Genomic DNA, 55,891 nt, shown 5'->3' with positions numbered 1-55,891 from the left:
GGATGCCGCGAAGGTCGCGGCAGCGCTGACGCCCGACTATGCGCTCGGCGGCCACACCGCATCCCTCGGGCTCTGCTGGGTGCCCGCCGGAACTCTGCCCGGCTTCGGCGAGGGCATGGCGATCGGGCAGCACGGTTCGTGGAACCGCAGCAAGCTCAGCGGCTACAAGCTCGTCTTCGTTCCCTTCGCAAACGGCCGCCCCTCCGGCCCGGCGCGCGACATTCTGTCCGGCTTCCTCGCACCGGATGAGAAGGTCTCCTATGGCCGGCCGGTGGGCGTGACGCTGGGGCCGGACGGCTCGCTGCTCATGGCCGACGATGTCGGCGACGTGATCTGGCGCGTGACCGGCGCCTGATCCCGGCAGGAGCTAACCTCTCATGGGTTCGATCGAAACGGCCAGGGCCTCCTCGTAAACGAGGTCCACCTGGTCGCCGACGCGCAGCCGCCGGATGAAGGCCTGGATTTCCGGATTTCCGGCAACGACGGTCCGCGGCACATTGTTGGGGCCCACGAAGCTGATCGAATTCGCTTCCGGGTTGACCGCCGTGACGGTGATCCGGCCGCGGCGAACCCGCGTCACTTCGCCGCCAGGCCGACTGGCTGTCTCGCGACGATCGACCGTGACGCCCTCAAAGGGTTGGCTGGTGCGCGAGAAGGGAGTTACCGCCTGGGCGGCCAATGCCTGGAAGTAGCGTACCGTGACGCGGTCTCCAGGCCGGATCTCGCCGAGGCGCCGGATGCTCTGACCCGCGATCAGGCTCACCAGCGCGCCGGACTGGGCGCCACCGGCGCCCCGCAGCAGGACTTCGCGTGCGGTCGGATCGACGGTTTCCACCACGCCGTTCAGCGTGATGGTCTCCTCGGCATCGACGCTGCGGCAGGCGCCGAGAAGGGTAAGCCCTCCCAAGAGGGCGGTGCGGCGGTTCATCGTTTCTCTCCCGGTTGCGGAACGACTCCCAACCTGGGCATCGCTAGACCCTCCGGCGGCCCGGAAGGAAGCGCTTTCTGCCGTGCCGCCTCACCCCGTATGCACGGCATTCGGCGGAGAGGAGGGCCTTCTTCCCAAGCCAAGGCGCGACTTCAGTACCTCGCGCGTGTGCTGGAACACGACATACAGCATCGGGATCATGAAGATGCCGATGGTCGATGCCGCCAGCATCCCGAAGAAGACCGGCGTGCCCACCGCCCTTCGGCTGATCTCCGATGCGCCGCTCGCGGTGACGAGCGGATACAGGCCGAGGATGAAGGCGAAGGACGTCATCATGACGGCGCGGAAGCGGAGCTTCGCGCCGAGTGTCGCCGCTTCCTGGATCGGCTTGCCGAACTTCTCCCGCTGCTCTTTCGCGAACTCGATGATCAGGATGCCGTTCTTCGCTGCGAGGGCGATCAGCACCACGATGCCGACCTGGGCATACAGATCGAGCGAAAGCCCGGTGGCGCCGATCGAGGCCACGGCACCCAGGATGCCTACCGTGACGGAAAGCAGGACGGGCACAGGAATGGTCCAGGATTCGTAGAGCCCGACCAGGAACAGGAAGGCGAAGAGGATCGCGAGAGCGAGGATGATCGAGGTCTGGCCGGAAGCCGCCTTTTCCTGGAAGGCGGTGCCCGTCCACTCGATGCTGTAGCCTCGCGGCAGCGTGTCGCGCGCCACGCGCTCCATGGCGGCGAGCGCATCGCCGCTGCTGCGCCCCGGCGCCGGCTCGCCATTGATGGTGAGGCTGCGGACGTTGTTGTAGCGGATGATGCTCTCCGGCCCGAATTCCACCCTCGCTTCGGCCAGCGCGCGCAGCGGGATCATGTCGCCGTCCCGGTTGCGGACGTGAACGCGGTAGATGTCCTCGACGCTGGCCCGATCCGCCTCCTCTGCCATCAGGTTGACCTTCCAGGTACGGCCGAAGAGGTTGAAGTCGTTCACATACGCGCCGCCCATGGCGGATTGCAGCGCCGAGAACACATCGTTGATCGAGACTCCCAGCACCTGGGCGCGATCACGGTCGATATCCAGAAAGACCGACGGCGTATGCGCGGCGAAAGTCGAGAAAACGCGGTTGAGCGCCGGATCCTGATTGGCCGCGAGGACCAGTGCTCGCATCGCCGCCGCCATTTCGGCAACAGGCCGTCCCTCCAGGTTCTGCATCTGCAGTTCGAACCCGCCGGAGGTCCCGAGGCCGATGATGGGCGGAAGATTGAACGGGATCACCTGGGCCGGCACGTTCGCCGTCTCCCGCACGACGCTTGCCAGAAGGCCGTTAACGCCCGTCTCGGGGGTCGTCCGGTCGTGGAACGGCTGCAGCGTCACGATGAAGAAGCCCGAATTGGACTGGGCCAGGCCGTTCAGCATCGAATAGCCGGTGATGGTCTGCACGTCGCGGACGCCGTGCAGCCGGCGCAGCGTCCCTTCGATCTCGAGCGCCACGTCGCGCGTGCGGTTCAGCGAAGCCCCATCCGGCAGGCGGATTTCGACGAAGAAGGCGCCCTGGTCTTCCTGCGGCAGGAAGCCCGTGGGCGTACGGCTGCCCACGCCGACGATGCCGGCCATGAACAGGCCCAGCAGCCCGAGGCTGATCACGGAAACCCGCACCAGCTTCGTCACGGCCCCGGCATAGCCGTCGCGGACACGGTCGATCCCGCGCGACACCCAGCCCATGATTCCCTTCTTCGGGCCGTGATGGGCGGAGAGCAGAATGCCGCAAAGCGCCGGCGACAGCGTGAGGGCGTTGATCGCGGAGAACAGCATGCTGACGCTGACGGTGACCGCGAACTGGCGGAAGAGCTCGCCCGAAATGCCGGGGATGAACGCGAGGGGCACAAAGACCGAGAGCAGCACAAGCGTGATGGCGATGATCGGGGCGGTGATGGACTCCATCGCCTTCTTCGTCGCGTCGGGGACGGAGAGGCTCGGGTCCTGCTCCATCGTCGCTTCCACGGCCTCGACGACCACGATCGCGTCATCCACCACGATGCCGATGGCCAGGACCATGGCCAGCAGCGAGACCGTATTGGCCGAATAGCCCATGGCATTCAGCACGGCGAAGGTGGTGACCAGGCTCACGGGGACGGCGATCAGCGGGATGAGGGTCGCGCGCATAGAGCCCAGGAACAGGAACACGACCAGGACGACCAGGACGAAGGCTTCGACCAGCGTGTGGATCACCTCCTCGATGGTCAGCTTCACGAAGGTCGTCGTGTCGTATGTGACGGCGTAGCCGAGGCCGGGCGGAAACCGCGTGGCGAGCTCCCGCATGGTGCGCGCAACGGCATCCGCCGTGCCCACGGCATTGGCGCCGGGGGCGAGGTAGATCTGGATCAGGATGGCATCCTGCCCGTTCAGCCGCGTCTCGACGTCCCGGTTCCAGGCGCCGAGTTCGATCCGCGCGACGTCGCGGACGCGGAGCACGCTGCCGTCGGGATTGGCGCGCACGAGGATGGCGCCGAACTCCTCCGTCTCCACGAGACGCCCGGTGGTACGAATATTGAGCTGGTAGGAGGTGTCGTCGCTCATGGGCTGGGCGCCGATGCGGCCCAGCGGCGCAACCTGGTTCTGCGCCTGGATGGCGCTGACGATATTGGCCGGCGTCAGTCCAAGTGCCGTGAGCCGGTCCGTCTCGAACCAGATGCGCATGGAATAGTCGCGGGCGCCGAACATGATGGCGTCGCCGACGCCGGGAACGCGCTTCAGCGCGTCCATGATGTTGATGGTCGCGTAGTTGCTGATGAACAGCGGGTCCTGCTGCCCGCCCTCGGAGCGGATGGACACCACCTGCAGCAGAGCCGAGGACTTCTTGCGGACCGTGATGCCCTGGCGCTGCACTTCCTGCGGAAGCTGCGCGAGCGCGAGTTGCACCCGGTTGTTCACATTGGTCGTGTTCTGGTCCGGGTTAGTCCCGACACGGAAGGACACGGTCAGTGAGTAGGAGCCGTCGTTGCCGCTGGTGGACCGCATGTAGATCATGTTGTCCACGCCGTTCACCTGGCTTTCGATCGGCTGGCCGACCGTGGCCTCCACGACCTCCGACGAAGCGCCCGGAAAATTTGCGCTGACCGTGACCTGCGGAGGAACGATGTCGGGAAACTGCGCCACCGGGATCTGCAGCATCGAGACGATGCCCGCGATCGTCATGACGATCGCGATGACCAGGGCCAGCCGCGGCCTGTCGACGAAGACCTTGGAGATCATGGCGGTTAGCCCGGCCGGGCGGCGTTGGCAGGAACCGCCCCGGCGGGCGGGGGCACGGCTGGGCGGGGCGTGACGGTGGCGCCGGGCCTCGCGCGCTGCGAACCCTCGGTGATCACCAATTGGCCTACCTCAAGCCCCTCGGTCACCACGATTTGGCCCGCGGGACCAGGCCGGTTCTGGATGCGCCGGACCTCCACCTTGTTGTCCGCGCCGACCGTCAGGACGAAGGGGCCCGCCTGATCGATCTGCAGGGCGGATTGCGGAATGATGATCGCCTCCTGCGACTGCCCGGCCTGGACGGAGACGGTCACCGCCTGCGCGTCGGACAGGAGATGGTGGGGGTTGGGAACGAGGGCCTGCACCAGCACGCTGTCGGTCGTACGCTCGCTGGTGACGTTGATGAATTCCAGGCGGCCCTGGGTATCCATCATCGTCCCGTCCGGGAGCCGGACGTTCACCCGGGCCGCGGCCAGCTGGCCTTCGTTCTCCTGCCGCCGGAACATCAGCAGCTGCCGCTGGGTGACGGGGAAAAGGACGCGGACCGTGTCGTCGCTCACCACCGTAACCAGGACGCCGGTCTCTGGGCTCACGACATTGCCCGGGGTGAGCGGGGACCGGCCGGCCCGGCCGGCGATCGGGGAGCGGATCTCGGTATAGGCGTACTGAATGCGCGCCTGCTGCAGCTCCGCCTGGGACGCCGAAAGCTGTCCCTGGGATATTGCCTGCTCGGCGATGCGCTGGTCCAAGGTGGCCTGGGGCAGGGCGTTGGTGCGCACCAGCTCCCGCCCGCGCTGGACCTGGGTGGTGTTGAACTGGAGCGTCGCGGTCGACCGTTCGACCGCGGCTTCGCGCAGCGCGACCTCGGCGGCGAAGGGCTCCTGCTCGATCGTGAAGAGCAGCGCATTCTCGGGCACTTGCTGCCCTTGCTCGAAATGCCGCGCGCGGAGAAAGCCGGTGATGCGGGCCCGGACGTCGACCTTGCCCAGCGCCTCGACCCGGCCAATGAACTCGACCGATGGCGTGATCGTGCCTTTTTCGGCCCGGGTCACGAATACCGTGGGCGGCGGTGCCGCGGCCGCCGGCTCAGCCGGGGGCTTGTCGCAGCCTGCGAGAGCGAGCAGGCCTGCCGGCAGCAGGGCAAGGCGCACCGACGAGCGACGGTGGGGCGCTGCCCGTCTCACGGAACTCATCGCGGTCATCGACATGGGATCCTCGGAACAGTCGGTCGTCAGGCGATGCTAGGAACAGACGGGCGCGCAGGATGCGTCCGGGTTTCCGGCCATCAGGCGGTGCGGCGGTGGCATCGTGACATTCTTCTCCCAGGGGTCTTCACAGAGAATCCCCGCATGGGAGGCTAACGCAATCCGCAGCCGCGGCATCAGAAATTTCCGGGCCCGATCCATCTTCGGGAAAACGGGTGCGGCTCGCCCCCGCCCCTGCCCGAAGGGGGAGGGGCGACCCCTCCTGCGACAAGCCGGGGCGAGGTCGGCCGCATCGAAGAGTTGCGCCGCCGCGGCGTGATCGACAGGCTGGGCGTGACCGGCGAGAAGAGCTGAGAGGGACGCCTGAATGCCGATGATCGAATCCGGGGTGGATCTGCGCTCCGCCGAAGCGCGGGCGAATGCCGAGGCCATGCGCGCCCTGGTGCGCGAGCTGCGCGACACCGCCGAGCGTGTGCGCCTGGGAGGCGGCGAGGCGGCGCGGGAGAAGCATCTCGCGCGCGGAAAGCTGTTGCCGCGGGACCGCATCCGGGCGCTGATCGATCCGGTCTCTCCCTTCCTGGAGGTCGGTCAGCTCGCCGCGCAGGGCATGTACGGCGGGGAAGTGCCCTCGGCCGGGATCATCACCGGCATCGGCCGCGTTTCGGGGCGGGAGTGCATGATCCTCGCCAATGACGCGACGGTGAAGGGCGGCACCTACTTCCCCATGACGGTGCAGAAGCACCTTCGCGCGCAGGAGATCGCGGAGGCCAACCGGCTGCCCTGCATCTACCTGGTGGATTCCGGCGGCGCCAACCTGCCGAACCAGGACGAGGTCTTCCCGGGCCGCGACCATTTCGGGCGGATCTTCTTCAACCAGGCCAACATGTCGGCCAAGGGCATCGCGCAGATCGCCGTCGTCATGGGGTCGTGCACCGCCGGCGGCGCCTATGTGCCGGCCATGTCCGACGAGACCATCATCGTGCGGAACCAGGGCACGATCTTCCTGGCTGGCCCGCCGCTGGTGAAGGCCGCGACAGGCGAGATCGTCTCCGCCGAGGAGCTGGGCGGCGCCGACCTGCACAGTCGCGTCTCCGGCGTCACGGACCACTATGCCGAGAACGATGCCCATGCGCTCGGCATCGCGCGCCGCGTGGTGGCGAGCCTGAACACGGTGAAGCGCCCGCCCGTGGAGCTGCGCGCCCCGGTCGAGCCCCGTTACGCGGCGGAGGAGCTCTATTCCGTCGTGCCGCCGGACCTGCGGACGCCTTATGACGCGCGCGAGATCATCGCCCGCATTGTCGACGGCAGCGAGTTCGACGAATTCAAGCGCTTCTACGGCAAGACCCTGCTTTGCGGCTTCGCCCATATCTGGGGCTATCCCGTCGGCATCATCGCGAATAACGGCATCCTGTTCTCGGAAAGCGCGCAGAAGGGCGCCCATTTCATCGAGCTCTGCGCGCAGCGCGGCATCCCGCTCGTCTTCCTGCAGAACATCACGGGCTTCATGGTGGGCAAGAAGTACGAGGCGGGCGGCATCGCGAAGGATGGCGCGAAAATGGTGACGGCCGTCGCCACCGCCGCCGTGCCCAAGTTCACCGTCATCGTGGGGGGCAGCTTCGGCGCGGGCAATTACGGGATGTGCGGGCGCGCTTATTCGCCTCGCTTCCTCTGGATGTGGCCCAATGCACGCATCGGCGTGATGGGCGGCGAGCAGGCGGCCTCGGTGCTCGCCACCATCCGCCGCGACGGCATCGAGGCGCGCGGCGGCAGCTGGCCCGCCGCGGAGGAGGAAGCCTTCAAGGCCCCGATCCGCGAGCAGTACGAGGTGCAGGGCCATCCCTACTATTCCAGCGCGCGGCTCTGGGATGACGGCGTGATCGACCCCGCCGATACGCGGCGTGTACTGGCGCTCGGGCTCTCCGCCGCTTTCAATGCGCCGGTGCCCGAGACGCGCTTTGGCCTGTTCCGGATGTGAGAGGCGAGATGTTCCGCAAGATCCTCATCGCCAATCGCGGCGAGATCGCCTGCCGGGTCATCACGACCGCCCGGCGCCTCGGCATCGCGACCGTCGCCGTCTATTCGGAGGCCGATGCCGGGGCGCGCCACACGCGCCTCGCCGACGAGGCCTGGCCCATCGGTCCTGCGCCCGCGCGCCAGAGCTACCTGGCGGGCGAGAAGATCCTGGAGGTCGCGCGCCGCTCTGGCGCGGAGGCAATCCATCCCGGTTACGGCTTCCTCTCGGAGAATGCGGATTTCGCGGCGGCTTGCGCACAGGCCGGCATCGTCTTCATCGGCCCGCCGGAGGCCGCGATCCGCGCCATGGGATCGAAGGCGGAATCCAAGGCGCTGATGGAGCGTTCCGGCGTGCCGCTCGTGCCCGGCCATCACGGCGAGGCGCAGGATATGGCGCTGCTGCGGGCCGAAGCCGCGCGGATCGGCTATCCCGTCCTGATCAAGGCCTCGGCCGGTGGTGGCGGCAAGGGCATGCGTGTCGTGGAATCCGCGGGCGGCCTCGACGAGGCCATCGAGGGCGCGAAGCGCGAGGCGCTCGCCTCCTTCGGCGACGATCGCCTGCTGATCGAGAAGTACCTGACGCGGCCCCGGCACATCGAGATCCAGATCTTCGCCGACACGCAGGGCAACACGGTCTCGCTCTTCGAGCGCGATTGCTCCATCCAGCGCCGCCACCAGAAGGTGATCGAGGAAGCGCCGGCCCCCGGCATGGACCCCGCGCGCCGCCAGGCGATGGGCGAGGCGGCCGTCGCGGCGGCGCGGGCCGTCGGCTATGTCGGCGCCGGCACCGTGGAGTTCATCGCCGAGGGCGACGGCTTCTACTTCATGGAGATGAACACCCGGCTGCAGGTGGAGCATCCGGTGACCGAGATGGTCACAGGGCTCGACCTCGTGGAATGGCAGCTGCGCGTGGCCTGCGGCGAGGCGTTGCCGGTGGCCGAGGAGCGCCTCGGCATTCGAGGGCACGCCATCGAGGCGCGTGTCTATGCCGAGGACCCGGCGCGAGATTTCCTCCCGGCGGTCGGCCGCCTCGCACATCTGCGCCAGCCCGCCGAGGTGCCGGGGCGCGTGCGCGTGGACACCGGCGTGCTGGAAGGGGATTCCATCACGCCCAACTACGATCCGATGATCGCGAAGCTCATCGTCTGGGGCGAGGACCGGGCGGCGGCCGTCCGCCAGCTTTCCGCGGCGCTGGCGGAATACGAGGTCGTCGGGCTCACGACCAATCTGGGCCTCCTGCGCGCCATCGCCGGGAATGCCGCCTTTGCGGCGGCCGAGCTCGACACGGGCTTCATCGGCCGCCACGCGGCGGAGCTCATGCCTGCCGAGGACGCGGCCGATCCCGCGATCTGGGCCGCCGCCGCGCTGACGGTCGTGCATGACCAGCGCGCCGCCATCGAGGAGGCCGCGCGCGCCACGGGCGATCCGTACTCGCCCTGGGCCGCGGTCGATGCCTGGCGGATGAACGGCGACGGCTATCAGGATCTTCGTTTCCGGCAGGGCGACGCGGCGGTCACGCTGCGAACGCATCCGCTGCCGGATGGGAGCTTCCATCTGGACCTGCCCGGCGGCCGCGTGCAGGCGGCGATGCTGGATGATCGCCTGAGCCTGGACGGGGTCTCGCGCCGCGTTCGCGTCGTTCGTCGCGGCGAAGATCTGACGGTCGTGATGGGTGGGCGCAACTACACCCTTACGGTCGAAGACCCGCTTGCCCCGCCCCGTAGCGAGGCGGCGGGAAGCGATCGCGTCACCGCCCCCGTGCCGGGCCGCGTGACGCGCGTCCTGGTGAAGCCCGGCGATCGGGTGGCGAAGAACGCGCCCCTGGTAGTGATCGAGGCGATGAAGACGGAGTTCACGCTCCGCGCGCCGCTGGAGGGGACGGTGGAGACCATCCGCCACCAGGTGGAGGAGATGGTGGAGGAAGGGACGGAACTCGTCACCTTCGCCGCCGCCGGCTAGTCCACGATCGCCTGGTAGACGAGCGCGTTGATCACGCGGCGATAGTACTGCCGCAGCAGGCCCGGCGTCGCCGCCATGAACACCACGGCGAGCTCCGCGCGCGGGTCCACCCACATGGCGGTGCCATAGGCGCCGTTCCACGAGTACATGCCGGGATGGCCGAGCATGGCGCTCCCGCCCTCCCTCCGCACGGCGACGGTCAGGCCGAAGCCCCAGTTCACCATGTTGCCCTCGGTGCCGGTGAGGTTGTTCTGGATGCCGGGGAACATGTGGTCGCGCGTCATCTCCGCGACGCTGGCGGGGGACAGGATGCGCTGCCCGTCGAGCTCGCCGCGGTTGAGCAGCATCTGCGCGAAGCGGATGTAGTCGCCTGCGGTCGAGACCGCGCATCCGCCGCCGCATTCGTAGCGCGGGGCCGTCAGCCCCATCTCCACCGATTGCGGCTGGCGGGTCGCGGGGTCTTGCGGCAGCGGCGTCGCATAGCGTGGGCGCTGCGCCTCGGAGACCAGGAAGCCGCTATCCACCATGTTGAGCGGGCGGAAGATGCGGTCGCGCATCACCTCGCCGAGCCGTTGTTCCGTCACCTGCTCGACCACGGCGCCCAGCACGTCGATGGAGAGGCTGTAGTCCCAGACCGTGCCCGGCTGGTAGAGCAGGGGCAGGCTGGCCAGCTTCGCGATCAGCCCATTCGTGTCGAACTCGCGTGAGGACGAGCCGGAGGAGGCGGGATAGAGCCGGTGCAGCGGCGTGGTCCCACGCCCGCCATAGGTGATGCCCGAGGTGTGGCGCGCCAGGTCCATCAGCGTAATGGGCCGCGCGGCAGGCACCGTGTTCTGGGGGTTCCCGTCCTGCGCGACGGTACGGTTGGCCAGCTGCGGGAAGAACCGGCTCACCGGGTCGCCGATGGCGAGCCGTCCTTCCTCCAGCAGCGTCATCAGGGCCACGCCGGTCAGCGGCTTGGTCATGCTGGCGATGGGGAAGATGGCATCGAGCGGCATCGGCTGCGTACGCGCGCCGTCGAGATGCCCGAAGGCTTCGTAGTAGGCGAGGCGGCCGCGCCGCGCGATGGCGACCACAGCGCCGGGAAGCTGGTTCCGCGCGAGCTCGCCCTCCATCGTGGTGCGGATGCGCGCGAGACGCTCGGGCGAGAAGCCCAGGCTTTCCGGCGCGGCGCGCGGCAGCGGGTCGGCTGCCTGGGCGGGAAGGGCGAAAAGGGCCAGTACGGCCAGCAGCATCTTCCTCATCAGGATCCTCCCTTTTGACGGCGAGCTTAGGCACGACGGGCGCTGGCCTTCAATGCGCCTGCGTTCCGCTTGACGTGGCGCATGCCGCCATCCCACCGTGACGACAAAAGGGGAGGATCGGATGAGACACATGCGCGCCCGCATCGGGCGACGGCCGCTGCTTGCCTTGCCCGCGCTGCTCTCCGCCCCCGCGCTGGCTCAGGCCTGGCCCAGCCGGCCGCTGCGCATCATGGTGCCTTTCGGGCCCGGCGGCCCCACCGACACCATCGCGCGCGTGCTGGCGAACGGTCTGACACCCCTCCTTGGCCAGCCGGTTGTGATCGAGAACCGGGGCGGGGCAGGGGGCAATATCGGCACGGCGCTGGCGGCCCGTGCCGCGCCGGATGGATACACGCTGCTGGTGCCCTCCACCGGCTTCGTGGTGAATGCGAGCCTCTTCCGCAATCCCGGCTACGACCCAATCCGCGATTTCGCGCCGATCACGGAGCTCGGTGCCTCCCCGGATGTCTTCCTGGCGGGCGCGGCCTCGCCGATCCGCAACCTGGAAGGGATGATCGAGCGCGCGAAGGCGACGGCGGGCGGGCTGCACTTCGCCAATCCGGGCTCCGGCTCCACGCCGCATCTGGCGGGGGAAAGGCTGGCCATCCTGCGCGGCTTCAGCCTCGTGCAGGTGCCGCACAGCAGCGCCGCGCTCTGTGTGCAGGCATTGCTCGCGGGCAATACCGAGATCGGCGCGACGGCGCTTGCTTCCTCGCATGCGCAGGTGAAGGCGGGCGCGCTGCGCCCCCTGGCGCTGACCGGCCCGGCGCGGTGGGAGGACCTGCCCCAGGTGCCGACGATGCTGGAGCTGGGCTTCCCCGGCTTCATCAGCGAGACCTTCTTGAGCCTCCACGCGCCCGCCGGCACGCCGGCCCCCATCATCGAGCGCCTGGCGCGTGAGTCGGCGGTGGTGATGCGAGACCCTGAGACGAGCGCGCGCATGCGCGCCGCCGGCTACATCCTCCGCCCCGAGGGGCCGGAGGCGCTGGCCAACCGCGTGTCGCGCGAGGTGCCGGCCTGGCGCGAGGTCATCGCGCGCGCCGGCATCGCGCAGGAGTGACTACCTCGCGGGCGCCGAGGTCGCGGGACAGCGGCCCCGAGACCGCCACAGGCAAGAAGGCGCTTACGCCGCGGTCGTCTCCGAGGGCGGGTAGTTCAGTTCCACCGCCACGCCATCCGGGTCGTGCAGGAAGAGCTGCGTCTGCTTGTCGCGGGGGATGACGCGTTCCTCGTAGTCGAGCCCGCTCTTCTTCAGGCGCTCCCGCATCTCGGCGAGGCCGGTGCAGGAAAAGGCGATGTGGTCGAGCAGGCCGGTCGGGCCCACCACGCGCTCGGGCCAGCCCTGCTCGCGCTGCGGGCGCGGCCCGATGAGATGAACGGTCGGCATGCCGCCGCAATAGAGCCAGTAGCCATCGAAGCCGAGCGGCGGGCGATAGCCTTCCTCGAGGCCCAGCACGTTCACGTAGAAGTCCCGTGTCTTCGTGAGGTCGACGGGGCGGATGGTGTAGTGGTTCAGGCCTTCGAGCGGCATGGCGGGATCCTTCCGGTCTCAGAGAAAGCGGGGGTGCGGCGCAAGCCCCATCAGGTGCTGGCCGACGGTCTCGAAATGGTTGCGCCGCGCCTGCACCTGCTGGGTGACGGCATGGATGTCGCGGAAGCGGCGCTCGAAGGGCTGGCTCTCGAAGATGGCGGTCGCGCCCGCCTCGGCCCAGGCGAAATCCGCGACCTCCTTGGCCTGGTGAATGGCGAAGGTGGAGGCGAGGCGGATGGCGACCTTCTGGTCCACGCTCATCGTGGCGCCCGTCTCCAGATGCTCCTGCACCTCGCGCAGCGTGGAGAGCAGGCCGGCACGGGCGGCACGCCACTTGCCCTCGGCCCAGGCCAGGCCGCTCTGCAGCGTGGGACTGTCGCGCAGCATCCGGCTGGTCGACATCGGCGTCTTGGCGCCGGCGAGCTTCACGAACTCGTCCAGCAGGCCGCGCGCTGTACCGAGCGCGACGGCCGCGAAGCCGGAAGCATAGAGATGCGTGGTGGTGAAGCGGTAGAGCGTGCCCTCGCCCTGCGGATGGCGCTCCTCGTCGCGGTCGCGGCGCACGGTGAAGGGTTCGGGGACAAAGAGGTCCTCGACCGAATAGGTGTCGCTGCCCGTGCCGCGCAGGCCCATCACCTGCCAGTTCGCGCGCATCGTCACCGCGCTGCGCGGAAAGAGCATGGTGCGTTCGTAGGGTGAGCCGTCGGGCAGGGTGCGGAGCGTGCCGTCGCGCTCGCGCACGCGGCAATGGCCGCCGAACCAGGTGGCGTGGCGCCCGCCGCTGGCGAAAGGCCAGCTTCCCGTGACGCGATAGCCGCCATCCACGACCTGTGCGATCTGGTCGGGCCCCACGGCGCCCCAGGCGAGTGCCGCGGTGGGCGCTGCCCAGATGCGGCGCGCCACCTCCGGCGCCACGTAGGCGGCCGCCATGGAACAGCCCGAGGCCTGGCCGATGCACCAGGCGGTGGAGGCATCGGCGCGCGCGATCACCTCCATCACGCGCACGTAGGTCTCGGGCGTCGCCTCGTCCCCGCCGAGGCTGCGCGGCAGGAGCGTGCGGAACAGGCGCGCGTCGTGCAGGGCGTCCAGAAGATCGGGAGGAAGCTCGCGTGCGGCCTCGATGCGATGGGAGGCGGCCTCGATGGCCGGGGCGACCGTGCGCGCGCGGGTAAGGGGATCGGTCACCATGGGCGCCGCCATGACCATCCTGCCGGCTGCGCTCATGCCGCGATCGCCTCCCTCGACGTCTTCTTGCGCGAAGTGTCGCGCGTGCGCGGCGCGGCCGTCAATCGCGTGGCCGCGTTGGAGGCGCGGGCGTCAGTTCAGCAGCCGTGGTTCCCAGATCAGCAAGGCTCGCAGTTCCTCCGCCTCGCCGAATGGGGCCTCCGCATCGACAGGGGTGGCGAAGCTGCAGCGCGCCCGCCCGTCGGTCTCGCTGTCATAGCTCTTGATGAGCAGGAGCTCGTCCGGCTGTTGATGGGGAAAATGGACCCAGCGGTGCCGGGGATCGTGCCGGAGGTCGAGGCTGGCACGGCCGGGGCCGGCGGGGATCAGATCCGGGCCTGCGATGCTGTCCCATTCGGCGAGCGCCAGCGGGCGCGGCGGCGTGGGGCCGCTCGCGCGCCAGAGATGCACGATGGCGAAGCGGTAGGCGAGAAGCTGCGCGGCCTCGTCTGGAAACAGCTGTTGCAGGACCCGCGCGGCGGAGGCATCGCCATGCGCGCCGCGGGCCGGGGCGGCGGCACGGCGATCCCGGGCGAAGATATGGACCCGGCTCGCACCGGTCTCCGCGCGCAGGAGATCGGCCTCGCCTCCGGTTGCGTGAAGGGTCATCAGAGAAAATCCATGACGATCCAGCGTGAATTCGTCCTGGCGGTATCGGCCATTCTCCAGAAGAACCTCGTGCCACTCCTGCGCGGCACCGCTGATCGAAGCGGCCTTCAGCAACGGCGCAGGGACGAGCGCATCAGGCGCGGGCATGGTCAACTCCTGCAATTCCCCAGGCGCTGAGATCGCCGTGGGCGGACAGATCACGCGGATAGAACGCGAACGTCGAGTTCCCCAAATCCATATATGACTTCAATTATCGTGAATTAAGGGAGTCATCAAGATAGATGATAGTGATTTATCGATTTGGCGGTGCGGTCCTAAAAAACGAAATTTTCTCGTATTAATCCGGCCGGGCCTGCCACGGGTTCGCTTGCGCTCCGCAGGGTTCGCTCGCACCCTTCTGCGCACGGGAACGGCGAAGAAGCGGCGAGGCTGATGGCGAACTTCATCTGCGTGACCTGCGGCACACAGCATGCCGAGAGCGAGACGGCGCCTGAGCGCTGCGCGATCTGCGATGACGAGCGGCAATACGTCCCGGCCGCTGGTCAGCGCTGGACAACGCTGGAGGCCATGCGCCGGACACTGGCCGCGACCTTCAGGCATGAGGCCGGCGTGCTCGGCATCGGCACCTCGCCATCCTTCGGCATCGGGCAGCGCGCGCTGCTGGTGCGGACCCCAGCGGGCAACCTGCTCTGGGACTGCATCTCGCTGATCGACGATGCGATGGTCGAGATCATCCAGGCGCTGGGCGGCATCGCGGGCATCGCGATCTCCCATCCGCACTACTACACGACCATGGTGGAGTGGAGCCGTCGCTTCGGCGACGTTCCCGTCCACCTTCATGCGGCCGACCGGCAATGGGTGATGCGCCCCGATCCCTGTATCCGTTTCTGGGAGGGCGAGACCCTTCCGCTGCTGAAGGGCCTGACGCTCATCCGCGCGGGCGGGCACTATCCTGGCGGTACGGTCCTGCATGCGCGGGATGCCGGGCCGGAGGGGAAGGGCGCGCTCTTCACCGGGGATATCCTCCAGGTGACAGCGGATTCCCGTCACCTCGGCTTCATGCGTTCCTATCCGAACTTCATCCCGCTGGGGGCGGCGGCCGTGGAGCGCGTCGCGGCGAGCGTGCTGGCCTTCGATTTCGACGCGATCTACGGCGCCTTCTGGGAGCGCGTGATCCCGCGTGGCGGCCGTGCCGCCATCAACGCCTCCGTCGCGCGCCACGTCCACTGGCTGGGACGCGGCGCGCTGGAGTGATCAGCCCAGGGACTAACCGAGCGTGACGTTTCCGGCGCGGACCACCGCGCCCCAGCGCGCCGTCTCGGAGGCGACGAAGGCCGCGAAGTCGGCGGGCGGCGTGGCCTCCACGATGAAGCCCTGCGCGGCGAAGCTTTCCTGGATCTCGGGCGCCTGCATGGCGCGCGCAACCTCGGCGTAGAGCTTGTCCATCACCGGGGCTGGCAAGCCGGCCGGCGCGAAGAGCCCCTGCCAGGAGAAGGCCTCGAAGCCCGGGAGGCCGGACTCCGCCATTGTTGGCACGCCCGGCAAAAGGGGGTGGCGCGTCAGCGAACTCACGGCCAGCGGGCGAACCGCGCCCGCACGGATCTGCGGCAGGATCACCAGGATATCCGCGAAGGCCGAGACCACCTGGCCTGCGATGAGGTCCGTCATCGCCTGGGCCGAGCCGCGATAGGGCACATGAACGAGCCGCACCTCGGCCTTCTGCGCGAAGAGCTCGCCCGTCAGGTGCATGGAGGTCCCGTTGCCGGGTGTCGCATGGGTGACGGTGTTGGGCGCGGCCTTGGCAGCGGCAATGTAGCCCGCCATGTCCTGCGCTGGCATGGCGTTGTTCGCCACGAGCACCAGCGGAGCCGAGACCACGCGCGAGACCGGCGAGAAGGAGCGCACGGTATCGTAGGGCAGGTTGGGATAGAGGCTCTGCGCGATCGCGTTGCTGCCCGTGACGCCCATCAGCAGCGTGTATCCGTCCGCCGGCGATTTCGCCACGTAGTCCGCCCCCGTCGTGCCGCCCGCGCCCGGCCGGTTCTCGACCAGCACGGTCTGGCCCAGGGCGGTCGCCAGGCGCTCCGAGAGGCGGCGCGCAAGGACATCGGTGCTGCCGCCGGGCGAGAAGGGAACGACGATGCGCAGCGGGCGTGCCGGCCAAGGCTGGCTTTGCGCGTGGGCCACAAACGGGGCCGCCAGGGCCGCGATACCGGCGCCGAGCGCGCGGCGGGTGAAACTCATGGCCATCCCAGGACTCCCCATCGTCGGCGGCGTTTCTTCCCTGGTAGGCGTCAGCTCGCACCGTCGGCGGGCCCGCGCAATTCAACGGCCGAAACGCCTCGGCGAAAAGGCGGTGAGGTCTACCTCGGGCCGGCGCCCCGCGACCAGCGCCGCGATCTCCCGCCCCGTGGTCGCGGCGCCGCACATGCCCACGTGGCCATGACCGAAGGCGAACCAGGCGTTGTCCACGCCGGGCGCGCGGCCGATGACCGGCAGGCTGTCCGGCAGGCAGGGCCGGTGGCCCATCCACTTCGTGGTGCGCGAGGTGTCGAGGTGCGGGAACATGTCCTGTGCGCGCGTCAGCAGCACATCCGCCCGGCGGTAGTCGGGTTCCGCGTTCAACCCCGCGAACTCCACCGAACCCGCGATGCGCAGCCCCATCTGCATGGGGTTCGCCATGATGTTGTGCTCGACCGCCATGACCGTGTGCCGGAGCGAGAGGTTGCTGCTCTCGACCGTGACGTGATAGCCGCGCTGCGTCTCCAGCGGGATGCGCGCGCCGAGATGCGAGGCCAGCTGCGCCGACCAGGCGCCGCCAGCCAGGACCACGCCCTCGCAATCCAGCGTCTCGCCATCTTCCAGCGTGACGCCGGTCACGAGCCCGCCCGCCGTCTGGAAGCCCGTGGCACGGCGGCGCACCGCTTGCGCGCCGTCGCGCTCGCATTGGGCATAGAGCGCGCGGGTGAAAGCGGCCGGATCGACGGTCGAGCCATTCTCCGGCGCCAGGATGCCGAAGCGGAAGCGACCTTTCAGGTCCGGCTCCAGCGTGACGAGCTCATCCTCGCTCACGTCCCGCAGATCGACACCGAGGGAGCGGCGCAGGTTCATGCCCCAGGACCATTGCTTCGCGGCGTCCTGGCCGGAATAGACGTAGAGGCAGCCGCTGCGCGTCATCAGCCCCATGGCGCCCGCGCGCTGCAGCAGCGGCTCGTAGCAATCGAAGATGGGGCCCAGCAGGTTGCGCAGCGCCGTCGCGATGCGGATCACCTCGTCGCGCGTCGAATGGCGCAGGAAGCGCATCAGCCAGGGCGCAACCACCGGCGCATACCACCAGCGGACGGTGAGCGGGCCGAGCGGGTCCAGCAGCCATGTCGGCACCTTCTTCCACATCCCCGGCATGCCGACCGGAAGGCAGGCGGAAGGCGAAAGCGAGCCCGCATTGCCGAAGGAAGTGGCTTCCGCGGGGCCGAGGGGGTCGATGAAGGTGACGTAGTGCCCTTCGCGCTGCAGCCAGGCGGCGGTCGCGGTCCCGACGATCCCGTTTCCGATTACGGCGATGCGCATGGTGCTGCCCTATTCATTCTGGGCCCCCAGGGCGAAGTACCAATGCAACGCGCGGCGCTCGAATGCAAGGAAGCCGCGATTGAGCACATAGCCGAGCACGGCGAGGAGGATGACGGTCGCATACATCTCCGGCGCGCGGCCGGCGAACTGCATCATGACGAGGTAGTGGCCCACGCCCTGCTCGCCCGCGATCATCTCGGCCACCACGGTGACGACGAGCGCCAGCGCCAGGGCCACGCGCAGACCCGCGAAGATGTAGGGTAGGCTCGCGGGCAGGATGATGAAGGCCGTGCGGCGCCAGAAGGGCAGGTGGAAGGTGCGGCCCATGGCGACCGCCTCCGCCTCCACCGCCCGCACGCCCTGCACCGTGTTGGTGAGGACGGGGAAGAAGGCGGTCAGCGCCACGACGGTGACCTTCATCGTGTTGTCGAGGCCGAGGAAGAGCACCAGCGGCGGGATGATGGCCGGGATCGGAATCGGCCGGACGAGCTCGACCACCAAGCCGAAAAGGCGCGCGGTGACGGGCAGCGTGGCGAAGAGCAGCCCCACCACCACGCCCGCGAGGCTTCCGGCCAGGAGCCCCGCGAACATGCGCCAGAGCGTGCCGCCGACGAGCAAGGGCAACTCGCCGGAGAGGCTGTCATGGCCGAGCGCGGCGAGCACGCCGGTCAGGGGCGGCCAGTTCGGGCTGTCCACCCAGCCCAGCCGCGCCGAGGCCTCCCACAGCAGCAGGAGGCCCAGGATCAGCAGGAGGCCGGACGTAGGGCGGACGGCGCGTCCCATCACGCGTTGGCGGTGCGGAAGATCAGCGAGGCCGGAGCGGGATAGCGGCCGCCCATGCCGTAGCGCGACATGGTGGCGATGACCTCCTGCACCTCGGCCGGGGTCACGCCCTTGGGATAGGCGGGCAGGGCCACCTGGCGCAGGCGCTCCACCGGCACGCGGCTGAAGGAGGAGATGAGGTCGAGCAGAGCGGGATCGGTGCGGCGGGCGGCGACCCAGTCGACACCCTTGAACAGCGCGCGGGCGAAGCGGTCGAAGACCTCGCCATTGCGGTCCAGGTCTTCCTTCATCGCGACGTATTGAGCGACGGTGGAGCCGGGCGCCGTATCATGGATCGGCCAGCCGATGCGCTCCAGCCGGTCGCCGTGCGTGGCGAGCGCGCCGGCCACGAAGGGCTCGGAGAAGATGGCGGCATCCACCTGCCCGCCCGCCAGCGCGTCGGCCATCTGGGGGAAGGGGACTTCCACGGTGTTGACCTTGCGCCAGTCGCCGCCCGTCTTCTCCACCCAGGCCATGCCGCGCAGCCAGACGATGTTGTTGCGCGTGTTGGAGGCGATCCGCTTGCCCTCCAGGTCCTTGCCGGTCGCGATGCCCGAGCCTTTGCGCGTGAGAATGGCGAAGATGTCCGGCGGATTGGGCGTGCCCGCGGAGGCCCCGGCCACGAAGCGGAAGTCCAGCCCCTCGCGGATGCCGAGCAGGATGGAGACGGTGTTGGAGAAGACGAGGCGGAACTGGCCCGCCACCATGCCGGGCAGCCCCGTCGCGCCGCCCGCGGTGGTGGAGGTGTCGATCTCCAGCCCCTCGGCGGCGAAGTAGCCCTCGCGGATCGCGGCGTGCAGCGGCGCCACGTCCAGCACGGGGATGACGCTGACGCGCAGCTTCGTCAGCGACTGGCCGACGACTGGCGGCGCCGCGAGCGGCAGTGCGGCCAGGGCGAGCGCGGTACGGCGATGGATGTTGGTCATTCCTGGTCTCCCGTCGGTCAGTTTCGGTTGGCCGGTTGCCAATGCAGGATCCGGCGTTCGGCAAGAAGGAAGAGCCCGTTCAGCGCCAGGCCCAGCACCGCGAGGATAATGAGCCACGCGTACATCTGGCGGATCACGAAGCTGCGCTGCATGTCGAGGATGAGGAAGCCGAGCCCGCCCTGGCCCGCCAGCATCTCCGCCAACACGGCGAGCACGAGCGCGAGGCCGAGGCTGATCCGCATGCCGGCCAGGATGAAGGGAAGCGCGGACGGCAGCACCAGGTGCCACAGCGTGTAGGCCGTGCCCCACCCGTGCGTGCGCGCGGCATCGAGCATCACGCGATCGGTCCCCCGCACGCCCTGCAGGGTGTTGATCAGCACCGGGAACAGCACGGCAAGCGAAACCGACGTGACCTTCATCGTGGTGCCGATGCCGAGGAAGAGCATCAGCGGCGGCACCAGCGCGGCCTTGGGAATGGGGCGCATGAGCTCCACCAGCGGCTCCAGCAGCCGGAAGACAGGTGGGAACCATCCCATGGCGATCCCGGCCGCGACGCCGATCACGCTGCCGATGAAGAAGCCGGAGAAGACGAGCTTCAGCGTCGCCAGCAGAGGTTCCAGGAACTCGCCGGATTCCAGCAGGTCCCAGAGCGCGAGGGCGATGGCGCTCGGCGGCGGCATCAGCGCGCGCTTGATCAGCCCGCCATTCACGGCGGTTTCCAGGCCGAACAGGATCAACCCCAGCACGACGATGCCAGGAAGCCAGCCGAGGACGCGCCTAGACAGCATGGCGCGCCAGCAGCGTGTCGAGCAGCTTGTGCCGCAATTCGAGGAAGCGCGGCGCCTCACGCGTCGTGATCGGATCGCGCGGGCGCGGCAGGCCGACTTCCACCATCTCGGCCAGCGTGGTGGGGCGGCGCGTCAGCATGGCGATGCGGTCGGCGAGGTAGATCGCTTCCTCCACATCATGCGTGACGAGCATCACGGTCAGCTTGCGCTGGGTCCAGATGTCCAGGATCAGCGCCTGCAAGTCGAGCCGCGTCAGCGCATCCACCGCGCTGAAGGGCTCGTCCATCAGCAGGATCTGCGGCTCCGCCGTCAGCGCGCGGGCGATGGCGACGCGCTGCTGCATGCCGCCGGACAGCTGCCAGGGAAAGTGGTCGCCGAAGCCGGCAAGACCGACCGCTGCAAGCTGGCCCTCGGCTGCATCGCGCGCACGGCGGCGGCCGAGCCGGTGCTCGACAGCGAAGGCGACGTTGTCGCGCACGCTGCGCCAGGGCAGGAGCGAGCGCGTGTACTGCTGGAAGACGTAGACGGCCTCGGGCGGCGGGCCATGGACGCGACGGCCGCCGATGCGCACCTCGCCCGAGGTCGGCGGCAGGAGGCCGGCGGCCATCTGCAGCAGCGTCGATTTGCCGCAACCCGAGGGGCCCAGCACGGCCATGAACTCGCCCTCACGGATGGAGAAGGAGACGCGGTCCATGATCCGCGCCGGGCCCTCGCGGGTCGGGAACTCCTTCGTGACGGCTTCGAGTTCGAGAAATTCCATCCAGCCACCCTGCCAAAGCCGCTTAGGCGTGCTCCCGTTAGGAAGCGATCATGCGATGGATCGCGCGGCTTCAGAAGAGCTCAAAATATTCCCGGTGCTCCCATTCGGAGACTTCGGCCTCGAAGCGAGCAATCTCCGCGCGTTTCAGGCGCAGAAAATAATCGACAAAGGCAGAACCGAACCGTTCACGTGCCGTGGCACTGTTTTCCAGCGCCTCCAGTGCCTCGCCGAGATTGCGAGGCAACAGGGGTGCCTGCGTCTCGTAGGGCGTATCGGCCGAGGGCCCCGGATCGCGCTTCTGCGCCATGCCGTCGAGGCCGAAGGCCAGCTGCGAGGCCATGTAGAGGTAGGGATTGGCCGCCGGTTCGCCCACGCGGTTTTCCAGCCGCGTCGCCGCATCGCCCGGCTGACCCAGCGCACGTACCATCACGCCGCGATTGTCCACTGCCCAGATCGCGCGATCGGGCGCGAGGGAATAGGGCCGGTAGCGCCGGTAGCCGTTGATGGTGGGCGCGGCGAAGGGCGCCGCCGCACGCGCGTGATGCAGCAACCCGCCGAGATAGTGCATCGCGGTCTGCGACAGCAGCGCGCCGTCGTCGCCGATGAAGGCATTGTGCCCCGTCGCGCGTTCGACCAGCGACTGATGCAGATGCCAGCCGCTCGACATCACGTTCGGGATGCGCGGACGGCACATGAAGGTCGCGTGGTAGCCGTTGCGCCGCGCCACCTGCTTCACCGCCGAGCGGAACAGGATCATCAGATCCGCCGAGGCCATGGCGGGCTGCGCCTGGAAGGTGAACTCCACCTGGCTCGGCCCGTATTCCACTTCCATGGAACGCAGCGGCAGACCGAGCGCCTGGATCTCGCGCCGCAGGATTTCCAGCGCCGGATCTAGCTGATCGTAGCGCAGCTCCGTCAGGTAGTTGTAGCCCTGGGTGAGCAGCGCGACATCCGGCGGCGTGCCGGGCTGGCCGGAATCCTCGGGCGCGAGCTTCGGGTCGAGCAGCTTGAAGAGGTGGAATTCGACCTCGATGCCCGTGATGTAGTCGAAGCCCAGATCCGCGGCCTCGCCGACCATTCGCTTCAGGATGCCGCGCGTGGATTGCGGCGCGGCACGGCCATCGGCGAAGTAGGCGTCGCACAGCATCCAGCCGGTCTGAGGCGCCCAGGGCAGCACCTTGAAGCTTCCGGGATCGGGAAGGATGAGGAAGTCGGCCGCGCCCTGGAAGGCGAGGTCGCCCACGCCGCCGCCCGCCGTGAAGACCGGGAAAGCGGTTCGGTGGGAACTGTCCTTTAGCAGCAAGGTCGTGGTCATCGCGATGCCGTCGCGCATTGCCTTCGACGCTTCGGCCGCGACCAGCGTCTTGCCGCGCAGGATGCCATGCTGGTCGGGATAGGCGAGGCGGACGAGCTCGATGCCATCCGCCTCGATGCGGTGAAGAATCTCGGCGCGTGCCTGCTCGGAATGGAGGCCGTGCTTTTCTGCGAAACTCACGCGATGCGGCTCACTCGGCAGCAAGGGCGGGCGGGGCCCAGGGGGCCGCGGACCGGCGGCGCTCGACCGCCTCCCGCCAATGCTGTTCCCAGCGGGCGGTCGGGGCCATGCCGTCGATGGTGCTGGGCCCGGTCAGTTGGGCGGTCGCGGCGTCCTGCATGAGTGGCGGGCGGCGTCCTTCCTCGATCGCCGCCATGCCGCGCAGCAGCAGGCGGCGATGCGCGGCGATGGCCTTGTCGCTGCTCGCCAGATGCTCGCGCGTGCGGTCCTGGATGGCGCCCTGGCTCTCCACGGCCCATTGGTCATGCGTGTTGATGTCGTCGCCCATGCCCGTATAGGTCGAGTGCTCCTGCTCGTGCGGGTCGTAGCCGTAGTCATTGTGGCGGCCGCGGATGGGCACGTAGTCGGGCAGGGTGAAGTTGGCGAGGCGCTGGTCGCGCATCCGCTGCCGGTCGACCGGCGCACCGAAGCTCGTGAAGATCGCGACCCAGTAGCAGCGCGTGTCGTCCACCGGCATGTGCCACTGCGTGATCGTCATCTCGGCGCTCATGGGGATGACGAAGGCCTGCGGGAAGAAGCAGTTGGTGACGCGGACATGCGTCGTCGCCTCGTTGATCTCCCGCAGCGCATAGAGGCGCAGGCCGTAATCCGTGTTCTCGACCTCGATGCGCGGGCGCGAGAATTCGCGCAGCACATAGGTCATCGGCAGGTCGGAGCCGTCCGAGGTGGCGCGGAACTGCTTGCCGTAGGCCTCGCTCTGGTCGCCGTCCTCGAAGAAGCGGTGCAGGTAGGACGCGTGCGCGGGGTCGATGCCGACCTCCAGCGCCTGCAGCCAGTTGCACTCGATCAGGCCCTTGAAGGCGAAGGTGTGGCTTTCCGGCGCGGCAAAGCAGTCGAAGGCGGGGAAGGGCGGCGCCTCGCCCTCGCCGAGATACGCAAAAACGACGCCGCTGCGTTCCACGACGGGATAGGAGCGCTGGCGGATGCGCGAGCAGAGCGTGCTGCTTTCCGGCTCGGCGGGCGTCTCCAGGCACTTGCCCTCCACGTCGAAGAGCCAGCCGTGGAAGGAACAGCGCAACCCCCCATGCTCCAGCCGCCCGAAGGCGAGGTCCGCGTTGCGGTGCGGGCAGTCGCGGTCGAGCAGGCCGAGGCGGCCTTTCTCGTCGCGGAAGAGGACGAAGTCCTGGCCGAGCGCGCGCACGGGGCGCACGGGGCGCTTGGCATCCAGTTCGTCGAGAAGCGCGATGGGTTGCCAGTAGTGGCGCAGCAGCTTGCCGCCCGGCGTGGCGGGCCCGACGCGCGTCAGCCGGTCATTCTGCTCGGCGGAGATCATGAGGGGTGCCTCCAGAAGCGCCTGTTCGATGACCGAACAGTTGTGCGATGATAACAAGCGTGGATCGAAGGGCGCAACTGAAGGGAATAGACGAATGGCGCGTTTGCGCGTGCAGGATGCGGAACGGCGCCAGGGAACGAACCCGGACTTCCTCGAGGCTCTGGCCCGCGGGCTCGCGGTCTTGCAGGCCTTCGGGCCGGATCGCCGCCAGATGACGCTGGCAGAGGTGGCACGCCAGGTGGACCTGCCTCGCGCTACGGTGCGCCGTGCGCTGATCACGCTCACCGAGCTCGGGCATGTGGAGAGCGACGGGCGGCTGTTCCGCCTCACGCCCGGGGTGCTGCGGCTGGCCGCGGCCTATCTCGGCTCCAACGGCGCCTCCACCATCCTGCAGCCCTGGTGCGAGAGGTTGAGCCTCGAACTGGGCGGCCCGTGCTCCGCCGCCGTGCTGGATGGCGAGGAGATCGTCTTCGTCGCCTATGGCCAGCCGACGCGCATGGCGAGCGTGACAACAATGGTGGGCTGGCGGCTTCCAGCGTTCTGCACCGCGCTCGGCCGGGTTCTGCTCGCGGGCCTGCCGGATGCGGAGCTCGACACCTTCCTGGCCGCGCTGGAGCCCGCACCCGTCACACCGCAGACCGAGCTGGACCGGCGCCGTATCCGTGCCCGCATCCAGGCCGCGCGGCGGGAAGGCTTTGCGCTGGTGGATCAGGAGGCCGAGATCGGCTTCCGCTCGCTCGCCGTGCCCTTGCGCCGTTACGATGGGCGGGTCATCGCCGCGCTGAACCTGGGCCTGCATACGGAGCGCGGCACGGCGGCGGCGCTGCGGGAAACTGCCTTGCCGGTGTTGCGCGCCGCGGCGGAGGAAATCGGCGCGCTGCTGGTGTGAGGCCGGGGGCGGCGCCCGCCCGGGCCTTGGGCGGTTCAGCCCTGCGCTGCGTCCATGGGGAGAAGGCGCCCCAGTGCCGGCTCGAGTTCCGCCGCCGCATGGCGCCAGCTGCGCGCGGTGTCATCCAGGCCGGAACCGCTCCGCGCCGCGGCTTCCAGCGCCACGGTCGCGAGCGCCAGGGGCTCGGCCCCCAGCATGCGGAGCGCGGGCAGCAGGCGATGCGCGGCGGCGACCAGGCCGTCCGTGTCCTGCGCCGTGGCCAGGCCCGGAATGTCGCGCAGGCCCTGGCGCACCTCCTCGACCAGCTCGGCGATCAGCGCATCGGCCCGCAGGCCGAGCTCCTTGCGGAGCCGCACGGCCACGTCCTCCGGCAGGGCCGGCGGGGCCGTTCCCGCGCTGCGGCGCCGGGAAACCTCGGCGACGACGGCCAGCATCTCGGCCCGGTTGATCGGCTTGGCGAGATGCGCGTCCATCCCCGCGGCGCGACAGGCCTCGACCTGGTCGGCCATGGCCGATGCGGTGAGGGCAATGATGGGTATCTCGCTGGCCGGCGGCGGCAGCTTGCGGATGTGCCGGGTGGCTTCCAGCCCGTCCATCACGGGCATCTGCACGTCCATCAGCACGGCGTCGTAGGTGTTCTTGCGGACGGCCTCGACAGCCTCGGCGCCATGGCTGGCCAGCGTCACCTCATATCCGGCCTGCTCGAGCATCACGCGCGCGAGGGTCCGGTTGACGGCAATATCGTCCACCACCAGCAGCCGCAGCGCGCGGCCGGGCGTGGCGGGGCCGGCCGGCGTGGCGGGCGGCGGTGCGGCGGACGGCGACGCGGGCGGAGCATCGGTGGCGATTTGCAGCGGGACCTCCGCCCAGAAGATCGCACCATGGACCGGCGCATCCTCCACGCCTATCCGGCCACCCATCGCGGTAATCAGCTGGGCCGAGATCGCGAGGCCGAGACCGGTACCCACCGCTCCCATCTCCGCCGTGGACTTGAGCTGGCTGAAATCCCGGAAGAGCATGTTGCGCTGGTCCGCCGGAATGCCGGGGCCGGAATCCTCCACCTCGAAGCGCACCATCCCGACCGTGGCGCCGGAGCGGACGCGCATGACGACGCGGCCGCCATGCGGGCTGAACTTCACGGCGTTCGAGAGCAGGTTGAGCAGCACCTGCCTGAGGCGCATGGCGTCCGCCATGACGCTGGTAGGCAGGGCGGCATCGACGTCGAGGGCGATGGCGATGCGCTTGCGCTCCACCTCCGGCGTCACGAGGGCCACGCAAGCCTCGGCGAGCGGGCGGAGCGCGGTGGGCTGCAGCCGCAGCTCCAGCTTGCCGGCCTCGGCCTTGGTGAGGTCGAGCAGCGTGTTCACCACGTCGCGCAGATGGGCCGCGGCGTCGAGCATCAGCCGCAGCCGGTCCCGCGATTCACCCTCGATGCTGCGGTCCTGCAGGAGGATCTGGGCGAAGCCCAGCACGGCGTTCAGGGGCGTCCGCAGCTCATGCGACATGCGGGCCAGGAACATGCCCCGCGCCAGCGAGGCGCGCTCGGCCTCGTCGCGGGCGGCGGCGAGTTCGCCCATCGCGGTCTTCAGCGCGGTGATGTCGGTGCGGATGCCCACGGTGCCCCCGCCCGGCATCGCGCGCTCGGTGATCAGGACCCAGCGGCCGTCGGGCAACAGGCGCTCGAGGTTCAGGCCGCCGGAATGCCGCTGCTGCTGGAGGTCGGCGATGAAGGCATCGATCTCCGAGGCGTCGGTCAGCTGCGGGTACTGGCCGCGCTTCGCGCCCTCACGGATGATCTCCGCGAAATGCGCGCCCTCGCGGATGAAGGGCGCGGAAATCGCGTACATCTCGCGATAGCTCTGGTTGCAGATGATGAGGCGGTCATCGGCGTCGAACATGACGAAGCCGTCGGTCATGCTGTTCAGGGCGATTTCGAGCGTGGCGCGCCAGCGCGCCCGCTCCGCTTCCACCTTGTTGCGCTGGGCCAGCCAGACCAGCAGGGCGATCAGCAGCGCGACCAGAAGTAGCGTGACGGCGACCGAGAAGACGATCGCGCGGTTACGCTCTTTCCGCCACGGCGCGAGGATCGTGTCCATGTCGACCTCCGCCACGATGCGGAGATTGGGGTAGAAGGTCGGGCGCACCGCCGAGACCACCTCCCGCCCGTCGAGCCGCGAGGGACCGACCTCCAGCCCCGTCGAGCGCGCCAGCGGCGTCAGCTTCGTGCCAAGGCGGCTTTCGTCGTTCGGCAGGGCGGCGAGCAGCGTTCCATCCACCCGCTCCAGCCAGATCCGAAGGCCGGGCGCTTCGCCGCCGCCGCCCAGCAAGGCGGCAATGGCGGGGAAGGGGACCTCCGCGACCCCGTGTACCTGGCCAAAGCCCGGGATTCGCAACGGGCGGGCGAAGAACAACGCCCATTCGCCGGTGGCGGGGTTCCGCCCCGGCCCGCCAATGCTCAAGCCGCCCGACTGCATCCCCGCATCGACGTAGTCGGGGCCGAGCGGCACGGGCAGCGGCCGGCGCCGCGATGCCGGCAAGGCGGAGGAGATCGGCTGGCTGTTGTCGCCGACCAGGAGCAGGTCACGATAGGCGAAGTTCTGGCTGTTGACCTGCCGCAGCACGGCGTTGGCCCCGGCGATGGAAACGCCGTCGATGGTCGAGATCGGCGCGAGCATCAGAGGCAGGCCGATCAGGGTCGCGTCGACCTGGACGAAGCTGCGGTTAACCGTCGCCTCGACCGAGCGGCTGATCCGCGAGACGAGGTCGGACGCGGCCTCGACCGCCGTTTCGCGCGCGTTGATGATCAGGCGCGTGACCGCCAGCACCTGCGCGAGCAACAGAACGCTCAGCGCCAGGATAATGGAAAGGCGGATCCGGCGCGTCGGCGACATGGCTTAAGGCCGGGCTGGCATGCCGACGGAGGCGGCAAGACTCTCGTTCCAGGCGTCGGCGCAGCTCGGCCCGCAGCGGCTGAGCCAGGCGGGAAGCACCACCTCGCGCAGCAGCATGCGTCGCCGTGCCTCATCCTCGTCGCTCACGGGCACGATCGTCATGCGGCCGGGGCGGCCGTTGCGGCAGTTCGGGCGGCCGGCGTTGCAGGCGAGGCCGTCCTCCGTCTCATCCTCCGCCGCCGTCCAGATCTCGCTCTCCAGCGCGCGAAGGCCCTCGCGGATGATCCGCTGGATGTCGGGGGGCAGGCTGTTGAAGGTGGGCCGGTGGACGCCGAAGACGCTCAGACCCCAGGAGATCGCCATGGCATGGACATGGGTCGTGACTTCGCTGAGGCCAATGGTGTTGCCCGACAGCGTCCCGGTGATGGCGCACTCCACCGAGCCGTTCCGGACCGCGGCCACGACCTCCGCGAAGGGCGTGACCACGGGCGTGGCGCCGAGGGCGGTGACGACATCGGCCTGCCCGACGGAGGAGACGCGGACCCGCCGGCCCGCGAGATCCGCGAGGCCGTTGAAGGGGCGGGCGCAGAACAGGGCCTGGGCCGGGTAGGCGTAGATCGCGAGGCCTTCGATGTCGTAGCTCTCCGCCAGGAGGCGGAACAGCCGCGGCTGGTAGGCCGCGACTGTATGGCGCAGCCTCTCCATCTCCGGATTGAGGACCGGCAGGTCGGCGCCCAGCAGCTCCGGCTCGTCGGTCGAAGCGCTGGAGATGAGGATGGTCCCGAAGGGCACCACGCCCAGGCGCATCAGGTGCAGCATTTCCCCCGGCAGGATGCCGCTGCGGTCGAAGGGCTCGATCTCGGCCAGGACGCGGCCCTGCGTCAGCCGGGTGATGCGCTCCTGCCAGAAGGGGGCTTCATACCGGGTGTATTGGCTGACGCCCCAGAGGCCGCCGATGACCTTCAAGCGGATCGGCGACTGCGCCGCGGCCGGCCCGGCGCCCCAGGCAAGCAACAGGGCGCCCCAAAAGGCGAGCGCGCGAAGTGCGGGCACGTGGCGCATGTGGATCTTCCAACGAACTGATTTCCACACCCTGGCACCCCATGGTTGAGACACTTGCGGTTGGCTCACGACATGATTGTATCGTCCTGCGTGATTCCGTCATAGCGGCGGGTATTGCCGCCGTTGTAGAGTTTTGTCGCCGGTCCGGTGATTTCCCGTCCCAGGGTGGCCAGGCTGACCGCCCCCGCGCCATTTGGCTGCGCGGCCAGGACCGCCAGGACGTTGAGCATGGCGTCCCTCAGGCCCGATTGGCGAATCCGCGCCAGGTAACCGAAGGCCGAGCAGGCATCGGCGAAGGCAGGGTCGCCGGGGGGAGGATTGGCCTCGCCATCGCCGCCGGGCGTCAGGTTCATCAGCAGGGCGGCCGGGGGAACTTCCAGCACCGCCGCGAAACGGAGCAGCCGGCCGACGGAGAGCCGGGTGAGGCCCGTCTCATACTTTTCAACCTGCTGCGGGGAGACCCCGAGCCCCGCGGCGACCAAGCGCCGGGACAGCCGGCGCCCCTCCCGGAGTTGCCTGAGGCGAATTCCGACGGCCAGATCGGATGCGTCGGCGGCTGCAGGGGGCTCTCTCAATTTCCGGTTCGACACGCCTTCGGTCCTCCTGGCTTCGGCCCGCTCGCAAACTAGCGGCCGGCTCCCATCAATGGGATTGAAGGGAACCTATGCCGTGCGATAGATGAACAAATACCCGCATGGGTTGTGCAACCGGAGTTATGTATTCTTTTGTGGAAAGCCGCGTTCCAGCGCCGATCCGAGCGGCATGCCAGCGTTGCCGGCTGCCTTTCGCCCACCCACGCAAAAAAGAATCATTCCATTGAAACGCAACGCTGGTGGGGGCGTTGCCGAGGGCGATGGTTAACCTTCCCGCCATCGGAAAGGTTCTCACTTTTCGGGATTTCCGATGGAGGTACCGCCGCCTGGCCCCCCGGGAGGCGAGGAGTGCGCAACCTATGAGGGTGTTTGGGTTCAAGGACCGGCTTGCCATCGATGCCGCGGCGTCCAGCCCCCCAAATCCGGCGCGGGCACAACGTGCCGAGCGCGGCGCGCGCGATGGCACGGCGACGCGGCTGGCCCTTTTCCTGCTTTTCCTGATCGCCGCCGCCCTGACGGCGGCTTTGCTGCTCCGCTCCGTCTCGGTCAGCACGCGGGAGGCCCAGGCCCGTCTGGATGCCCTCGCCCGCAGCGCGGTCCTGGCCGCCGAGGCCCGGATGCAGCGCGTGGCGGACATGTTGCTCGGCATGCAGGGGCTCGCCGATGCCGAACTGGTATCGCGGGGCGGCGAGCTGACGCTGCCGAACGACGAATTTCTTCACTATATCGAGGCGGCCAGCGGGAGCCTCCGCCGGATCGTCGCCGACATCCTGCTCTTCGACAATTCCGGAGCGCTACTCTGGTCGCAAGGGACGGGCGCTGGTCCCCATGCCCGCGCCACGGTCACCTCCTGTCTCGACATGGCGGGCGACGCGGGGGCCGTCCAGATCGGCCGGCCACGCCGTGCCGCCATGCTGCAGCAGCCGTTCGTCTGCTTCCGGCAGGAGTTGCGGAGCCCCTCCGGCCAAGTCGTGGGCGGGCTTGGCGCCGTGCTCGATGCCGAGCTTCTTTCGGAGTTCCTCGCCGGCTCGGTGACGGGGGGCGAGCCTACGGTCGTCACCCTGATACGGGATGACGGCCTCGTCCTCGCCCGCAGCGAGGCGGCGCGTGTCCATGTCGGGGCCAGCATGGACGCGCGCTTCCTGGATAGCCTGGTGGGAACGTCAACGCCGGTGCGCCTGTCCAGCCCCCTGGACGGCCGAGGCGTGCACGCCGCCTGGCGGCGAGTGACGGACATGCCCGCGATCCTGGCGGTCGGGGTGGACCGGGCGCCCCACATGGCTTCGGTCGCCCGCCGGCAGCGCGGCCTGCTGACGATCGCGCTGGCGGGGCTCGTTATCCTGGCCCTGAGCGGCTTCGCGGCCGCGCGCGTGATCGACCGGCGCCGGCGCCGCGCCGGCCGGCTGCACGCCCAGGAAGGCATGGCGCATGAGGAAGCCGATTGGGCCGCGCAGGTCATGGCGGCCGGCGCGTCCGCCGACGCCACCTACCACGCCCGGGTCGATGCCGATGGCCTGATCCGCGAGCAGCACCTGGCGCGTGGCATGAGGGCCATCACCGGCGGTCCCGACCTCCCGGTCATGCCCGGCGGCGCCGCGGCACGTGCGGCCTTTTTCCGGAGCGCCATACGGCTCGGCCGGCACATGCGCGAGTACCGGCTGCGCCTCGCTGACGGGCGCGGCCTGTGGCTTCGCGAGCGCTGCCGGGTTTCCGCCCGCCTGCCCGCGGGCGAGGTCGAGCTGGTCGGCATGGTGAGCGACATCGAACAGGAATACGCCCAGCGCGGCAGGGCGGAGGCCAGTGCGCGGCTGGAGCTTCTCGGCAAGATGGCGGCCAGCATCGCGCATGAGATCAACCAGCCGCTGGCGACCATCTCCATGGCGGCCGAGGTGGGCATCGACCATCTCGCGCGCCCGGGCGGCGAGGAGAATGCGCGCCGCCGGCTGGAGGATATCGTTCGCCAGGTGGGGCGCATGCGCGACATCGTCGAGCATCTGCGCGTCTTCTCGCGCGCCGACCAGGGCCCCAACGACGCCGTGCTGCCCAGCGAGGCGGTGGCCGGGGCCCTGGATGTCGCGGGCGCCAGCCTGCGCCATGCCGGCGTGACCTTGCGGATCGAGGATGTGGAACGGATGCCGGCCGTGGAGGCGCGGCTCGTCCCGCTGGAGCAGGTGATCGTGAATCTCCTTCTCAACGCCCGGGACGCCATGGCGGACCTGCCGGAGGAAGAACGGATCGTGGTTCTCGCCGCGACGCATGATGCGAAGCACGGCCGGGTCGTGCTCTCGGTGCGCGATCACGGCCACGGTTTCGCGGAGGGCGAGCTGGAGCGGGTGTTCGAGCCCTTCTTCACCACCAAGCCGCCCGGACAGGGAACGGGCCTGGGCCTCCCCATCGCCTACGGAACCGTGCTCAGCTTCGGGGGTGACATGGAACTGCACAACCACCCGGACGGCGGGGCGGAGGCCAGCATCAGCCTGATCGTCGCGTCCTGCGATCCCGATGAGGTCCCGGAACTCAGGACCATCGAGACCCAGCCATGATGAGCGCCGCCCGGATTCTGATCGTGGACGATGATCCCGATTTCTCGAGCCTCCTCGCCGAATACTTGACCCTGCAGGGCTTCGCCTTGCAGACCGTCCAGGACGCCGCCCGCGTCGAGGAGGCCATCGGCGCCTTCAGCCCCGATCTGATCCTGCTGGACCAGCGCCTGGGCTCGATCTCCGGGACGGACGTGCTGCGCCGCCTGCGACTCTTCACCGACCTGCCTTGCATGATCGTGACCAACAATTCCGAGACAATGGACCGCATCGTGAATCTCGAGCTCGGCGCCGATGACGAGATGCAGAAGACGGTGACGCCGCGCGAGATGCTGGCACGCATCCGCACCGTGCTCCGCCGCCGCCGCCGGCAGGAAGAAGCCTCTCAGCCTTCAGAGCCCGCGCGGCCTGGCTGGACCCTCGACACCGGCCGGCGCGTGCTGCGCCAACCGGATGGCACCGTCTGCCCGCTGACCAATGCGGAGTTCGAGACGCTGGCGATCCTCCACGCCTCCCGGGGCAGCCCTGTGAGCCGGATGACCCTGTGCAGCAAGGTCTTCGGCCGGCCCTTCCGCGTGGGCGACCGCGCGGTGGACACGATCGTGAAGAACCTCCGCCGCAAGATCGAGCCGGCGGCGAGCGACTTCGCCACCATCCAGGCGGTCCGCACCTTCGGCTACGTTTTCGTGGGCTTCCCGGAGGTGCGGACGCCCGAGCCGCTCAGAGCTTGATGTCGGCGGCGACCGTCACGGCGCCATAGGCACCCGCCAGGAGGTCCGACAGCGCCTGGAGGCCGGCGAGGCCGCAGGCCGTATCCTGCTCGCCATTGCCGCCCGAAAGGCCGATGCCGCCGATCACCGTGCCGTCGATCACGATGGGGAAGCCGCCGACGAAGACGGCGAATTTGCCGTCGAAGCTCCATTGGATGCCGAAGGCCTCGTTGCCCGGAAGCGCGGGCCCGTTCGGCGGCGTGTTGAAGAGGTGGGTGGAGCGCTTGTGGCCTGCCGCGGTGAAGGCCTTGTTCCAGGCGATCTGCGGACCCGTGACGCGCGCGCCGTCCATGCGCTCGATCAGCAGCGGATGGCCGCCCTCGTCCACGATGCACACGGTCTGCGCCACGCCGATGGCGCGGGCCTTGGCGGTGGCGGCATCGACCATCGCCCGTGCTTCGCGGGCTTCGAGACGGAGTGCGGACTTCATGCGGCAGTGCTTCCGGGCTTGGGGGGCGGGGGCGGCCAGGAGACGGCGATATCCCCGTTGACGAAGGTCTGGCAGGCCATGCGCCAGCCCTCACCGAACTGTTCCTCGGTGAGGTGCTTGCGCTCCTTGGGCTTGATGGCGTCGGTATTCTCGCGGCCCTGCTCGATCCGGCACTTGCAGGTGCCGCAGAGGCCCCCGCCGCATTTGAAGGGGATGCCGCCCTTCTCGCGCAGCGACACGCGCAGCAGGTTGCTGTTCTCCGGCGCCTCGACGGTCTTGTTGCCGTTGGTGATGAAGGTGACCTGGATCATGCGACGGCCGGCAGCGGCGCCTTGGCGAGCTCGGCGCGGACGCTGCCGTATTGCGTGAGGTGGCTGAGCTCGTGGCGCGCGGCCTCGGCGCTCTCGAAGCTCGGCAGGAACTTGGAGGGAACGCGGTTGACGACGGGTGGGAAGACCTCGTCCACCACCGTCACCTTCATGGGCTGCTTCAGCTCCGCGATGACGAATTGCGCGCGCACGCGGCCGTGGAAGACGTAGTCGTAGGCTTCGACGGGCACGAGGCCCTGGGTCGTCTCCGTTCGGAACTGCCCGGGCTTGCTGGTCAGGATGACGAACATGGCATGCCTCTCAGAGCTTCACCGGGGCGGGGAGCGAGACCCCGTCCTGGGTCAGGGTGATGTCGTGATGGAGCCAGAGCTGGCAGGCGAGGCGCAGGCCATCGGCCAGCCGCTCCTCGCCCAGCACCTTCTGCTCCTTCCAGTTGGGCTCGCCGAGGCTTTCCGCCCCTTCGAGCACCCGGCAGGTGCACTTGCCGCATTTGCCCATCCCGCATCCGTACCGGAGGTGCGGCCAGGGGAACTTCTTGATGCCGGCGCGGACGACGAGGTTGGTGTTGTCCGCCATCGCCTCGGAATGGTCCGCGCCGTCCTTGCGGAAAGTGACCTGCGGCATGCGTGGATCAGGCCGCCATGTCGAGCTCGGCGAGCGACAGCTCATGCTCGACGTAGTCGCGGTAGAGAGCGGTGGTGTAGAGCAGCCGCATCTCGGCGCCGACCTCGCAGATCTTCAGGCAGCGCTGCTGCAGCTCCACCGTGTTCGCGTGCTCCAGCACGATCTGATAGCCGCGCTCGCCATGGATCTCGTCGGAGACGATGTGCAGGTCGAAGAACTCCACCTCCTCGTCCGAGAAGCCGTACTTCTCGCGCAGCGTCGGGGTCTGGCGGCGGTAGATGGAGGGCACCTGGCTCTCCAGGCCCACGACGAGGCCGGCCACGGCGACGATCGGGTCCTCGCGCATGGCGACGCAGTAGCACCAGCTCTGCAGCGCGCGCGTGGTGGGCGACATGTTCGCCGGGTCCTTCACGCGCTCGCGCGTCGTGCCGCAGGATTCGGCGAAGCGGATCAGCAGGTCCGTGTGGCGGTCGCCGCCGATCTCCTCCTCGTACATGTTGGCGAGCAGGAAGTCCTTCGCCTCCTGGAATTCGGCCGGCATGCGGCCATAGACGTAGCCCAGGTAGTCGGCGAAGGGGCCGACATAGTGGTAGTGATTCTCCGCCCAGCGGGCGAGGTGCTGGCGGGAGAGCTTGCCGCTCGCCCAGGCGATGCTGAAGGGCGACTTGTTGGCGCTCTTGCCCTTGATGGCGTTCTCTAGTGCGGTGCGGAACTCGTCGTGGTTCATGAGCGCGGTCATGGCGCGGACCTCCTTCGGGGGTTGATGAAAGGCGTCGTCACCACAGGACGACCGCCACGATGGTCGAGAGCGCCAGCCCCGCGACCACCGGCAGGAAAAGGATGCGGACCGCGTCCAGCACCGGCACGCGGGCGAAGCCCGCGACGGCGATGAGCGAGGACCAGGCGATGAGCGTGCCGCCGCCGGTCCAGACCGCGCCCATCTGGCCCACCGCGGCGAGCGTCGTGGGATCGATCTGCGCGACCGGGCCGAGCGCGCCGGCGAGCGCGCCGGTCAGCGGCAGCCCGGCGAAGCCGGAGCCGTCGATGCCCGTGATCATGCCCACGATCATCACGGCAAAGGCGACGACGGTGGGGCTGTGCGGGATCAGGTGCTCGGAGGCGCGGATCACCTCGAAGAGCAGGTCCGGGCCGCGCGTGGAGGAGGGCAGGCCCAGGATGGAGCCCGAGAACTCCGCCGCGCCCAGGAAGAAGAAGCCCGCGATGGGCAGCACCGTGCCCATGGCGCGAAAGGAGAAGACGAGGCCGTCGATGATGTGGTCGGCCGTGGTATGCATGGCCTTGCCGCCATCGGCGGCGAAGGTCGCGACCAGCATGAGCAGCGCGGCCGTGCCGCCGACCAGCGCCGCCGCGTCGCCGCCCTTCAGCTCCGGCATGCCGGGGATCAGCTTCGGCGCCAGCATGAAAAGAATGAGCAGGCCGAAGACCGCGGGCGTCAGGATGGCCATGCGCGTGGTCCAGGGCGAGGCGGGAGGCTCGGCCGCGGCGGCCGAGAGGCTCGCGGCCGGGGCGCCCTCGGCGGCCTGCAGCGCGATCACCGACTTGTCGAAGGAGCCGATGTTGGGCGCGATCTCCTCGCGCTGCTCGGCGAGGCTTTCGCCCAGCGTGGCGCCGGACTGCCAGGCAGTCAGGTGCCGCTCGGACGGTGCCTGGATGCGCGCGCGGATGGCGAGGTAGCCGAGGCCGAGCGCGACCGCGCCGGTGACGAGGGAGAGGACCAGCGCCTTGTCGGCGATGACGTTGGCCATCTCCGGGATGCCGGCCGCGCGGGCGCTGATGCCCGGCGCCACCCGGATCACGTAGTCGGAGGAAAGCGCCATGCCCTGGCCCGCGATGGCGATGGCGACCGCCGCACCGAGCGCGGGCAGGCCTGCCACGATGGCGGCGGGCAGCAGCGTCGCGGCCACCAGCGGCACGGCCGGTGTCGGCCAGAAGAAGAGGGAGATGACATAGGTCATCGCCGCCAGCACCACGAAGGCGATGTGCCCGTTGGTCATGATGCGGCGGAAGGGACGGACCATCTTCTCGTCCGCGCCGAGCGCGCGGAGCGCGTTCAGCAGCGAGGTCATGAGCGCGATGACGAGGAAGATGCTGAACAGCTCCTTCGCCGCGACGAGCGAGCCGTTGAAGAGCGCGATGGTGGCGGAGATGAGGTTGCCCGACCAGGCGAAGGCCACGGCGAAGGTCGCGAGGATGGCGGGGACGACCACGTTCGCCCTGAGGGCCATCGAAGCCACGATGGCGAAGACGCCTATGAGATAGACGTAGTGAACCACTCCGAGGGGGACCGCCATGGCTTTGTGCCTTTTCGCAGGTGGTGAGGATGTGAAGCTCCGTCCCTGATTCGTCGTATACAATTCCGGTGCCGGTCAATGCCAGGATTAATTTCGAGGCCGGCAGAATGCGGTATCTGCACCAGATATGAGCAAAAATTATGCATAATCGTCTCGAATCTTGCCTATTATGTCCTCGATGAAGCTTTGTTTGAGAGTGGCGAGCGAAGCGTCGGATTGTTCGTATACAAATGGCGCGGTGCTTCCGAAACCGCCCGAACCCCGCCAAAGCTGGCGGCATGGAGCGACAGTTGCCCAGGACAGCATCGCCGAAGCGTAAGCCCGCGCTGAGCGCCATCGCGCTGCAGAGCCTGCGCGAGGCGATCGCTTCCGGCCGCCTCGCCCCCGGCGAGCGCCTTGTCGAGGAGCGGCTTTCGGCCGATCTCGGCATGTCGCGCGTGCCGATCCGCGAGGCCATCAAGCAGCTCATGGTCGAAGGCCTCGCCGAGCCGGCCGAGGCGGGCGCGGGCCGCGGCGCCCGCGTAACCGCGCTCACCGAGGAACTGGCACGCGATCTCATCGAGGTGCGCGCTGTGCTGGAAGGCCTGACCGCGCGTCTTGCAGCGCGGCGCCGGGACGCAAAGGGCCTGGAGCTGATCCTGGCGATGCTGCGGCAGGGCGATGCGCTGGCGGCCGCCGATTCCAACATCGAACTTGCCGCGCTCAACGCGAGCTTCCATGACCTGCTGGCCGCCGCGGGTGCCAACCAGGCCCTCCAGGAGCTCATGCGGCCGCTACGCGAGCGCACTGAGCTTGTCTTCCGCCGCAACAGCGTGGGCCGGGCCTCCGACGACTGGCGCGAGCACGCGATGATCCTGAGCGCCGTCGCCGAGGGCGATGAGGAGCTGGCCGCGCTGCTGGCCGCCCGCCACGTCCGCCGCGCCGGCCGCGCGCGCGCCGAGGTGGCGCGGCAGGAACCGGTGGAGTGAGATGCTGCTCGTCCTCTGGCATTCGCGCACGGGGGGCACCGAGGCCATGGCCCGCGCCGCCTTCGACGCGGCGGTGGGCGAGGGCGAGGCCCGTCTGATCTCGGCTGACGCCGCGCGGCCCGAGGATCTGCTTGCCGCCGGCGGCTACATCTTCGCCGCGCCCGAGAACCTCGCTTCGCTCTCCGGCCCGATGAAGGATTTCTTCGACCGCTGCTACTACCCGCTGCTCGACCAAATCCAGGGAAGGCCCTTCGCGCTCATGGTCTGCGCGGGCACGGACGGGCAGGGCGCCATCCGCCAGATGCGCCGCATCTGCACCGGCTGGCGGCTGCGCGAGGTGGCCGAGCCCGTTCTGGTGCTGACCGGGGCGCAGACTCCGGAGGCGATCCTGGCGCCGAAGCAGCTCTCGGATGCGCAGCTCGCGCCGTGCGGCGAGCTTGGCGCGGCCATGGGCGCGGGCGTCGCCATGGGGATCTTCTGAGGCCGTCTTGCCGGATCGCGCGCCAGCGCGGAGAGTTCGCTCCCGAACAGGAAACGGACCCGCCACACCATGAAACTCACCTATTCCGGCGCGAGCCCCTATGTCCGCAAGGCCATGGTCTGCGCCATCCTGCGCGGCATCGACGGGCAGCTTTCCGACCTAGCCCTCAAGACGACCGACGAGGCGCTGGCCAAGCTCAACCCGCTCGGCAAGATCCCGACGTTCGTGACCCCGGACGGCGCCGCGCTCTACGACAGCCCGGTCATCTGCGAGTATCTCGACAGCGTCGGCAGCGCGCCGAAGCTCTTCCCCGCCGCGGGGCCCGCGCGATGGAAGGCGCTGCAGCTCCAGGCGCTGGGCGACGGCATCATGGACGCCAGCCAGCCCCGCCGCCGCGAGATCGCGCTGCCGCAGGATGACGGCCGCAAGGAATACATCGCGACCCAGCGCGGCAAGGTCGAGCGCGCGATCGACATGCTGGAGACCGAGGCCGACAAGCTCGGTTTGCTCACCACCATCGGCGAGGTCGCGGTGGCCTGCGCCCTCGGCTACCTGGACTTCCGCTATGCGAACGAGCCCTGGCGCGCGGGCCATCCGAAGCTGGAAGCCTGGTACGCCAAGGTCGTGGCGCTGCCGGCCATGGCCAAGACGATGCCTGTCGCTTGATCGTTATCGTCTAGACGATTGAACCGGCGCGGGCCGGACCCTATCCTGGCGGAAAGACGACAGGCTTCCCCTCGATGACCGACCCGCGCCTCGCCCATATTGCCGAGCTGATCGAGCTCAAGGCCGGCGGCCAGTACGGCCTCGCCGACATCAACCAGCGCCAGCATGCGCTGCAATCCGCTTGGATGGCCGAGCGCCAGGGTTGTTCCGAAAGCCTGATCGCGGCCGCGCTTCTGCACGATATCGGCCACATGGTGCACGACCTGGGCGAGAACCCGGCCGAGGACGGCGTGGACGACAAGCATGAGGAGCTCGGATACGAGTTCCTCACTTCCATGTTCGGCCCGGACGTGACGGAGCCGGTTCGGCTGCATGTCGCCGCCAAGCGCTACCTTTGCGCGGTGGAGCCGGACTACTTCTCCAAGCTCTCCAAGGACTCGATCCTGAGCCTGAGCCTGCAGGGTGGCCCCATGTCCGCCGAGGAGATCGCGGAGTTCGAGGCCGTTCCCCAGTTCCGCGATGCCGTGCAGCTCCGCCGCTTCGATGAGCAGGCGAAGGTGAAGGGGCTGCAGACGCCGCCCGCCTCCCACTTCATGCAGTATGTCGAGAGGGTCATTCTTCCCGCCTGAGCGGGGAGGCTACTCCTTCTCGATCCCCGCGATCCGCACGACCTCGGACCAGCGGCGGCGCTCATTGGCGAGGATGCGCTCCATGTCCTCGACCGTGCCGCCCACGGGCTCCGAGCCCCAGGACAGCAGCCGCTCCGTCACCTCGGGCGACTTGACGATCTTGTCGATCTCGGCGGCCAGGCGCTGGCGCACCGCCATGGGCGTCCCGGCCGGCGCGCCGTAGCCCATCCAGGCCTCGGCCTCGTAGCCCGCTATGCCCACCTCCTGCAGCGTCGGCACGTCCGGCAGCAGGCGGAAGCGGTGCGCGCCGCCGACCGCGAGCGCCTTGAGCGTGCCCGCCCGGAAATCCTCCAGGAAGGCGGGTGCCTGCTCGATGACGAGCTGGACGCGGCCAGCCAGCAGATCCGTGCGCGCGGGCGTGCCGCCGCGGTACTGCACCATCTCCATCGGCACGCCGCCGGCCAGCGCGCGGAACAGCTCCACCGTCAAACGCGAGGCCATGCCCGAAGTCGCGAAGTTGATGCTGTTCGGCTGCGCCCGCGCCCGGGCGATCAGCTCCTGCACCGAATTGATGCCGAGCGAGGTCGGGACCGCCATGACATAGGGAACGGAGGCGACCATGCAGACGCCGCACAGATCTCGCTCCGGATCATAGGGCAGCGACTTGTAGACATAGGAGTTGACGACCATCGGCCCAGGGCTGCCGCCCAGCAGCGTGTAGCCATCCGCCGGCGCCTTCGCGACCGCGTCCGCGCCCAGCATGCCGAAGGCGCCGCCGCGATTCTCTACGACCACCTGCTGGCCGAGCGGCCCGCCCAGGCGCTCGGCGACGAGGCGCGTCATGAGGTCGGTCGTGCCGCCCGCGGCGAAGGGGACGATCACGCGGACCGGGCGGCTGGGCCAGGCCTGGGCGGAGGCGGGGCCGGCGAGGGCAGGGGCGGCGAGGGCACCGAGGGCAGTGCGGCGGGACAGCATCATCATCGGCCTCACTTCGCCAGCGCGGGCGTCCTGGCGCCCACGAAGAAACGGTTCGCCGGCCGCGCCAGGCCGAGATTGTCGCGCAGCGTCCTGCCCTCGTATTCGCGGCGGAACAGCCCGCGCTCCTGCAGGATGGGGATGACGAGCTTGGTGAAGCGCTCCATGCCCGTGGGCACCACGGGGGCGGCGATCATGAAGCCGTCGCAGGCCTTGCCGCGGTACCACGCCTCCAGCCGGTCCGCGACTTGCACGGGGTCGCCCTTGAAGATGTTGCCCGCCATCTGCGGCAGCACGGACTTGTACGTCTCGCGCACCGTCAGCCCCTTGGCGCGCGCCATGTTCACGATGGAATGGCCGATGGCGGTCGGGCCCAGATGCTCCCCCGAGAGCTCCGGCATCGGGCCGTCCAGCGGATAATCCGCCATCCGCACGCCCACCATCTTGGAGAGGTAGTCGAGGCCCACGGGAACGGGCACCAGATCTTCCAGCTCCTGCAGGATTCGGTCGGCCTCGGCTTCCGTCTCGCCGACGACGATGGTGGTGCCGGCGAGGATCTTCATCTCGTCCGGCTCGCGCCCGTACTTCGCCATGCGGCCCTTGAGATCGGCGTAGAGCTTCTGCGCGTTCTCGATCGTGCCCTCGATGGCGAAGACGCAATCGGCCGTGGAGGCCGAGAGCTCCTTGCCCGCGTCCGACTGCCCGGCCGAGAAGATCAGGGGGTGGCCCTGCGGCGGACGCGGCGCGTTCAGCGGACCAGCCACCTTGAAGTGCTTGCCCTTGTGGTTGAGCGCATGGACCTTCGATGGGTCGAGATAACGGCCCGAGGCCTTGTCCTGCGGGAAGGCATCGTCGGCCCAGGAGTCCCACAGCCCCTTCACGATCCCGGCGAACTCGGCCGCGCGCTCGTAGCGGTCGGCACGGGCGACGTGCTCGTCATGCGAGAAGTTGAGCGCGTCGCCGGGGTTGGACGTGGTGACGAGGTTCCACCCCGCGCGGCCATGGCTGATGTGGTCCAGCGAGGCGAAGCGCCGGGCGACGGCGAAGGGTTCGTCATAGGTCGTCGTGGCCGTCGCCACGAGGCCCACATGCTTCGTCACCATCGCGAGCGCGGAGAGCAGCGTCACAGGCTCGAACACGCCCGGACGGTCGGAGGGCGCGGTGGCGGCGAAGAGGTCGGGCTTGTCCAGGTTCCGCACGCCGTTGCCGTCGGCGAGGAACAGCAGGTCCATCTTCCCCGCCTCGGCGATCTGCGCGAGGCGCACGGCATTGTCGATATTCGCGGCCGGGCGGTCCCAGGCCGTGGGATGGCGCCACTCGCCCACATGGCTCCCCTGGGCATTGGCGTTGGCGGCGAGGATCATTGGCATGAGATAGCTTCCGGACGAGGCAATGTGGCGAGCATCGGCCCGGCTTTCGAGGCATGCAAGAGGATGACGGGAAGGTTTCAATCCGGCGAGGCGGCTGGTTCCGGGTTGGCATCGGCCGCGCCGATCCCCATTCTCCAGAACCCATGTCCGTGCCGCCCAACCTTCCCACGCGCACCGGCTTTCCGCTGGAGCTGCACCGCTCGCTGCTGAAGCTGCACGGCGCCTACGCGCGCCGCCGCGCTTCGTTCCACCCGGCCGCCTCGGCTCCGAGGCCGGAGGGCGTGATCGTCGCGGCCTCCTACAACGTCCACAAATGCGTCGGCGTGGACAATCGCTTCGACCCCAACCGCATCGCCAGCGTCATCGCCGAACTGGATTGCGATGTGCTGGCCCTGCAGGAGGCCGACCGCCGCTTCGGGGTGCGGACCGGCCTGCTGGACGCGGGCGCCTTGGAGCGGAAGACGGGCCTGACCATGCTGCCGGTCGCCGACAATCCGGGCGGCCATGGCTGGCACGGCAATGCCCTGCTGGTCCGTGAGGGGCGGTTGCTCCGCCTGCGCCGCATCGACCTGCCGGGGGCCGAACCGCGCGGCGCGCTGGTGGCCGAGCTCAAGCTGCCGGCGGGCAAGCTGCGCGTGGTCGCGGCGCATCTCGGACTCATGCGCCGCCACCGTGCCATGCAGGCGGCAACGCTGCTGGCGGCCATCGAGGAGGACAACCGCCGTGCGCGTGAGCGCATGCCCACGCTCCTGATGGGCGATCTGAACGAATGGCGGCCGGGCGTGCCGTCGTCGCTGATCGCCCTCGAATCCTATTTCGGATCGCTGGCCGGCGGCGAGCCGAGTTTCCCGTCGCGCCTGCCGTTCCTGGCGCTCGACCGGATCCTCGGCAATCCACACAACCTCGTGATGTCGGTCGAGGCGCATTCCTCGCATCTGGCGCGCCTGGCGTCCGATCACCTGCCCTTGCGCGCGAGGATCGATCTCGCCGCCTGCCAGGACGCTGCGCGGGCCGCGGCGGCCTGAGGGTGGCCCGGAGCCTGGCTCCGGGCCTGACGCGTCAGTAGCGGCCGCCCGTCTGGCTTCGCGCGAATTCCGCGCGGCGCGCCATGCTGGTGGCTGCAAGGCTGACGAGCCGGTTCGACGCCTGGACCTGCGGCACCACCGCGAAATCCGCCCGCGATCCGTAGCCCCGCGCGTCGCCGCCCGCATCGGCCAGGACAAAGCCCGCCGGCCCGGTCCGCAGCGTCGCCCGGGCGCCCGCCGGCAGCCGCGCCGCGATGGCGGAGGTGGTATCGGGCTGCATCCGCAGCGTCATCGGCACCAGCGCCACGGCCGAGATCGGCCCGCCGGCCTGCGCCGCGGAAGCCGCCATGGACGTGCTGCCGGGCGCCACGCGCTCCAGAGCCGTGTCGATGCCGCGCGCGTTGGTCTCGACCGCCTGGCGGATGCGCTGCCCCTCGGCCATGTCGCCCGACAGCCGCGCGCCGGAGCCGGTGGCGGCGCGGCAGTGGCGCAGCGTGTCGGACGACACCAGCAGCCGCTCGAGCGCCGCGTTCTCGCTGGCGAGCGCCGCTTCCATCTGCACGGGCGTGGGCGTGGGATTGGCGGGGAAGGGCGGGAGGAAGAGCCGGCCGGCTTCGCTATAGGCGACGAACTGCGAGGCACAGGGATCGCCCGGGTCGGCCAGGGTCACGGGCGGCGGCGGCGCGGTCTCGCAGGCGGAGAGCATGATGGCGCCCGCGAAAAGCGGCGCGGCGAGTCGCAAACCGGTGTGATGCATCATCGTTCCTCGTAGTTGCGTATAACGCTGTAGCAACGCCCCAATGTCGCATCCGTCGCACAGGATGGGATGGGCGTCCTTTCGCGTCTGGCGTGGGACCGTTCGCGTTGTAGAGTTGTTTGGGGCAGGAGGCAGCACGTTTCATGGTCGAGACGGTGGGCAAGTACGAAATCCGCGGCCGTTTGGGCGCGGGTGCCATGGGCACGGTGCTCGACGCCTTCGACGTGGTGATCGAGCGCCGCGCCGCCCTCAAGATCCTGCCCAAGCCCGCCGCCGGGGACCGCGAGGGCGAGGAGAGCTTCGCCCGGTTCAAGCGCGAGGCCCAGGCCGCCGGCCGCCTCAACCACCCCAATATCGTCGCCGTCTACGATTACGGCGAGGACGAGAAGAACGCCTGGATCGCGATGGAGCTGGTGGAGGGCGGCACGCTCAAGCAGCCGCTCGACCGCGCGGAGCGCTTCGCGCTGCCCGAGATCGTGCGGCTGATGCAGGAGATTCTCGCCGGGCTGGACTACAGCCACAAGCGCGGGGTGGTGCACCGCGACATCAAGCCCGCCAACGTCATGCTGACCGAGAGCGGCACGGTGAAGATCGCCGATTTCGGCATCGCGCGGATCGAGAATTCCTCGATGACGCAGGTGGGCACCGTCATGGGGACGCCCTCCTACATGGCGCCGGAGCAATTGCGCGGCGAGCCGGTGGATTCGCGAGCCGACATCTGGGCCTCGGGCGTGCTGCTCTACCAGCTGCTGACGGGTGAGAAGCCGTTCGAAGGCGGTTTCTCGGCGGTGCAGCACAAGGCGATCCACACCGAGCCGACGCCGCCCTCGACGCTGTCGGTCACCGCGCCGCGCGCCTTCGATGCGGTGGTGGCCCGCGCCATGGCCAAGCGCCCGGAGGATCGATACCCCACGGCGGCCGCCTTTGCCGAGGCGATCCGCGAGGCCGCCTCGGCGCCGACCCCGGCGGCCTCGCTGCCCATGGCCGATGCCGATGCGACGGTGGTCGCCGGTGGCGCCCGGCCTGCGGCGCCGCCACCCTCGCCGGTGCCCGTCGCGGCGCCGCGGAGCGGGCCGCCGGTGATGCTCATCGGCGGTGGCGTGGCGGCGGCGCTGGTCGCGGGAGCGGCCGCCTTCTATGTCCTGGGCGGAAGCGGCCAAGCCCCGGCGCCCGCGCCCGCGCCTGCCCAGGTCACGCTGGCTCCGGCCCAGCCCCCGGCGGCCCCGCCCGCCCCGGCGCCGAGCCTTTCGCCATCCCCCGCCACGGCACCATCCCCCGCCACGGCACCGTCCCCCGCCACGGTACCGGCCGCGCCGCCCTCGGTCGCGCAGACGCCGCCACCCGCGCCCGAGAGGCCCGCGCCTATCGCACAGACGCCGCCTGCCACGCCGACGCCTACCGTTCTGACGCCTCCGTCCCCGCCCTCCGCGCAAGCTGCCGCGCCCATCCCTTCGGCAACGGAGCGTCCGGCGCCCGCACCCGCGCCCCTGATTCCCAGCGCGCCCGCGCTGGTTCCGGCCGCGCCGGAGCGCCCCGCCCAGGCCCAGACGCCGCTGCCTTCCCTCACGCCCGCCCCCCCGGCCGCTGCGGACCGCCCGGTTCCGCCGCCCACGCAATTGGCCCTCGCTCCGCCGCGTCCGGACCTGCGTGCCGCGGCACTCGCCGCCGCGGCGGCACCCGGCTGCGGCCTCATCGCCGGCGCGGCGTCCGAAAGCTCGCTGACCCTGGAGGGTGTGGTGCGCCGTGGCGAGGAAGGGGCCGTCCGGCGCGTCCTGGCGGCCCGCGATGTGCCGCTCGCCGCCACACGGCTCGACTTGCAGAGCTTCGATGGGCCCTATTGCCCGGCGATGGCCATCCTGCGGCCGGTCCTGGCCGCGCCGGACCTGCCGCCGCGCGTCGCGCCCGTCGGGCGCATGCCGCTGCGCGCGGGAGACCTGCTGCGCTTCGACGTGAGCATGCCGGACTGGCCCGGCAATCTCTACGTGGCCTACTTCATGAGCACGGGAGAGGTCGCGCACCTCGTCCCCTCGGCGCCGCATGCGGCCAACAGTTCCGTGCGGCTTGGCGAACCCCGCGCGGGCTTCCCGGGCTGGGAGGTGAGCGAGCCCTTCGGCACCGACCTGCTGGTGGCGATCGTCAGCGAGGGGCCGCTTTTCCCTGCCTCCCGCCCGCTGGTCGAGAAGCAGGAAGCCTATCTGCCCGCGCTGGAGGAGGCGCTGCGGAACGCGCGGCAGAATGGCCGCCGGGTCGTCATCCGTCCCTTCGTGATCGAGACGGCGGCCAGGTAGCGCCTACGGCTCTTCCGGCGCGCCGGCCCGCAGGGCCTCGCGCAGCCGGTTCGCCTGCGCGTCGGACCAGCCGAGGTCCCGCGCCGGGTCGAAGAAGCGCCGGTCCGGCGTGTACAGCAGGTAGGCCATCGCCTCGTTGGCCATCAGTTCCTCATTGCCCTGGTCGTAGCCGTCATGCGCGAGGAATCGGCGGATGGCGGCGCGCTCCTGCTGCGTGAACGTCGTCTCCCATACCCGCATCACATGCGCGGCGAAGAAAGGCATGGTGAAGAACTGCCCGTGACCGAGCTCATGCATCAGGATCGAGCGTCGCAGGCTCTCATCCACATGCGGGCCGAGGGCTGGCAGCGTCAGGAAGGCCGCGTCGCGCGAACGATCCACGCGTCGCGACAGCTCCACCTGCTCCCGCAGCCAGAGCTCCTGCGGGTTGAGGCGGATGCCGGCGCGGTCGGCGAGCTCGAAGACGCGCATGAGGTCGGAGGCGCGGTAGTTGTGCCCGAAGTACCAGGTGGACGGGCTGCGACGGTCCGCGGCGATGGCGGCCGCCAGCTCCTCGTCGGTCAGCACGCGGTCGCGCGCGCCGCGCGCCTTCTCCAGCAGCGCGGCGGCGCGGTTCAGCGCCTGCCCCTGCAGGTCGAGGTTGGGGAAGTCCAGGATCCAGACCAGCGGGTTGCTGGCCCAGCGGAAGGCGGTGGGCTCCACGCCCCGGAAGGCGAGGATCTCGGCGGTGGGGAGGCGTGGCGGCGCGATGGCGGCGGGGGGAACCGGCGCGACCGTCACGGGCGCCGGAGCCTCGGCGGGCGGTGGAGCGGGCGCGGGCGGGGCGGATCGCGAGAGCCACCACCATGTGCCGCCGCCCGCCATCAGAAGCAGCGCGCCCGCGCCAGCCGCGATCCACGGCCCCGTGCCGTGACGGGGCGGGCTGGCCATGACCAGCCGCGGTGCCTGCGCCCCGGGAGGCGGGGGCAGGCGGACCGTCGCGTCTTCGTCGTCCTTCGGCATGGCGCGTCCCTAACGGGCGCGTGGCCTCAGCTGCCGAGGTTCAGCACCTGGACGCGCCGGTTGCGCGGCTCGTCCCGCTCGTCGCCCGTGCGGACCAGGAGCTGGCTCTCGCCCATGCCGGTCGCGACCAGCCGGTCGGGCGCGATCTGGAAGCGCTGCGAGAGGAAGTCGCGCACCGCTTCGGCCCGGCGCTGCGAGAGCGCCATGTTCATCTGCGCGTCGCCCACCGTGTCCGTGTGCCCCTCGATGCGGAAGCGGTAGGAGGCGAGTTCGGACGAGGCGAGCGCGCGGCCGAGGTTGGTGAGGGACGCCATGGCCTGCGGCGTGAGATTGGCCGAGCCGGAGGCGAAGTTCACCGTGATGGAGACGGCGGCGACGCCTGCGGGTGCGGTGGTGTCGCGTGGCGGCTGCGCCGGCGCCGGCGGCCGCGCGGCCGCCGTGGGCGGCATGCCGTCCGGCTTGCCCGTGGACGGGGCCGCTGGCGTCAGCGAGGGGCTGGCGGGCGCGGCTGTGCCGCTATCCGCGCCGGGCATGCGGATGCCGCGCGTCTGCTGCTCGGTCGGGCGCAGGCGCTCGATCAGCTGGCGCGTGGCGGCGTCGCTCTGCTGCGCGAGAGCGGGCGTCGCGAGCGGCAGGGCCGCGAGGCCGAGCAGCGCGGCGCGCAGGGTTGCTGTCGACATGGTGTGCCTCCTGAGAAGCCGCCTGTGTCCGGCGGCCTTGAGTTCCTGTGCCTCATGGATCGAAGCAGCCGATCGAGGCGAAGTCATGTGCAGAAGTGTCGCATGGGTAGCGCGGCGGGGTCGAGCGATCAGATGACGCCGAAGCGTTGCCAGATGGGCATGCGCTCGCCCAGATGCGCCTCGATGATTCCGGCCGCGCGCTCCAGCCCTTCGGCGTCGCGATGCGGTTGCAGGCGGCGTGCGAGTTGCGCCGGCGAAGGAGGCGTGCCGTCGAGCAGCGCGCCCACCAGCGCGAGGTCGAGCGAGCTGGCCGGCAGGCCGCCCGCCGCGACGGGCGAGGCGAGCGCGAAATGCCCGGCTTCATCGCCACGCCGCGCATGGATGGCGGCGGCGGCGATGTTGAAGCGCGTGGCGGCGGGCGTGGGCGAGGGTGGGCGGAAGGCGGGCAGCACCAGCGAGGTTCCGTCCAGAACCGCCAGCAATTCGGCGGGCCCGGGGGCGTTCTCGCTGACCATCGCGCAGAGGCGCCCGACGGATTTCGGCCCGTCCTCCAGCGCGGCGGCGATCTCGCGCCAGACCTCGGGCGCGAAGGTGGCCTTGCCTGTGCCGGTGACGAGGACCGGTCCTTCCTCCGGCAGCGGGCGGCAGGGCGCGAGCAGCAGCGAGTTCATCGCCGCCATCGGATTCACGCGCCGGCCGCCCCGGACGAAGACGTCCGCCCGGAAGGCGCGCGGCAGGCAGAGATCCTTCAGGAACTCGCGCGCCATGCCCGGCGGCAGCGTTTCCAGCACGGCGAGCTGCGCCGCGTCGCAGACCAGGCCGGGAATATGCTCGAAGAGGTTGCAGCTGCCCACGAAGTCGAGCTTGGCGGGTGCCAGCGCCGCCTGCAGATCCTCCGGATAGCAGGGGCGCCAATGCTCCGTCAGGAATTCGTGCGCGACGAAGGCGGGCGACAGCTCCACCGGCTCGGCGAGCAGGCGCTTCAGCATCGGGGTGGGCTGCAGCTTCAGCCGGGGTGCGATCTCGCGAAGGCGGTCCATCGCGCGGGCGGCCGCGGCCAGCACTTCCTCCGCGCTCGTGCCCAGGGGGCCGGCCAAGTGCCGCAGCAGGCGTTGCAACGCGAAATCGGCCTGCGAGGCCGGCAGCGCGTTGTAGCCGAAATAGGCGATGCCGCCCGGCTTCAGGCGTCGCGAGAGGACGCGCAGGATGCCGGCCCGTACCTCATCGGACACCCAGCTCCACACGCCGTGGACCAGCGCGACGTCGAGCACGGGCAGGCGCTCGATCTCCTCGTCGGTGATGGCGCCGAGATCGGTTTCGGCGAAGAAGGCGTTGCCGAGACCGGCTTCCGCCGCCGTCTGCAATCCTTCGGCGATGTTGACCGGATCGCTGTCGAGGCCGAGGACGGACCAATCGGGATTGGCGGCGGCCAGGGTGTTGACGGTATAGCCGCGCCCGCAGCCGAGATCGGCGATCTGCATGCGGTCGCGCAGCTGCCAGGACACGCCCGCCATGGCGCAGACCACGGCGAGGTGCGCCGGTGTCTGCGCGGCCTGCCAGGCGATGTCGTATCCAGCGGCCGAGACGTAGCCGCGCGAGGAGCCCGCCATCGTCAGACGATCCCGAAGCGCCGCCAGATCGGCGCGCGCTCGGTGGCGATGCGGACCATGGTCGCGGCGGCCTCCTCCAGCTTGTCCTCCGCAAGGCCCGGCAGCAGGCGCTGCACGAATTCGGGCCCGTCGGGCACGCGGCCTTCCGCGATCTCCGGCTGCACGGAGATCGCGAGCTCCAGCCAGGAGCAGGTGAGGCCCGCGGCGATCACTGGCGAGGCCAGGGCATACTGGCCACCGAGCCGGCCTTCCTCGGCGTAGCCCTCGGCCACCATGCGGTTGAAGCGGCGCGTCTCCTCGGTCGGGCCGCTGTCGCGCAGGGCCGGGGCGATCAGGTTGCAATCCTGCAGGATGGTCAGCAGCTCGGCCGCGTTGGGGTGGCGGCCCACGGGCAGGCTCCGCAGCCGGCCCAGGCTCTGCGGCCCCTCGTTCAGCGCGGCCGCGATCGGCCCCCAGATCTCGGGGTCGAGCTCCGCCGCGCCGACCTGCACGGCGAGCTTCGGCGGATTCTCGCCGAGCGGCCGCACGGCGGCGATCACCGAACGGTCCAGCGCCTCGAGCGGGTCCGTGCGGCGCAGCCCGCGGACGAACACATCCCGGCGGAAGGGGCGGGCGAGGACGAGGTCCTTCATGAACTCCCGTGCCGGCTCGAGCGGCATGCCTTCGAAGATCTCGCGCTGCTCGGGCGAGAAGATGAGGTCGGGGATATTGTCCTGCAGGGAAGCGCTGCCGACGTAGTCGAGCTTCGCGGGCGCGAGGTCGCGCATCAGGTCCTCGAAGAAGACAGGGCGCCAGTGCTCCGTCAGGAATTCATGCGCCAGGTAGGCGGTGTTCATCATCTCCTCCCCCTCGGCGATGCGCTTCAGCATGCCGGTGGCGGGGAGGTTGGCGGGCCGGCTTGCATGCAGGGCGCGGATAGCGGGAATGGCGGCCTGCACGCGCTGCGGCGAGGAACCCATGACCTGCTGCGCGGCGAGATGCCGGAACAGCCGCTGCAGCCCCATGTCCGGCCCGAAGCCCGGCAGGCAGTTGTAGCCCAGATAAGCGATGCCTCCGGGCTTCAGCCGCCGCGCCATCAGCCGCACGATGCCCTGCCGCACGGCGTCCGACACCCAGGTCCAGACGCCGTGGATCGTCACCACGTCGATCTCGGGCAGCCGGTCGATCTCGGCATCCGTGATCTCGGCGAGGTCCATCTCCGTGAAGATCGCGTTCTCGAGCTGCGCGCGCTCGGCGAGAGCCGCGGCCTCGGCCACATGGGCCGGATTGTAGTCCAGGCCGATCACGGTCCAGCCCGGATTGGCGGCGGCGAGGGTATTGACGGTGTAGCCGCGCCCGCAGCCGATATCGAGGATGGTCATGCGTGCGGTGGGCTGCCAGTCCACCCCCATCATCGCGCAGATGAGCGCGAGATTCCCCGGCACCTGGGAGGGCTGATAGGCCATCGTATAGGGGCTGTCGGCGACATAGCCGTGAGACCAGGAGGTCATTTCTCGTTCCTTGGGCGCGCAATGCTCAGAGTGGTGGGGGGCGCAGGAAGGCGTCGCCGGCGGGTTCGCGGCGCGGCTTCGAAGCCCCCATCCAGGATGTCAGGCCCAGCCGCCCGCCGCTTTCGCCCGTGCGCGTTTCCGGCACATCCGCGGCGGCGAGGACAGGGTTGATCACGAAATCCTGCTCGGGGCCGACGAAGAGGCGCGTGAGGCCGCAGATGCGTTCGAAGAGCGGCTGGCCCGGCAGAAGCGCTGCGAAGGCGCGCCGGTCCAGCGGGCCCAGGCGGATGATGAAGCGCGCCTGCGGATCCCAGACCTGGGCACCGGCCGCCGCATCCACGCCGAGCCGCCCATGCGCGCGGCCCATGCGCGTCTGTTCGGCGGGCGGAAGGCGCAGCCACCCCCCGGCGAATTCCACGATCTCGACCTCGGCGCCCGCTTCCTCAGCGAGCATGGCGCGCAGGCGTTCCGCGCTGCGCGTGCGGGCGGCGAGGTGGCCTGCGTGATAGCGCAGGCTTTCGGCCGGGACGGCCAGGCGTCCGGAAAGACCGGGCGTCCCCATCCCGATCGCGGCATCGAGCGCGCGGCGTGCGGGCTCGGAATCCCGCGCCGGGCGGTACTTGGCCCCGGCGCGCACCCACATGCCGGTGAAGCGGCGCGCCAGCATGTCCAGAAAGGCCTGGAGCGCGCGGTTGCGCCGCCGCAGCTCCGCCCCCGCGGTGGCGGTATAGTGGCGCGGCAAGGCGCCGCCTGGCCCGATCAGGCCGAAGAGGGGCGTGGTGAGCGCCCCTGTCTCGATATCCGCCGCCGACACCTCGGCGAGCGGGAGGGCCAGGCGAGCGACGCTGCCATAGGGCAGCTCCACCGCGTCCCGGCCACGCGCGATGATGAAGGCGGCCTGATCCAGATCGAAGCGCCCGGGATGCTCGGCGAGGCTCTGCAAGGGGCTTGGGCCCCGTGGCGCCTTGGGATCGCTGAAAGGCGGCTCGGCGCGATCCGCCGCGGGCGGCGGTGCCGGAGGGGGCGGGACCTCCCTGGCTGGGCGGGCCACCAGGGTCGCGTCGGGGTCGTCGTCCTCCGGCGTCACAGCAGCACACGCGTACCGCTGCGTGGGGCCCAGGTCGCGGCCGGGGTCGTGCGTCCGCGCAGCAGGGCCCGCGTCCGGACGAAGCCGTTCACCGAGACCTGCAAGGCCAGGAACCGCTCCAGCACGCAGCCGAGCAGGTAGAGGCCACCCGCGTTCCAGGCCTGCGCGTCGAAGGTGAGCGTCACGTCCAGGCCGCGCACGAAGACGCCCGGCCGCTGGCCCGGGATGCGCGCGATGCCCGGCCCGGATTGCACCGAGACCAGCGCGGCGATGGCCGTCCGCGATTCCGGCGTGTCGCGCAGATCGTGCAGGCGCAGCATTTCGCGTAGCGCCACCGCCGCCTGCTCGCCGCCCATGACTCCGAGGTGGTTGAGCGCGAGATGCGAGACGAGCCGCCACGCGCCGCGCTCGCCGAGCCTCGGCCGCAGCGTGGAAGTGGGCGCCGAGAGGCATTCGGCGGAAGCGGCCGGCGAAGTCGGGTCCGCGATGCGCAGGCGCGGCTGGCCGCCGCCGAAGGGCAGCTGCTCGGGCAGGTCGCGGTTCAGGCAGGTCGCGTTGACGGTGAGCACGCCATCGGCCGGCGCCTCCGGGTCGAACTCCATGTCGCGCAGCATCAGCCGGGTTTCGGTGCCGGTCAGCGGCGCGGGCGCGGGGCCGCGCCGCGCGATCCACTGGATGGGCGCCACGTCCTCGTCGGCCGCGTCCTCCTGCGCCAGGCGCTGGAACGGCAGGACCATGCGGCGCGCGCCATCCGGCCGGCTCTCGCGCACTTCCTGGATGGAGTGGATTTCCAGCGCGGCCGGACGCCGCGCATCGGCAATGACCAGCCAGTCGGATTGCGTGCCATCCATCGCGATGGGCTCGCAGCGCTGCGGGAAGAGGTTCACCGCCGGCGTGCAATGCAGCGCCAGCGTATCGGCGGCCACCAGCCGCTCCAGCTCCGGCACCGCGCGGTTGAGGTAGAGGAAGACCTCCATCTTGTCGCTGCGCTGGAGCAGGCTGCGCGCTTCCAGCCCGTCGATCTCGAGGTAGAGGAACTTCTCGGGATGCGCGAAATACTCGGTCAGCAGCCGGTGCCCGTCGAAGGCGCGGCGCGGCCAGGGCAGCGCGGCCTCCTCGCGGCCGAAGCCGAAGGGCGTCACGTTCTCGGGCCCGATCAGGGTGGGCGAGGGGTCGCCGGGACCATCGGCCAGCGCGATGCCGACGCAGGCCGTCGCGAGCAGCTCATGCAGGCCGGCGGAGACCTGCGGCGCGCCGCGCAGATGCACGCGCAGCTTGTCGAGCCCCGTCTCCGCGAAGGTGAGGTCGGGCACCTGGGTACGCAACGTGATGCGCAGGCAGGCCGCGGCGCCGGGCGCGCGCGGATTGGGCGGCGCGGCCAGCGGCAGGCCCATGAGCCGCACGGCCTCGATCTGGATGGGCCAGATGGGAACGGAGTGGCAGGTCACGTAGCGCAGCGGCTCGCCGCGCACGGGCTCCGTCTCCAGCGGCGTTCCGCGCGGCGCCGTGGCCGGCCCGCGCGATTCCGCCTTAGGCGAGAACTGAACCGTCGTCATGCTCGGGACCGGGGCCAGCAGATGCGGCGAGATCAGCTCCAGCAGCGCATCGGTGATCTCCGGCAGCTCATCCTCGAGCCGCTGCTGCACGCGGCCGCCGAGGAAGGCGACGCCTTCCAGCAGACGGTCCACATGCGGGTCGTCCACCGTGCCGTCGGAAGTGACGCGCAACCGGCCGGCGACTTTCGGATAGGCCTCGGCAAACTCGCCCGCCAGGCGCCGCAGCGCCGCGAGCTCACGGTTGTAGAAGGGGAGGAGGCTCTCGCTCATCGTGCCGTCCTGCCCCGGCGCGAAGCGGCGGGACCCGCAGGCCGGCCAGTCGACGCGATGGCGCGCTGCGGCTCCGTGGGGGAGCGCGTGGGGTTGTGCATGCGCGCCATCACCCGCGCTCCGTCACGCGGACCTCGTGCGAGACGGCCTCGATCACCGTCTCGAAGCTGATGGGCTCCGGGATCGGGTCGGTCCGCAGCACGGCATCCACCTTGAGGCGCAACGTGCGGTCCAGCTCGTTGCCGGATTCGCGGAGCTGGACGCGCACGGATTGTAGCCGCGGCTCGAAGCGCCGGATGATCTGCTCCACCTCGCGCGCCAGCTCCTGCCGCTTCTCCGGCAGTGCGTAGCTGCCGGAGGTCGCATCGGGGATGCCGTAGCCGAGCGGCGACGTCACGAGCTCCGGCGCCGTGGCCGGGAGCGGCCAGCGGCGGCGGCGCGCGTTGAGCAGCGCTTCCAGATCCCGGCGGACGGCCGAGCGCAACGTCTCCAGCGCGATCGCCGGAGTGAGCGGAGCGTCGCGCGGCGAAGCCGGATCGGAATCCAGGAGCCTGTCCAGCAAGGGCATCCGCACGCGCTGGCTGGCGCGCGGGGCGGGGCCGTTCCTGTCGCCGCTGCCGCTCATCTCAATCGAAGCGCAGCGAGGCGATATCGGAAATCGCCACCGCATCGTCGCCGATGAGGAAAAGCCGCTGACCCAGGCCGCGCACGGGGCCTGCGCCTTCCGTCCATTCCGTCGCGCGGCCGAGGCGGATCGGGTCCGGCTGGCCCGGCGCGGCGGGATAGATCGAGGGCATGTAGACGACGCCCTCGGTGCCGTCCTTCAGCTCGATATTGGTGCGGCGCCAGGCGAGGTCACGAGGCCGGCGCGGCGCGTCGAAGGCCAAGGAGGCCAGGCGCTCCACCGGCACGAGGATGTGTTCGCCGCCCGTCGTCAGCACCTCTACCATGGGGGCCATGAGGTCGTCGGCATCGCGGAAATCGTCGAAGGCGATCTTGCTGCCATCCGCGAGCTCGGCCTCGCCCGAGCGCTTGGGCCGGGAATCCTCGGCGGCCTGCGCCTCGGTCACCGCTTCCTCATGGGCGCCCGCACGGGCGAGCACGGAGGCGCGCAACGCCGCCGACTGCGCGTCCGTCGCATCGTCGCCCGAGAATTTCGGCGCGCGGCCCTCGTTCCAGACCTGCTGGCGCACGACCTCGGCGCGCAGGAGCTTGCGGAATTCCAGGACGGCGGGAGAGGGATCGTCCAGCACCGCGGCGTCCAGCATCCGGTCCGCGCGCTCGGCATCGCCCGCGAAAAGCATGAGCTCCGCCAGCAGCCAGCGCGCGCCCGAATCGCGCGGCGCGGCCTTCACCGCCGCCTGGGCCGCGGCCACCGCCGCCGCCAGATCGCCTGCCTTGAACGCTTCGCCTGCATTGGCCATGGATGGTTTTCCTTTCTTCTCAGGCGGCCGCGCGCGGCGCGGCGAGATCGGTGACAAGCCGGAAGGAGGCACCGACCTCATCCAGCTGGTAGTGCGGCTGCAGCGTCATGGTGCAGCCATAGGCGCCGGGACGGCCGGGGCGCTCGCGCACTTCGACGCGCGCGTCGCGCAGCGGATAGCGCGCGGCCGCGTCGCCGCCGCCGGCCAGGCCCGTGATGTGCCGGTTCAGCCATTGCTGCAGCCGCAACTCGACCTCGTCGGGGCCCAGGAAGCTGCCGACCATGTCGCGGCCCATCAGCTTCACGACATGCGCGAAGCGGGAGACGCAGAGCACGCTGTTGAGCTGTGCGGAGATGCGCTGGTTTGCATCGGCCACCTGCGTCGTCATGCGCGGAGGGCGGTGCAGGCTCGGCACCGCGCCGAAGCTCGCCTCGGGCAGGGCATCGAGGCCGCAGAAGGCGACCATGCCACCATCGGCGGCCTCGCGCTCCTGATCGTCGGTCAGGGACAGTTCCAGCGGCGGGCGCGGCGGCGGGCCGGGCGGGTCGGCGCGGAAGCGCTCATGCGGCAGCGTCTCGACGACGCCGCCGAGCGCCTCCCAGCCCGGCTCCGCGCCGCGGATCTCGGCGGGCCAGCGGTAGCGCGCGAAGGCCCGCGCCGCGACGGAGGCCAGGGCGTAGACCGGCGTCGTCCAGACCCGCTGGTTCGCATGGCCCGCATCCTCGCGGTAGCGGAAGCGGTCGGCGCGGGTGCCGTCGTCGCGCCAGGCGGCGCGGCCCAGGACGCGCGGCAGCACGAGCGCGAGGAAGCGCGTATCCTCGCGCCCCGCGAGGCTGCGCCAGCGCGTGCGCTCCGGCGCGCGAAGCACCTCCGAGAGCGACACGGTGGTGCTGGCGTCATGCCAGTCGTCGAGGCCGAGAAGGGCGGGGGCGGCCGGCATCACGATGGGGCAGAAGGCCGCGGCCCCGATGGCGGAGAGCTGGCCGAGTACGGCCACGTCATCGACCGGATGGCCGGCCGCCGGGCCGGGCCGGATCTCGAAATCCGCGGCCAGCATGCCGTAGGGCTCGCCGCCGGGGGTGCCGAACTCGTCCTCGTAGATGAGGCGGAAGAGGGTGGACTGGTCGAACTCCGCCGCTCTCTCCAGGTCGCGCGCCAGTTCCTGCCAGCGCAGCGTCAGCAGGCGCACCTTCACCAGGCGATCCTGCACGAAGCCCTCGACCAGCCAGTGCAGCCCGCGCCAGGAGCCTTCCATCCGCGTCAGGCGCGGCTGGTGCAGGATGGCGTCGAGCTGGCGGGAGATGGCGGCGTCGAGGGCGGCGATGTCACGGTCGAGCGCTTCCTCCAGCCGGGCCTTGCGGTCCGGCCCGGAGGCCGCGAGGCGGGCGAGGCGGGAGCGCCCCATCCAGCCGCGCAGGATCGCGCCGGCGTCCGATTCCGCGAGGAATTCGGCCATGGCGGAGGCAGGCGCGCCGGCGCCG

General features: G+C 70.0%; 50 protein-coding genes (2 of these 50 cut by a window edge). 14 read left to right on the top strand and 36 right to left on the bottom strand.

Annotation, left to right across the window (positions count from 1 at the left end):
• On the top strand, window positions 1-355 hold the 3' end of the coding sequence (locus tag WJM96_RS13860) for a PQQ-dependent sugar dehydrogenase (RefSeq protein ID WP_424813079.1). 950 nt of this gene lie to the left of the window's left edge; the window shows 355 of its 1,305 coding nt (coding positions 951-1,305); the start codon falls outside the window, past its left edge; it ends in the stop codon at window positions 353-355.
• A 12-nt stretch (window positions 356-367) separates the two neighbouring features.
• On the opposite strand, the gene WJM96_RS13855 is transcribed toward WJM96_RS13860, so the two are convergent.
• The 3 genes from WJM96_RS13855 to WJM96_RS13845 form a co-directional block, all read right to left on the bottom strand.
• Window positions 368-928: a hypothetical protein gene (locus WJM96_RS13855; protein ID WP_424813078.1), complete on the bottom strand. Its 561-nt coding sequence runs from the start codon at window positions 926-928 to the stop codon at window positions 368-370.
• A 90-nt stretch (window positions 929-1,018) separates the two neighbouring features.
• A complete protein-coding gene (locus WJM96_RS13850) occupies window positions 1,019-4,180 on the bottom strand; it encodes an efflux RND transporter permease subunit (RefSeq protein ID WP_424813077.1) in 3,162 nt (1,053 codons plus the stop codon).
• A 5-nt stretch (window positions 4,181-4,185) separates the two neighbouring features.
• Entirely contained in the window at window positions 4,186-5,328 is a 1,143-nt protein-coding gene (locus WJM96_RS13845) for an efflux RND transporter periplasmic adaptor subunit (RefSeq protein ID WP_424813076.1), read from the bottom strand.
• Window positions 5,329-5,812: 484 nt separating this feature from the next.
• Here WJM96_RS13845 and WJM96_RS13840 point away from each other — a divergent pair, with 484 nt between their 5' ends.
• Window positions 5,813-7,357: a carboxyl transferase domain-containing protein gene (locus WJM96_RS13840; protein ID WP_424813106.1), complete on the top strand. Its 1,545-nt coding sequence runs from the start codon at window positions 5,813-5,815 to the stop codon at window positions 7,355-7,357.
• 8 nt (window positions 7,358-7,365) lie between these two features.
• A complete protein-coding gene (locus WJM96_RS13835) occupies window positions 7,366-9,354 on the top strand; it encodes an acetyl/propionyl/methylcrotonyl-CoA carboxylase subunit alpha (RefSeq protein WP_424813075.1) in 1,989 nt (662 codons plus the stop codon).
• Here the strand turns inward: WJM96_RS13835 and WJM96_RS13830 are convergent.
• Complete coding sequence (locus WJM96_RS13830) at window positions 9,351-10,598, bottom strand: serine hydrolase domain-containing protein (protein WP_424813074.1); 1,248 nt, start codon at window positions 10,596-10,598, stop codon at window positions 9,351-9,353. The two genes, WJM96_RS13835 and WJM96_RS13830, sit on opposite strands and share 4 nt — an antisense overlap.
• Before the next feature lie 130 nt (window positions 10,599-10,728).
• On the opposite strand from WJM96_RS13830, the gene WJM96_RS13825 reads away from it, so the two are divergent.
• Complete coding sequence (locus tag WJM96_RS13825) at window positions 10,729-11,697, top strand: Bug family tripartite tricarboxylate transporter substrate binding protein (protein ID WP_424813073.1); 969 nt, start codon at window positions 10,729-10,731, stop codon at window positions 11,695-11,697.
• Between the two features lie 63 nt (window positions 11,698-11,760).
• Here WJM96_RS13825 and WJM96_RS13820 read toward each other — a convergent pair whose 3' ends face one another.
• From WJM96_RS13820 to WJM96_RS13810, 3 genes are all read right to left on the bottom strand, one after another.
• Entirely contained in the window at window positions 11,761-12,168 is a 408-nt protein-coding gene (locus WJM96_RS13820; protein WP_424813072.1) for a VOC family protein, read from the bottom strand.
• A gap of 18 nt (window positions 12,169-12,186) precedes the next feature.
• A complete protein-coding gene (locus WJM96_RS13815; RefSeq protein ID WP_424813071.1) occupies window positions 12,187-13,392 on the bottom strand; it encodes an acyl-CoA dehydrogenase family protein in 1,206 nt (401 codons plus the stop codon).
• 93 nt (window positions 13,393-13,485) lie between these two features.
• Entirely contained in the window at window positions 13,486-14,148 is a 663-nt protein-coding gene (locus tag WJM96_RS13810) for a CmcJ/NvfI family oxidoreductase (RefSeq protein WP_424813070.1), read from the bottom strand.
• A gap of 285 nt (window positions 14,149-14,433) precedes the next feature.
• Here WJM96_RS13810 and WJM96_RS13805 point away from each other — a divergent pair, with 285 nt between their 5' ends.
• Window positions 14,434-15,255 carry an MBL fold metallo-hydrolase gene (locus WJM96_RS13805; protein ID WP_424813069.1) on the top strand — a complete coding sequence of 274 codons (822 nt, stop codon included), beginning with the start codon at window positions 14,434-14,436 and terminating at the stop codon, window positions 15,253-15,255.
• Between the two features lie 12 nt (window positions 15,256-15,267).
• Here WJM96_RS13805 and WJM96_RS13800 read toward each other — a convergent pair whose 3' ends face one another.
• The 8 genes from WJM96_RS13800 to WJM96_RS13765 all read right to left on the bottom strand — a co-directional run bounded on the left by WJM96_RS13800 (window position 15,268) and on the right by WJM96_RS13765 (window position 23,692).
• On the bottom strand, window positions 15,268-16,245 hold the full coding sequence (locus WJM96_RS13800; protein WP_424813068.1) for a tripartite tricarboxylate transporter substrate binding protein: 978 nt from the start codon (window positions 16,243-16,245) through the stop codon (window positions 15,268-15,270).
• Window positions 16,246-16,326: 81 nt separating this feature from the next.
• Window positions 16,327-17,568 carry an NAD(P)/FAD-dependent oxidoreductase gene (locus WJM96_RS13795; protein ID WP_424813067.1) on the bottom strand — a complete coding sequence of 414 codons (1,242 nt, stop codon included), beginning with the start codon at window positions 17,566-17,568 and terminating at the stop codon, window positions 16,327-16,329.
• Window positions 17,569-17,577: 9 nt separating this feature from the next.
• A complete protein-coding gene (locus tag WJM96_RS13790; protein WP_424813105.1) occupies window positions 17,578-18,351 on the bottom strand; it encodes an ABC transporter permease in 774 nt (257 codons plus the stop codon).
• Complete coding sequence (locus WJM96_RS13785) at window positions 18,351-19,316, bottom strand: ABC transporter substrate-binding protein (RefSeq protein ID WP_424813066.1); 966 nt, start codon at window positions 19,314-19,316, stop codon at window positions 18,351-18,353. The genes WJM96_RS13790 and WJM96_RS13785 overlap by 1 nt, the downstream gene beginning before the upstream one ends.
• A gap of 17 nt (window positions 19,317-19,333) precedes the next feature.
• Window positions 19,334-20,104 carry an ABC transporter permease gene (locus WJM96_RS13780; protein WP_424813065.1) on the bottom strand — a complete coding sequence of 257 codons (771 nt, stop codon included), beginning with the start codon at window positions 20,102-20,104 and terminating at the stop codon, window positions 19,334-19,336.
• Window positions 20,094-20,864, bottom strand: coding sequence for an ABC transporter ATP-binding protein (locus tag WJM96_RS13775; RefSeq protein WP_424813064.1), 771 nt, complete (start codon window positions 20,862-20,864; stop codon window positions 20,094-20,096). The genes WJM96_RS13780 and WJM96_RS13775 overlap by 11 nt, the downstream gene beginning before the upstream one ends.
• Window positions 20,865-20,934: 70 nt before the next feature.
• Window positions 20,935-22,359: a glutamine synthetase family protein gene (locus tag WJM96_RS13770; protein ID WP_424813063.1), complete on the bottom strand. Its 1,425-nt coding sequence runs from the start codon at window positions 22,357-22,359 to the stop codon at window positions 20,935-20,937.
• Between the two features lie 10 nt (window positions 22,360-22,369).
• Window positions 22,370-23,692, bottom strand: coding sequence for a Rieske 2Fe-2S domain-containing protein (locus WJM96_RS13765; protein WP_424813062.1), 1,323 nt, complete (start codon window positions 23,690-23,692; stop codon window positions 22,370-22,372).
• A gap of 94 nt (window positions 23,693-23,786) precedes the next feature.
• On the opposite strand from WJM96_RS13765, the gene WJM96_RS13760 reads away from it, so the two are divergent.
• Window positions 23,787-24,581 (top strand): IclR family transcriptional regulator domain-containing protein, encoded by a 795-nt coding sequence (locus WJM96_RS13760; RefSeq protein ID WP_424813061.1) that lies wholly within the window; start codon window positions 23,787-23,789, stop codon window positions 24,579-24,581.
• A gap of 35 nt (window positions 24,582-24,616) precedes the next feature.
• Here the strand turns inward: WJM96_RS13760 and WJM96_RS13755 are convergent, their stop codons facing one another.
• The 3 genes from WJM96_RS13755 to WJM96_RS13745 form a co-directional block, all read right to left on the bottom strand.
• The gene (locus WJM96_RS13755; protein WP_424813060.1) at window positions 24,617-27,472 is read right to left on the bottom strand and encodes a response regulator; all 2,856 of its coding nucleotides are present in this window, start codon (window positions 27,470-27,472) and stop codon (window positions 24,617-24,619) included.
• A 3-nt stretch (window positions 27,473-27,475) separates the two neighbouring features.
• Window positions 27,476-28,525, bottom strand: a complete 1,050-nt coding sequence (locus WJM96_RS13750) for a TRAP transporter substrate-binding protein (RefSeq protein ID WP_424813059.1) — start codon at window positions 28,523-28,525, stop codon at window positions 27,476-27,478.
• Between the two features lie 74 nt (window positions 28,526-28,599).
• Window positions 28,600-29,124, bottom strand: a complete 525-nt coding sequence (locus WJM96_RS13745; protein ID WP_424813058.1) for a helix-turn-helix domain-containing protein — start codon at window positions 29,122-29,124, stop codon at window positions 28,600-28,602.
• A gap of 362 nt (window positions 29,125-29,486) precedes the next feature.
• Here WJM96_RS13745 and WJM96_RS13740 point away from each other — a divergent pair, with 362 nt between their 5' ends.
• Window positions 29,487-31,670 (top strand): sensor histidine kinase, encoded by a 2,184-nt coding sequence (locus WJM96_RS13740; RefSeq protein WP_424813057.1) that lies wholly within the window; start codon window positions 29,487-29,489, stop codon window positions 31,668-31,670.
• Window positions 31,671-31,693: 23 nt separating this feature from the next.
• A complete protein-coding gene (locus tag WJM96_RS13735) occupies window positions 31,694-32,398 on the top strand; it encodes a response regulator transcription factor (protein ID WP_424813056.1) in 705 nt (234 codons plus the stop codon).
• On the opposite strand, the gene WJM96_RS13730 is transcribed toward WJM96_RS13735, so the two are convergent.
• Genes WJM96_RS13730 through WJM96_RS13705 form a run of 6 tightly spaced genes read right to left on the bottom strand, consistent with a single transcriptional unit; the run spans window position 32,388 to window position 36,132 of the window.
• The gene (locus WJM96_RS13730) at window positions 32,388-32,867 is read right to left on the bottom strand and encodes a GlcG/HbpS family heme-binding protein (RefSeq protein ID WP_424813055.1); all 480 of its coding nucleotides are present in this window, start codon (window positions 32,865-32,867) and stop codon (window positions 32,388-32,390) included. The two genes, WJM96_RS13735 and WJM96_RS13730, sit on opposite strands and share 11 nt — an antisense overlap.
• Entirely contained in the window at window positions 32,864-33,178 is a 315-nt protein-coding gene (locus WJM96_RS13725) for a 2Fe-2S iron-sulfur cluster-binding protein (protein WP_424813054.1), read from the bottom strand. Before WJM96_RS13725 ends, WJM96_RS13730 begins: the two co-directional genes overlap by 4 nt.
• Window positions 33,175-33,486 (bottom strand): hypothetical protein, encoded by a 312-nt coding sequence (locus WJM96_RS13720; protein ID WP_424813053.1) that lies wholly within the window; start codon window positions 33,484-33,486, stop codon window positions 33,175-33,177. The genes WJM96_RS13725 and WJM96_RS13720 overlap by 4 nt, the downstream gene beginning before the upstream one ends.
• 10 nt (window positions 33,487-33,496) lie before the next feature.
• A complete protein-coding gene (locus tag WJM96_RS13715; protein ID WP_424813052.1) occupies window positions 33,497-33,820 on the bottom strand; it encodes a 2Fe-2S iron-sulfur cluster-binding protein in 324 nt (107 codons plus the stop codon).
• Between the two features lie 7 nt (window positions 33,821-33,827).
• Window positions 33,828-34,559, bottom strand: coding sequence for a TenA family transcriptional regulator (locus tag WJM96_RS13710; protein ID WP_424813051.1), 732 nt, complete (start codon window positions 34,557-34,559; stop codon window positions 33,828-33,830).
• A gap of 37 nt (window positions 34,560-34,596) precedes the next feature.
• A complete protein-coding gene (locus tag WJM96_RS13705; protein WP_424813050.1) occupies window positions 34,597-36,132 on the bottom strand; it encodes a hypothetical protein in 1,536 nt (511 codons plus the stop codon).
• A gap of 290 nt (window positions 36,133-36,422) precedes the next feature.
• On the opposite strand from WJM96_RS13705, the gene WJM96_RS13700 reads away from it, so the two are divergent.
• From WJM96_RS13700 to WJM96_RS13685, 4 genes are all read left to right on the top strand, one after another.
• Entirely contained in the window at window positions 36,423-37,100 is a 678-nt protein-coding gene (locus WJM96_RS13700; RefSeq protein ID WP_424813049.1) for a GntR family transcriptional regulator, read from the top strand.
• 1 nt (window position 37,101) lies between these two features.
• Window positions 37,102-37,581 (top strand): flavodoxin family protein, encoded by a 480-nt coding sequence (locus WJM96_RS13695; RefSeq protein ID WP_424813048.1) that lies wholly within the window; start codon window positions 37,102-37,104, stop codon window positions 37,579-37,581.
• Between the two features lie 69 nt (window positions 37,582-37,650).
• Window positions 37,651-38,247 carry a glutathione S-transferase N-terminal domain-containing protein gene (locus WJM96_RS13690; protein WP_424813047.1) on the top strand — a complete coding sequence of 199 codons (597 nt, stop codon included), beginning with the start codon at window positions 37,651-37,653 and terminating at the stop codon, window positions 38,245-38,247.
• Window positions 38,248-38,321: 74 nt separating this feature from the next.
• Window positions 38,322-38,876 carry a phosphonate degradation HD-domain oxygenase gene (locus tag WJM96_RS13685; RefSeq protein ID WP_424813046.1) on the top strand — a complete coding sequence of 185 codons (555 nt, stop codon included), beginning with the start codon at window positions 38,322-38,324 and terminating at the stop codon, window positions 38,874-38,876.
• A gap of 9 nt (window positions 38,877-38,885) precedes the next feature.
• Here WJM96_RS13685 and WJM96_RS13680 read toward each other — a convergent pair whose 3' ends face one another.
• Together WJM96_RS13680 and WJM96_RS13675 are read right to left on the bottom strand one after the other, a co-directional pair.
• A complete protein-coding gene (locus WJM96_RS13680; protein ID WP_424813045.1) occupies window positions 38,886-39,857 on the bottom strand; it encodes a Bug family tripartite tricarboxylate transporter substrate binding protein in 972 nt (323 codons plus the stop codon).
• Window positions 39,858-39,862: 5 nt separating this feature from the next.
• A complete protein-coding gene (locus WJM96_RS13675) occupies window positions 39,863-41,215 on the bottom strand; it encodes an LLM class flavin-dependent oxidoreductase (RefSeq protein ID WP_424813044.1) in 1,353 nt (450 codons plus the stop codon).
• 149 nt (window positions 41,216-41,364) lie between these two features.
• On the opposite strand from WJM96_RS13675, the gene WJM96_RS13670 reads away from it, so the two are divergent.
• Window positions 41,365-42,246 carry an endonuclease/exonuclease/phosphatase family protein gene (locus tag WJM96_RS13670; protein WP_424813043.1) on the top strand — a complete coding sequence of 294 codons (882 nt, stop codon included), beginning with the start codon at window positions 41,365-41,367 and terminating at the stop codon, window positions 42,244-42,246.
• A 34-nt stretch (window positions 42,247-42,280) separates the two neighbouring features.
• On the opposite strand, the gene WJM96_RS13665 is transcribed toward WJM96_RS13670, so the two are convergent.
• Window positions 42,281-43,006, bottom strand: a complete 726-nt coding sequence (locus WJM96_RS13665) for a hypothetical protein (protein ID WP_424813042.1) — start codon at window positions 43,004-43,006, stop codon at window positions 42,281-42,283.
• Window positions 43,007-43,146: 140 nt separating this feature from the next.
• Here WJM96_RS13665 and WJM96_RS13660 point away from each other — a divergent pair, with 140 nt between their 5' ends.
• Window positions 43,147-45,291 carry a protein kinase domain-containing protein gene (locus WJM96_RS13660; protein WP_424813041.1) on the top strand — a complete coding sequence of 715 codons (2,145 nt, stop codon included), beginning with the start codon at window positions 43,147-43,149 and terminating at the stop codon, window positions 45,289-45,291.
• Between the two features lie 3 nt (window positions 45,292-45,294).
• Here the strand turns inward: WJM96_RS13660 and WJM96_RS13655 are convergent, their stop codons facing one another.
• The 9 genes from WJM96_RS13655 to tssC all read right to left on the bottom strand — a co-directional run.
• Window positions 45,295-46,293, bottom strand: a complete 999-nt coding sequence (locus WJM96_RS13655; protein ID WP_424813040.1) for a hypothetical protein — start codon at window positions 46,291-46,293, stop codon at window positions 45,295-45,297.
• Between the two features lie 26 nt (window positions 46,294-46,319).
• Window positions 46,320-46,973, bottom strand: a complete 654-nt coding sequence (locus WJM96_RS13650) for an OmpA family protein (RefSeq protein ID WP_424813039.1) — start codon at window positions 46,971-46,973, stop codon at window positions 46,320-46,322.
• Between the two features lie 128 nt (window positions 46,974-47,101).
• The gene (locus tag WJM96_RS13645; RefSeq protein WP_424813038.1) at window positions 47,102-48,583 is read right to left on the bottom strand and encodes a class I SAM-dependent methyltransferase; all 1,482 of its coding nucleotides are present in this window, start codon (window positions 48,581-48,583) and stop codon (window positions 47,102-47,104) included.
• A gap of 2 nt (window positions 48,584-48,585) precedes the next feature.
• Window positions 48,586-50,073, bottom strand: a complete 1,488-nt coding sequence (locus tag WJM96_RS13640; RefSeq protein ID WP_424813037.1) for a class I SAM-dependent methyltransferase — start codon at window positions 50,071-50,073, stop codon at window positions 48,586-48,588.
• A 25-nt stretch (window positions 50,074-50,098) separates the two neighbouring features.
• Window positions 50,099-51,016, bottom strand: a complete 918-nt coding sequence (tssG, locus tag WJM96_RS13635; RefSeq protein WP_424813036.1) for a type VI secretion system baseplate subunit TssG — start codon at window positions 51,014-51,016, stop codon at window positions 50,099-50,101.
• Between the two features lie 140 nt (window positions 51,017-51,156).
• A complete protein-coding gene (tssF, locus tag WJM96_RS13630) occupies window positions 51,157-52,986 on the bottom strand; it encodes a type VI secretion system baseplate subunit TssF (protein WP_424813035.1) in 1,830 nt (609 codons plus the stop codon).
• A 109-nt stretch (window positions 52,987-53,095) separates the two neighbouring features.
• Complete coding sequence (tssE, locus tag WJM96_RS13625; RefSeq protein ID WP_424813034.1) at window positions 53,096-53,611, bottom strand: type VI secretion system baseplate subunit TssE; 516 nt, start codon at window positions 53,609-53,611, stop codon at window positions 53,096-53,098.
• A 1-nt stretch (window position 53,612) separates the two neighbouring features.
• The gene (locus tag WJM96_RS13620; RefSeq protein WP_424813033.1) at window positions 53,613-54,410 is read right to left on the bottom strand and encodes a type VI secretion system accessory protein TagJ; all 798 of its coding nucleotides are present in this window, start codon (window positions 54,408-54,410) and stop codon (window positions 53,613-53,615) included.
• 19 nt (window positions 54,411-54,429) lie between these two features.
• Window positions 54,430-55,891, bottom strand: partial view of a type VI secretion system contractile sheath large subunit gene (gene tssC / locus WJM96_RS13615; protein WP_424813032.1) — the 3' portion only. It continues 83 nt past the right edge of the window; only the last 1,462 of its 1,545 coding nucleotides appear in the window; its start codon lies off the right edge, out of view; the stop codon is at window positions 54,430-54,432.

Origin of the sequence: Roseococcus sp. YIM B11640 (assembly GCF_049727625.1) — a bacterium.
Taxonomy (GTDB): Bacteria; Pseudomonadota; Alphaproteobacteria; order Acetobacterales; family Acetobacteraceae; genus Roseococcus.
The sequence above is the reverse complement of the archived record's forward strand: the minus strand, read 5'-3'. Positions and strand labels throughout refer to the sequence as shown.

What these genes read in the sequence shown, in the direction of transcription:
- WJM96_RS13710 (WP_424813051.1), bottom strand. Translation starts at nt 34,559, where the DNA reads ATGACCGCGCTCATGAACCACGACGAGTTCCGCACCGCACTAGAGAAC.
- WJM96_RS13720 (WP_424813053.1), bottom strand. Translation starts at nt 33,486, where the DNA reads ATGTTCGTCATCCTGACCAGCAAGCCCGGGCAGTTCCGAACGGAGACG.
- WJM96_RS13730 (WP_424813055.1), bottom strand. Translation starts at nt 32,867, where the DNA reads ATGAAGTCCGCACTCCGTCTCGAAGCCCGCGAAGCACGGGCGATGGTC.
- WJM96_RS13670 (WP_424813043.1), top strand. Translation starts at nt 41,365, where the DNA reads ATGTCCGTGCCGCCCAACCTTCCCACGCGCACCGGCTTTCCGCTGGAG.
- WJM96_RS13795 (WP_424813067.1), bottom strand. Translation starts at nt 17,568, where the DNA reads ATGCGCATCGCCGTAATCGGAAACGGGATCGTCGGGACCGCGACCGCC.
- WJM96_RS13690 (WP_424813047.1), top strand. Translation starts at nt 37,651, where the DNA reads ATGAAACTCACCTATTCCGGCGCGAGCCCCTATGTCCGCAAGGCCATG.
- WJM96_RS13830 (WP_424813074.1), bottom strand. Translation starts at nt 10,598, where the DNA reads ATGAGGAAGATGCTGCTGGCCGTACTGGCCCTTTTCGCCCTTCCCGCC.
- WJM96_RS13620 (WP_424813033.1), bottom strand. Translation starts at nt 54,410, where the DNA reads ATGGCCAATGCAGGCGAAGCGTTCAAGGCAGGCGATCTGGCGGCGGCG.
- WJM96_RS13820 (WP_424813072.1), bottom strand. Translation starts at nt 12,168, where the DNA reads ATGCCGCTCGAAGGCCTGAACCACTACACCATCCGCCCCGTCGACCTC.
- WJM96_RS13740 (WP_424813057.1), top strand. Translation starts at nt 29,487, where the DNA reads ATGAGGGTGTTTGGGTTCAAGGACCGGCTTGCCATCGATGCCGCGGCG.
- WJM96_RS13840 (WP_424813106.1), top strand. Translation starts at nt 5,813, where the DNA reads ATGCGCGCCCTGGTGCGCGAGCTGCGCGACACCGCCGAGCGTGTGCGC.
- WJM96_RS13665 (WP_424813042.1), bottom strand. Translation starts at nt 43,006, where the DNA reads ATGATGCATCACACCGGTTTGCGACTCGCCGCGCCGCTTTTCGCGGGC.
- WJM96_RS13695 (WP_424813048.1), top strand. Translation starts at nt 37,102, where the DNA reads ATGCTGCTCGTCCTCTGGCATTCGCGCACGGGGGGCACCGAGGCCATG.
- WJM96_RS13675 (WP_424813044.1), bottom strand. Translation starts at nt 41,215, where the DNA reads ATGATCCTCGCCGCCAACGCCAATGCCCAGGGGAGCCATGTGGGCGAG.
- WJM96_RS13760 (WP_424813061.1), top strand. Translation starts at nt 23,787, where the DNA reads ATGGCGCGTTTGCGCGTGCAGGATGCGGAACGGCGCCAGGGAACGAAC.
- WJM96_RS13805 (WP_424813069.1), top strand. Translation starts at nt 14,434, where the DNA reads ATGGCGAACTTCATCTGCGTGACCTGCGGCACACAGCATGCCGAGAGC.
- WJM96_RS13850 (WP_424813077.1), bottom strand. Translation starts at nt 4,180, where the DNA reads ATGATCTCCAAGGTCTTCGTCGACAGGCCGCGGCTGGCCCTGGTCATC.
- WJM96_RS13685 (WP_424813046.1), top strand. Translation starts at nt 38,322, where the DNA reads ATGACCGACCCGCGCCTCGCCCATATTGCCGAGCTGATCGAGCTCAAG.
- WJM96_RS13780 (WP_424813065.1), bottom strand. Translation starts at nt 20,104, where the DNA reads ATGCTGTCTAGGCGCGTCCTCGGCTGGCTTCCTGGCATCGTCGTGCTG.
- tssE (WP_424813034.1), bottom strand. Translation starts at nt 53,611, where the DNA reads ATGAGCGGCAGCGGCGACAGGAACGGCCCCGCCCCGCGCGCCAGCCAG.
- WJM96_RS13640 (WP_424813037.1), bottom strand. Translation starts at nt 50,073, where the DNA reads ATGACCTCCTGGTCTCACGGCTATGTCGCCGACAGCCCCTATACGATG.
- WJM96_RS13785 (WP_424813066.1), bottom strand. Translation starts at nt 19,316, where the DNA reads ATGACCAACATCCATCGCCGTACCGCGCTCGCCCTGGCCGCACTGCCG.
- WJM96_RS13825 (WP_424813073.1), top strand. Translation starts at nt 10,729, where the DNA reads ATGCGCGCCCGCATCGGGCGACGGCCGCTGCTTGCCTTGCCCGCGCTG.
- WJM96_RS13815 (WP_424813071.1), bottom strand. Translation starts at nt 13,392, where the DNA reads ATGAGCGCAGCCGGCAGGATGGTCATGGCGGCGCCCATGGTGACCGAT.
- WJM96_RS13755 (WP_424813060.1), bottom strand. Translation starts at nt 27,472, where the DNA reads ATGTCGCCGACGCGCCGGATCCGCCTTTCCATTATCCTGGCGCTGAGC.
- WJM96_RS13725 (WP_424813054.1), bottom strand. Translation starts at nt 33,178, where the DNA reads ATGATCCAGGTCACCTTCATCACCAACGGCAACAAGACCGTCGAGGCG.
- WJM96_RS13835 (WP_424813075.1), top strand. Translation starts at nt 7,366, where the DNA reads ATGTTCCGCAAGATCCTCATCGCCAATCGCGGCGAGATCGCCTGCCGG.
- WJM96_RS13650 (WP_424813039.1), bottom strand. Translation starts at nt 46,973, where the DNA reads ATGTCGACAGCAACCCTGCGCGCCGCGCTGCTCGGCCTCGCGGCCCTG.
- WJM96_RS13705 (WP_424813050.1), bottom strand. Translation starts at nt 36,132, where the DNA reads ATGGCGGTCCCCCTCGGAGTGGTTCACTACGTCTATCTCATAGGCGTC.
- WJM96_RS13680 (WP_424813045.1), bottom strand. Translation starts at nt 39,857, where the DNA reads ATGATGATGCTGTCCCGCCGCACTGCCCTCGGTGCCCTCGCCGCCCCT.
- WJM96_RS13645 (WP_424813038.1), bottom strand. Translation starts at nt 48,583, where the DNA reads ATGGCGGGCTCCTCGCGCGGCTACGTCTCGGCCGCTGGATACGACATC.
- WJM96_RS13790 (WP_424813105.1), bottom strand. Translation starts at nt 18,351, where the DNA reads ATGGGACGCGCCGTCCGCCCTACGTCCGGCCTCCTGCTGATCCTGGGC.
- WJM96_RS13800 (WP_424813068.1), bottom strand. Translation starts at nt 16,245, where the DNA reads ATGAGTTTCACCCGCCGCGCGCTCGGCGCCGGTATCGCGGCCCTGGCG.
- WJM96_RS13765 (WP_424813062.1), bottom strand. Translation starts at nt 23,692, where the DNA reads ATGATCTCCGCCGAGCAGAATGACCGGCTGACGCGCGTCGGGCCCGCC.
- WJM96_RS13810 (WP_424813070.1), bottom strand. Translation starts at nt 14,148, where the DNA reads ATGCCCGCGCCTGATGCGCTCGTCCCTGCGCCGTTGCTGAAGGCCGCT.
- WJM96_RS13855 (WP_424813078.1), bottom strand. Translation starts at nt 928, where the DNA reads ATGAACCGCCGCACCGCCCTCTTGGGAGGGCTTACCCTTCTCGGCGCC.
- WJM96_RS13660 (WP_424813041.1), top strand. Translation starts at nt 43,147, where the DNA reads ATGGTCGAGACGGTGGGCAAGTACGAAATCCGCGGCCGTTTGGGCGCG.
- WJM96_RS13715 (WP_424813052.1), bottom strand. Translation starts at nt 33,820, where the DNA reads ATGCCGCAGGTCACTTTCCGCAAGGACGGCGCGGACCATTCCGAGGCG.
- tssF (WP_424813035.1), bottom strand. Translation starts at nt 52,986, where the DNA reads ATGAGCGAGAGCCTCCTCCCCTTCTACAACCGTGAGCTCGCGGCGCTG.
- WJM96_RS13775 (WP_424813064.1), bottom strand. Translation starts at nt 20,864, where the DNA reads ATGGAATTTCTCGAACTCGAAGCCGTCACGAAGGAGTTCCCGACCCGC.
- WJM96_RS13655 (WP_424813040.1), bottom strand. Translation starts at nt 46,293, where the DNA reads ATGCCGAAGGACGACGAAGACGCGACGGTCCGCCTGCCCCCGCCTCCC.